Origin of the sequence: Streptomyces cinnamoneus (genome assembly GCF_014650495.1) — a bacterium.
Classification (GTDB): domain Bacteria; phylum Actinomycetota; class Actinomycetes; order Streptomycetales; family Streptomycetaceae; genus Streptomyces; species Streptomyces cinnamoneus.
The window spans coordinates 169476-226083 of sequence record NZ_BMVB01000010.1 but is presented as its reverse complement, the minus strand read 5'-3'; the positions used below and the strand labels follow the sequence as shown (position 1 = coordinate 226083).

The following is a 56608-nucleotide window of genomic DNA, read 5'->3' as shown; positions in this document are numbered from 1 at the left end:
CACGCCGTCCAGGGCCGGGTCCGCCGGGTCCAGGCCACGCAGGGCGAGGGCTGCCCGGCCGACCTTGGCGCGCTCGGCGAGCGAGAGGTGCGGGTAGGTGGCCAGGCTGGCCGCGAGGTGCAGCGGCACGGGCAGGGCGGTGCGGCGCAGCCGGCCCAGGCGCGGGCGCCCCGAGGGGTGGCCGACGTCGAGGACGGGCACGTCGAGCCGGTCCTGCAGCGGGGCGAGGTGGCGGGCGTCCAGCCGGTCGAGGAACCACTGGTAGGCGGTGCAGCAGCGCAGGTAGACGTGCTGGCCGTTGTCGATGGTCAGCTCGCCGCGGCGGAAGGAGAAGGCGAGCCCGCCGAGGCGGGGCCGGCCCTCCAGGAGGGTGACGTCGAGGCCGGCGTCGGCGAGCTCCAGCGCGGCCGTGATGCCGGCGAGCCCGCCCCCGATCACCACCGCGGCCGCCCCGTCGGGGCGGCCTGCCTCGTCTGTGCGGAGCCGGTCGGGCCGGGTCGTCGTACGTGCCGTCATGCGCCCTCCCCCTCGGCTGTTGTCAGGGACGCGCGGACCGGGTGGAGGGTTGCGCGCCGCTTCCCGTCGGGACGACGGCCGGTGCCCGTGTGCAGGGGGGACATCAAGCGCGCCCCCTGGCGGTCTGCCGGTGGACGCTGCGGGCGTCGTAGCCGGACAGTCCGCGCACGGCGACGAACGCCTTCTCGCGGCCCGGGAGGGAGACCCGGCCGCGCAGCACGGCCTGCGGCTCCTCGGCGATGCGGTCCAGCAGCCGGCGGTAGATGCCGGACATGGCGGCGACGCAGGCGCCGCTGCGCCGGTCGAGCATGGGCAGCAGCTTCATGCCCTGGGCGAACAGGGCGCGGGCCCGGCGCACCTCGAAGTGCACCAGCCCGGTGAAGTCGGCCCCGGCCGGGGGCCGGGGCGAGTGGAAGCCGGCGGAGCAGCCGAATTTGGCGAGGTCCTCCGCGGGCAGGTAGGTGCGGCCGTTGGCCGCGTCCTCGCGGACGTCGCGCAGGATGTTGGTGAGCTGCAGCGCCAGGCCGAGCGTGTCGGCGTACTCCGGGGCGCGCGCGGTGTCGCGGGCACCGGGCACCGTGCCGAAGACGCCGAGCGAGAGCCGGCCGATGGCGCCGGCGACGCAGCGGCAGTACCGGGCCAGGTCGTCCCACGTCTCGTAGCTCTCGCCGCGTACGTCCATCTGAACGCCGTCGATCAGTTCGTCGAGGCCGCCGATGGGAATGGGGAAGCGGCGCACGGCGTGCGCGAGCGCGACGGCCACCGGGTCGGTGTCGTCCTCGTCGACGGCGCCCTCCCTGATGCGGTCGAGCGTCGTGCGGGCCTCTTCCAGTCGCAGCCGCTTGGACTCCGGGTCCAGGGGTCCGTCACCGATGTCGTCGACGCGCCGCGAGAAGGCGTACAGGGCCGACATGGCCCGTCGCTTGGCCGCGGGCAGCAGCCTGATGCCGTAGCTGAAGTTTCCGGCCTGCTGTCCGGTGACGGCCTCGCAGTAGCTGTACGCGGCGAGTACCGGTGCGGACGCGTGTGGCGTTCCGTTCACGGTCCCGCTCACCCCTCTCTTCGCAATGTCGCCGCCACCTCGCGCAGCAAGCTGAGCTTGGTGGGCTTGGGCGGTCCGGGGAGAACGTCGTGTCCGGCGGCGGCGACCGCCCGGAGTGCGGCCCTCCCTCCGCCCACGAATCCCGCGAGCAACAGCTTCAGCCTGCCGTGGACGCTACCCACCAGGGGGGTGCCTTCATTCAGCAGGTTCCCGGCGCGTTCCGCCTCGAACGCGACCAGCGCGCGCACCGATGCGCTGCCGGTCGTCCGGGCGAGATCGGACTCCGTGACGCGGAAGCGCGCCATGTCGTCGGCGGGGAGGTAGATGCGGTCGCGCCGGAGGTCCTCGGCGACGTCCTGTAGGTGTTCGACGATCTGCAGGGCGGTGCAGACCGCGTCCGAGCGGCGGATCCGCTCGGGGCTTGCGGTGCCGGTGATGCCGAGGACGAGGCGGCCGACGGGGTTGGCGGACAGCTCGCAGTAGGCGAGCAGCTCGTCGTAATGGCCGTAGCGGCGTACCCGCTGGTCCTGGCGGTTCGCCTCGATCAGGCCGAGGAAGGGCTCGGGGGTCAGACCGCACCGGCGGACGGTCGGACGCAGGCGGAGCAGCAGCGGGTGGCGGGGGCCGGTGCCGGTGGTGTCGAAGACGCGCCGCAGGTCCGCCTCGAAGGCGTCGAGCATGGCGAGGCGGTCGTCCGTCTGCTCGCGGTCCAGCCCGAGCAGCTCGGCGTCGCGGCCACCGGGGGCGAGGTCGCCGTCGCCGATGTCGTCGACGAGGCGGGCGTAGCCGTAGACCGCCATGAGGTCGGCACGCCAGGCGCGCGGCACGAAGAAGGGTGCCACGGGGAAGTTCTCGTGCGCGGCCTTGTCGAGCACGGCGCGCGCGTGCGCGTCCGTCCCCGCGGTCATCGCGGGCTGCCCGGACCGGGGACGGCGTACGCGTCTCTGATCTGGTCAGGCCCCGTAGCCTTTGCAGCCATTGCCGTCACATCTCCCGTTCTACACTGCCGACCCAGAACATCCTATTTCGGACACGCCGCAGGGCGGGGCCGTCCCCCCGGGCTCCTCTTCGAGCCTCCCCCGTGCACCTCGGCGGCGGGGATCCGCGAGTATCGCCATGCCCCGCCACAAACAGCCGCAAAAGAGCACGCTACAGCGTACGCCGTACAAGTGTCCGACGTCCGCCGGGGTACGTGCTTGATCCTTACAATGCCACGCACGGCCCGAATCAACCCTGACAATAAGCGAGTTGATCGTCACGGAACGGTCAAGGCCCCCGTCGCTGCGCTCCTACGGGGGCCTCGTGCGGCCGGTGGTCTCCCCGGTGCTCCCGGGGAGCGCCGGCTGCGGATCCGTTACCGGGCCGTCTCCCGCTCGTAGGCCCGGACCACCTCGTCCGTGGGGCCGTCCATCAGCAGCTCACCGCGTTCCAGCCACAGCACCCGGTCGCACGTGTCGCGGATCGACCTGTTGTTGTGGCTGACCAGGAAGACCGTGCCGGCCTCCTTGCGCAGCTCGCGGATGCGCTCCTCGGAGCGCTTCTGGAAGGACCGGTCGCCGGTGGCCAGCGCCTCGTCGATCATCAGCACGTCGTGGTCCTTGGCCGCCGCGATGGAGAACCGCAGCCGGGCCGCCATGCCGGAGGAGTAGGTCCGCATGGGGAGCGTGATGAAGTCGCCCTTCTCGTTGATGCCGGAGAAGTCGACGATGTCCTGGTAGCGCTCGCGGATCTGCTCGCGCGACATGCCCATGGCCAGACCGCCGAGCATCACGTTCTTCTCGCCCGTGAGGTCGTTCATCATGGCGGCGTTCACGCCCAGCAGCGAGGGCTGGCCGTCGGTGTAGATCTTGCCGCGCTCGGTGGGCAGCAGCCCGGCGACCGCCTTGAGCAGGGTGGACTTGCCCGAGCCGTTGGAGCCGATCAGGCCGATGGCCTGGCCCCGGTAGGCGGTGAAGCTCACCCCCTTGACCGCGTGCACCTCGCGCACGCCCGCGCCGGGCTTGCGCTTGACGATCCGGTTCAGGGCGGCGGTCGCACTGCCGCGGCCGGTGTTGCCGCCGTAGACGCGGTAGACGATGTGGACGTCGTCCGCGATCACGGTGGGCAGGGGTGCGGACGCCTCGGTCCCGGTGTTCTGATCAGCCACGGCCGTACTTCTCCTCAGCCTTCCAGAAGTACACGAAACCACCGACGCCCACGACGAGCGCCCAGCCGACCGCCAGCACCCACACGTGCGGCGGCAGGTGGATGTGGCTGCGGTCGTCGATCAGCGCCCAGCGCATGAGGTCGATGTAGACGGCGGCCGGGTTGGCGGCCAGCAGGTCGGCGACCCACTTCGGCGCGTGCGTCTTCTCCAGCGCCGTGGACAGGCTGTACATCACGCCGGACGCGTACATCCACGTGCGGGTGAGGAACGGCAGCAGCTGCGCCAGGTCGGGCGTCTTGCTGCCCATCCGGGCCAGGACCATCGCCAGGCCGGTGTTGAAGAGGAACTGCAGCACCAGCACCGGGACGATCAGCACCCACGACAGCGCGGGCATGTGGCCGAAGCCGAGCAGGAAGACGAACAGCACGCAGATCGAGAGCAGCAGCTGCTGGAGCTGCTGGAGCGCGAAGGAGATCGGCAGCGCCGCCCGCGGGAAGTGCAGGGCGCGCACCAGCCCCAGGTTGCCCGCGATCGAGCGCACGCCGGCCATCGCCGAGCTCTGCGTGAAGGTGAAGACGAAGATCCCCGTCACCAGGAAGGGGATGTAGTTGCGGATCCCCATGTCCTTGCCCTGCTGCATCAGCAGGCCGAAGATCAGGAAGTACACCGTGGCGTTCAGCAGGGGGGTGGCCACCTGCCAGACCTGGCCCAGCTTGGCCTGGCTGTACTGGGCGGTCATCTTCGCCCGGGAGAAGGCGATGATGAAGTGCCGCCGGTCCCACAGCTGCCGCGCGTACTCCGGCAGGCTCGGCCGGGCACCGCTCACCGCGAGCCCGTACTTCCTGGCCAGCTCGGCGGCGGGCAGACCGTCGTCGGGTGACGGCGGGGCACTCATGGCGACCGCACTGTCGTGCGTTGTCTCGCTCACAATTGACACTTTCGTCCTCAAGGTGCGCTGCCGGGGCCGGGCCCCGGTTCGCGCCCGGTGCTCTCAGACAAGAGCTTGTCAGATCACGGGCGGGCGACCCAGTCGGGTCAGGCGCCACACGGTACGCCACTTCATGGGGCGGCGCGGACCGCAGGGCGTCGTCCAGCCCTCCCGGAAGCCGCCGAACCACGCGCGCAGCGCGGGCAGCGACGGGCGGCGGGCCAGGGTCAGCAGCAGCCACACCCCGACGTAGACGGGGACCAGCGGTGCCGGAAGGTTCCGGCGGGCCAGCCAGACCCGGTTGCGGGCCACCATCCGGTGGTAGACGGCGTGCCGGCTGGGGGCCGTGGTGGGGTGGTGCAGGACCATGTCCGACCGGTAGTCGATCATCCAGCCCGCGTCGAGGGCCCGCCAGGCGAGGTCGGTCTCCTCGTGCGCGTAGAAGAACTCGTCCGGCAGTCCGCCGACGTCGGCGAAGACCCGGGTGCGGGCCGCGTTGGCGCCGCCGAGGAAGGTCGTCACGCGCGACGAGCGCATCGGGTCGGACGCCCGCAGCCGCGGCACGTGGCGACGCTGGGTGACGCCGGTGTCGGGGTCGGCGATGCGGAAGCTGATGATCCCCAGCTCCGGGTCGGCGGCGAACGCCTCCCGGCACAGCTGGGCCGTGTCCCGGTTCGGCAGCAGTCCGTCGTCGTCGAGGAAGAGCAGGACGTCCACGTCGCGGCCGCCGGGGCCGAACGCCTCGATGCCGACGTTGCGGCCGGCCGGGATGCCCACGTTCTCGGGCAGCTCGACGGTCCGTACGGCGAGGCCGGGGACGTTCAGCTCGGGCAGCGGGGAGCCGTTGCCGACGACGACGACCTCGATCGCCTCGCCGGTCTGCTGGGCGACGGACTCCAGCAGGGCGCGCAGCTCGTCGGGGCGGTTGCCCATGGTCAGGACGACCGCGCCGACTCTGGTCGGGGCGCTCATCGCAGCCTGCTCGACGCGAGGATGGACACCAGGTGCAGCACCGTCTGCAGGAGCGCGATGCCCGCGAGGACGGCGACGCCGAGGCGCGAGAAGAACAGGTCGTCCCGGACCGCGTCCAGGACCGCGAGGACCAGGATCAGCAGGGACGCCTCGATCCCCAGGATGAGGCGGTGGAACTTCAGCGCGGCGGCGGCCTTGCGGGCCAGGGCCATGCCGGACGAGCGCGGCTCGGACGCCGCCTCCTTGACCGGCGGGAGCCCGCCCTGGTGCCGGGCGACCCCGACGAGGTCGGTCTCGGCCTTGATCAGGACGGCGCCGACGGCGGCCAGGGTGCCCAGGAAGGCCCACAGCCAGTCGATCCGGCCGGAGCCCCACAGGTCGGCGGCGCGCAGCCCGAAGCCGACCAGGACCGCGGCGTCGCACAGGTAGGCGCCGACCCGGTCCAGGTACACGCCGCCGAGCGAGAACTGCTTCTTCCAGCGGGCGACCTCGCCGTCGATGCAGTCGAGCAGCAGGTAGAGCTGGACCATCAGCACGCCGAGCACGGCGCCCGTGATCCCGGGCACCAGCAGGGCCGGGGCCGCGAGGACACCGAAGACGGTCATCAGGTAGGTGAGCTGGTTGGGCGTGATCCGGGTGTTGACCAGGTACCGGTCGCAGCGCAGCGAGATCTCTCGCATGTACAGGCGGCCGGCCCAGTGCTCACCGCTGCGCCGGTCCTTCACACCCGCGGGGTGGACGACCGGTCGGAGTTCAGCTACTGACGGTTTGTGCATAGTCGGCGTAGGCGTCCCTGATCTGGTGGGTGGAGAGGTCGAGGTGCTCAAGGATCGTGTACCGCCCGGGGCGGGTCTGCGGCGCGTACTCCACCACCCGCACGAACTCGTCGTCGGTGAAGCCGATCTCGGAGGGCAGCACGGGCAGGCCGTGCCGCCGCAGCACCTCGACCATCAGCGCGGACTCCTCGCGGGCACCGCGCAGGTGCATCGCGAAGGCGGCCCCGAGGCCGCACTGCTCGCCATGGCTGGCGGCGCGCTTGGGGTAGAGGATGTCGAAGGCGTGGTTGATCTCGTGGCAGGCGCCCGAGGCGGGGCGGCTGTCGCCGGCGACGGACATCGAGATGCCGGTGAGCACCAGCCCCTCGGCCAGCACCTGCAGGAAGCCGTCGTCGCCGACGCCGCCGGGGTGCCGGAGCACGGCCTCGCCGGCCTGGCGGGCCATCGCGGCGGCCAGGCCGTCGATGCCCTCGCCGCGCTCGCGGTGGGCGAGCTCCCAGTCGGCGACGGCGGAGATGTTGGAGATCGCGTCGCCGATGCCGGAGCGCACGTAGCGCACCGGCGCCTCGCGGATGACGTCGAGGTCGATGACGACCGCGATGGGGTTCGGCACGCCGTACGAGCCGCGGCCCGCGTCGTTGTCGAGGGTGGCGACCGGCGAGCAGAGCCCGTCGTGCGAGAGGTTGGTGGCGACGGCGACCAGCGGCAGGCCGATCCGCGCCGCGGCGTACTTGGCGCAGTCGATGATCTTGCCGCCGCCGAGGCCCACGACGGCGTCGTAGTGCCCCTTCTTCATGCGGTCGCCGAGCCTGATGGCGTCGTCCAGGGTGCCGCCGCCGACCTCGTACCAGGAGGCGCCGGGCAGCGCCGGGGCGAGCCGTTCGCGCAGCTGCGCCCCGGAGCCGCCGCTGATGGCGATGGCGAGCTTGCCGGAGCTGGAGATCCGCTGGTCGGCGAGGACGCAGGCCAGATCGTTCAGGGCTCCGGCGCGGATGTCGACGACGACCGGCGAGGGGATGAGCCTCGTCAGTACTGGCACGCGATCTCCCGGCCCTTGGCGAGGTCGTCGTGGTTGTCGATCTCGACCCACTTCACGTCGCCGATGGGGGCCGTGTCGATCTTGAAGCCGCGGTTGACGAGCTCCTGGTAGCCGTCCTCGTAGTACAGGTCGGGGTCGCGCTCGAAGGTGACCTTGAGGGCGTCCGCCAGCTCGGCGGCGGCCTCGGCCTCGATGAGGGTGACGCCGATGTACTCGCCGGTGGCGGCGGCGGGCTCCATGAGCTTGGTGATCTTCTGGACGCCCTTCTCGGCGTCCACGACGACCTTCATCTCCTCGTCGGCGAGGTTCTTCACCGTGTCGAGGGCCAGGATGATCTTCTGGCCGTTGCCGCGGGCGGCGAGCAGCGTCTTCTCGACGGAGACCGGGTGGACGGTGTCGCCGTTGGCGAGGATCACACCGCGGCCGAGGACCTCACGGGCGCACCACAGGGAGTAGGCGTTGTTCCACTCCTCGGCCTTGTCGTTGTCGATCAGGGTGAGCTTGAGGCCGTACTTGGCCTCCAGCGCCTCCTTGCGCGCGTAGACGGCCTCCTTGCGGTAGCCGACGACGATCGCGACCTCGGTCAGGCCGACCTCGGCGAAGTTGCCGAGGGTCAGGTCGAGGACGGTGAGCGACTCCTCCGCCCCGTCGGGGCCGACCGGCACCAGAGCCTTGGGCAGGGTGTCGGTGTAGGGACGCAGACGCCGTCCGGCGCCGGCTGCCAGCACGAGGCCGATCATGCGGGTTCTCCTGTTTCGTCGTGTACTGCGGGCGCCCCGGCGGACACCCAGAACCGGATGCTCTCGCTGAGCACCAGGAGCGTGATGGCGGCCGCGAGGACCGTCAGCGCGATGGTGAAGCCCCGGCCGTGCCAGAGGGCGGCGGCGGCCGTGACCGCCACGGCCCGTCCCTCGTGCCCGCCGATCGCCCGCACCAGCCAGTGCGGCGGGGCACCGGTGCCGCCACGGATGCGGTACACCGTGTCGTAGTGATGGTAGGCGACCGCGGCCACCAGGCCGAAAGCCGCGGGCAGGGCGCCCGGGGCGTCGGAGAGCGCCGCCAGGCCGAGGACGATCCCGTACTCGGCGGCCCGGAAGACGGGCGGGACCAGCCAGTCGAGGGGGCCCTTGAGGGGGTGGGCGACGGCGACGCCCGCGAAGACGGCGTACGCCACGGCCTGCAGGACGGCGCGCCAGGTGCCGGCGTTGCCGCCGAGCAGCGGTCCGGCCAGCAGCACGGCCGCGGCGATGACCGCCCACAGGGGGGCGCTGTAGGCGCGGGCGGGCATCGAGCGGCCGAGGGTCCGGCTCGCGAGCTCCGCGAGGGGGCCGGAGTCGGCGAGGTCGGCGAGGGCCTGGGCGGCGCGGTCGGTGCGGCGGGCCTTGCGGGTCAGCGAGCGCAGCACGCGCCCGGCGGTGGTGTAGCAGGCCGCGAAGGCGCAGCCGATCAGCAGCACGACGAAGACGACGCGGGGGGTGGTGAGCGCGGTGAGGACCGCGATCAGCGCCCAGCGCTCGCCGATGGGCAGCACGATCATGCGCCGCGCCCAGACGGTCCAGCCGACGCTGTCGAGCTTGTCGGAGAGGGCGGCGGTGGGGCTGGTGTTCGCGGTGGCGTCGTGGTTCGCCTCGTTGAAGGAGAAGTCGACGACGTGCCGGCAGGTCTGCAGGACCATCGCGCCGAGCGCGAGGGCCCATACGTCGTCGCCGCCGCGGGCGGCGCCGAGGGCCAGGCCCGCGTAGTAGGCGTACTCCTTGGCCCGGTCGAACGTGGCGTCGAGCCAGGCGCCGAGCGTGGAGTACTGCAGGGAGTAGCGGGCGAGCTGGCCGTCGGTGCAGTCCAGCACGAACGAGGCGATCAGCAGCACGCCGGCGGCGACGAAGCCGGGCCGGGTGCCGGTGGCCGCGCAGCCGGCCGCGATCAGCGCCGTCAGCAGCGAGGCGGTCGTCACCTGATTGGGGGTGAGGCCGCGGCGCGCGCACCAGCGGGCGACGTAGCGGGAGTAGGGGCTGATGAAGAAGGTGGTGAAGAACCCGTCGCGGGACTTCACGGCGCTGCGCAGCCGGACGGCCTCGTCGTCGACGGCGGCGGTCTCGGCCAGCGTCTTGTCCCGCGCGTCCGCGTCCTCGGGCACGGCGGCCACCAGCACTCCGAGGTCGGGCCGGTGCACGGCGACGCCCTCGGCCTCGATCCGGTCGGCGAGGGCGTCGGCCGGTACGCCGTCGGCCGCTGCGTCCGTCCGGTCCGGGCCGGCGAGCGCCGTCAGCGCGCGGGCGAGCGCACCGCGCGCCTCCGGCTGCGCGGTGAGCGCGCCGGTGACGGCGGCGGCCGGGAAGCGGGGGTCGGTCAGGGCGAGCCGCAGGGCGTGGACGTGGCCCACGAAGCGGTGGTCGACGAGGGCGACCCGCTCGGCGGCCGGAACGGCGGCCAGCGCCGCGGCGGCGCCGGCGGGGCCGGGGGCCGGGCGGACGTCGAAGCCCAGGGACCGCAGGTCGTCCTCAAGCGAGGAGCCGGCGGGCGGCGTGCCGGTGAGGATGGCGGTCGACAGACGAACTCACTCCTTGGAAGCTGGCGTGGCCGCCTGGGATCCGCGAATGACCGGGCGGCGTGCGTGGCGCGCCAGGCCCCGGCCGCGGGGCGGCGTACGGCACGTCGGCAGAGGCTATCGGATCACCGGAAGACGCCGTTCACCGCACGTGCACCCGGGCGTCCCGTCACTGGCAGGACGCCCGGCGGGCGCGGGCGGTTCCCTCCGACGGAGGAAACGTTTCGCGTCGTCCGGCTGGAATAGGGTGCCGTCATGACGTGGCTGATCACAGGCGGAGCGGGGTACATCGGGGCGCACGTGGCGCGGGCGATGTCACAGGCCGGGGAGCGGGTCGCCGTACTGGACGACCTCTCCTCCGGCGTGGCCGCCCGGCTGCCCGAGGGCGTCCCGCTGGTGGTGGGGTCGGTGCTGGACCGCGAGGTGCTGGACCGGGCGCTCGCGGAGCTGGGTGTGACCGGTGTGGTGCACCTGGCGGCGAAGAAGCAGGTCGGGGAGTCGGTGGAGAAGCCCCTGCTGTACTACCGCGAGAACGTGCACGGCCTGACGGTGCTGCTGGAGGCGGTCGTCGCGGCCGGCGTCCGCAGCTTCGTCTTCTCCTCCTCGGCGGCCGTCTACGGCATGCCCGACGTGGACCTGGTCACGGAGGCGACGCCCTGCCTGCCGATCAACCCCTACGGCGAGACGAAGCTGGCGGGCGAGTGGCTGGTGCGGGCGACGGGGGCCGCGCACGGGATCTCGACGGCCTGCCTGCGCTACTTCAACGTGGCGGGGGCGGCCCGGCCGGAGCTGGCCGACACCGGCGTCTTCAACATCATCCCGATGATGTTCGACCGCATCACCCGCGGGGAGCGCCCGCGGATCTTCGGAACCGACTACGACACGCCCGACGGCACCTGCGTCCGCGACTACATCCACATCGAGGACCTGGCCACCGCCCATCTGGCGGCGGCCCGGCGGCTGGCCGAGCGCCCGGGGACGGGCGACCTGACGCTGAACGTGGGCACCGGGCGCGGCGTGTCGGTGCAGGAGATGGCCGACCTGATCGGCGAGGTCACCGGCCGCCCCGAACTGACGGCCGAGACCGGGCCACGCCGTCCGGGTGATCCGGCGCGTGTCGTGGCGTCGAACGCGCTGATCGCCGGGGAGCTGGGCTGGAGCGCGCGGCACGACCTGCTGAGCATGGTCACTTCGGCCTGGGAGGGATGGTGCCTGCACCATCCGCAGGCACCTCGGCCCTGACCCCCGGGGGCGGACATCTCCGCAGGTCAGAGGCAATGACAACGGTGTTCAGTGCCGCGTTGCCCGATACCCCCCACCCGTAGTTCACTGGGCCTCGGCCGACGCCCGTCGGTCGTTCCGGACGACCTTCGGAGGCGGCATTCATGGGAGCGGGGCACGACCACGGCCACTCGCACGGGGGACCTCCGCCCGGCACGAGCGGCACCGCGGCCGCCGCCTACAAGGGGCGGCTGCGGATCGCGCTGGGCATCACCCTGACGGTGCTGGTCGCCGAGATCGTCGGCAGCGCGCTGACCGGCTCGCTGGCGCTGCTCGCGGACGCCGGGCACATGGCCACGGACGCGGTGGGGGTCTCGATGGCGCTGGTGGCGATCCACTTCGCGAACCGGCCGCCGGGCGGCCGGCGCACGTACGGCTACGCCCGCGCCGAGATCCTGGCGGCGCTGCTGAACTGCCTGCTCCTGCTGGGGGTCGGCGGCTTCATCCTCTTCGAGGCGGTCGAGCGGCTGCGCAACCCCACCGAGGTCCCGGGCGGGATGACGGTGGCCTTCGGTCTGGTGGGCGTGGTCGCCAACCTGATCTCGCTGGCGCTGCTGATGCGCGGCCAGAAGGAGAGCCTCAATGTGCGCGGGGCGTTCCTGGAGGTCCTCTCCGACGCGCTGGGCTCGCTGGCCGTGGTCGTCTCGGCGCTGGTGATCATGGCAACGGGGTGGACGCAGGCCGACCCCGTCGCTTCGCTGCTGATCGGCCTCATGATCGTGCCGCGCACGCTGAAGCTGCTGCGGGAGGCACTGGACGTGCTGCTGGAGGCGGCGCCCAAGGACGTCGACATGGACGACGTGCGGGCGCACATCATGGCCCTGCCCGGCGTGGAGGACCTGCACGACCTCCATGTGTGGACGATCACATCGGGGATGCCGGTGCTGTCGGCGCACGTCGTGGTGGACCCGGCCGCGCTGGACGCCGCCGGGCACGAGAAGATACTGCGCGACCTGCAGGGCTGCCTCGGCGAGCACTTCGCCGTCGAGCACTGCACCTTCCAGCTGGAGCCCAGCGGGCACGCCGAGCACGAGGCCGGGCTCTGCCACTGATCCGGGGGGCCGGGCCCCGGACCGCGCGGGCGCGGTCAGGACTCATCCGTCGTCGCCGTGGGCATCTCGTACGGCAGACTTGAGGGTCGAAGACAGACAATGAGGATGGTCAATGCCGATCACATCAGCCAAGGACCGCTCCGCCGACTCCGCCGCGGGGCCCGCTTCCGCCGACTCCGCTGAACCGATCATGCTGGAGCTGGTCGACGAGGACGGCAGGACCATCGGCACCGCCGAGAAACTCTCCGCCCACGTGGCGCCCGGCCGGCTGCATCGCGCGTTCTCGGTCTTCCTCTTCGACGACCGGGGCCGGCTGCTGCTGCAGCGCCGGGCGCTGGGCAAGTACCACTCCCCCGGTGTGTGGTCGAACACCTGCTGCGGCCACCCCTACCCGGACGAGCCCCCGTTCGTCGCGGCCGCCCGCCGCACGGGCGAGGAGCTGGGCCTGGCCCCGGCGCTGATGCGCGAGGCCGGGACCGTGCGCTACAACCACCCCGACCCCGCCTCGGGCCTGGTCGAGCAGGAGTACAACCACCTCTTCGTCGGGACCGTGCGGGCCGAGCCGGACCCGGACCCGGAGGAGATCGCGCAGACCGCGTTCGTCACCCCGGCCGAGCTCGACGCGCTGCGGGAGAAGGGCACCTTCTCCGCGTGGTTCACGACCGTGCTGGACGCCGCACGGCCGGCCATCCGCGAGGTCACCGGGGCCGCAGCGGGCTGGTAGGCGGGGCGCACGGGTGCAGCGGCAGGGCGGCCCAGACCACCTTGCCGCCGCCCGCGGTGTGCTCGACGTCGCAGCGGCCGCCGACCTCCTCGACCGTCGCCTGGACGAGCAGCAGGCCGCGGCCGCCCGTGCGCGGCTCGTCCTCGTCGCAGCACTCCAGCGGCTTGGGCCGGTAGGGGTGGTTGTCCTCGACGGCCACCCGCACCCACTCCGGGCCGATGGAGACCTCCACGGCCACCTCCGGGGAGAGCAGCGCCGCGTGCCGGACGGCATTGGTGACCAGCTCGGAGACGATGAGCAGCAGCCCGTGCAGCAGGTCCTCGCGCAGCGGCACGCGCCGGCGCCGGATCAGGTCGCGGACCGCGTGCCGGGCCCGGGGCACCGAACAGTCGAGGGCGGGCGTGGTGTACCGCCAGGTCCCGTCGTACTCGCCCGGCTTCCGGGGCGGGGGCGCCTGGCCCGGCTCGGGCGGGACGCCCCCGAGGATTTCCATGTCCGATACCAACCCCTCGCCGTGGCTCGACCGCACACGTCGAGTGTTGGGAGTCCCGGGGGCCGCACCGGCAAGCTGAACAGAAGTCGGCCTTTATCGACGGGATTTGATCGCGTACGTGTGGCGCGACCGCATCGGCGACTGTTCCTGGCCGTCCCGCCCCTCCTTCACTGCACGATCCGGACTCCCACCTTCCCCCTCTTCCCCTGCCGGCCGCCCGCCGCGCCCCCGATAGCATCCGGCGCATGGAGCCTGCACTGCGCCTGAGCGTCGCCGACGCCACCGCCACCGTCCGCATCACCAACCCCGCCAAGCGCAACGCCATGACCACGGACATGTGGCGCGCCCTGCCGGAGTTGCTCGACCGGTGCGCGGCCGACCCGGCCGTGCGGGTGCTGGTGCTGACCGGCGAGGGCGACACGTTCTGCGCGGGTGCGGACATCTCGTCGCTGACCGATGACGGCGGCGAGGCGTCCCGGCACCTGGCGATCGCGGCCGAGGAGGCCCTGGCCGCGTTCCCCAAGCCCACCCTCGCCGCCGTGCGCGGCTACTGCGTGGGCGGCGGCTGCCAGCTCGCCGCCGCCTGCGACCTGCGCTTCGCGACCGAGGACTCCTCCTTCGGGATCACCCCGGCCCGGCTCGGCATCGTCTACGCGGCCTCCTCCACCCGCCGCCTGGTCGACCTCGTCGGCCCCGCGACCGCCAAGTACCTGCTCTTCTCCGCCGAACTGATCGACGCCGGACGGGCGCTGCGCACGGGCCTGGTGGACGAGGTGTGGCCGGCGCAGGCGCTGGACGAGCGGGTCGCGGAGTTCGCCCGGATCCTGGCGTCCCGGTCCCGGCTGACCCAGGCGGCCGCCAAGGAGTTCGCGTCCGGCCCGGCCGGGGCGGACCGCATCGCGCACTGGAGCGAGCAGGCACGGATCAGCGGCGACGGCGCGGAAGGCGCCGCCGCCTTCCTGGAGCGCCGACAGCCGCGCTTCGCCTGGACGGCCGGAACCCCCGTTCCCGGCCGTCCCCACGGTGCGCAGCACCCCGCGGGCCCCGTCGGCTAGGCGACGCCCCTGACGGACCGCCACTCGGCGACGAGGTCGGCCGGGGCCTTGTCCGGCGAGCCCGCGTCGTACGGCGGCTGCGGGTCGTACTCGATCATCAGCTGCACGGACTGGGCGGCGCGGTCGCCCCGCATGCGGCCCACGAGCGTGAGCCCCATGTCGATGCCGGAGGAGACGCCGGCGGCGGTGACGTACTTGCCGTCGGTGACGACCCGCTCCCCCGTCGGCTCGACGCCGTAGCCGGGGAGCCGGTCGAGGTAGAGCCAGTGCGAGGTGGCCCGGCGGCCCTTCAGCAGGCCCGCGGCGGCCAGGATCAGCGAGCCGGTGCACACGGACGTCGTCCACGTCGAGCCCCGGTCCGCCTCCCGCAGCCAGTCGTGCACGGGGCCGGGCTGCAGCGGCAGGTTCTCCACCGGGCCGCCGGGCACGACGATGATGTCCGGGTCCGGCACGTCCGCCGGCGACTCCTCGGCCACGAGCGTGAGCCGGCCGTTCTCGTTGGCCACGGGGCCGGGCCGCTCGGCGACGAAGTGCACCTCGGCACCGGGTACGTGGGCGAGCGTCTCGAACGGGCCGATGGCGTCGAGGGCGGTGAAGCCGGGGTAGAGCAGGATGGCGGTCTTCATGGGTGTCCTTTCGATCGTTCGTCAGGTGGTGGTCGTGGACGGCGCGGGCGCCAGGGGACGGAACCGGCGCCGGTACTCGGCCGGTGACGTGCCCAGGGCGCGCACGAACGCGCGGCGCATGGCCTCGGGCGTGCCGTAGCCACAGGCGCGGGAGACCTCCTCGACGCCCTGCGCACCGTCCTCCAGCAGCCGGCGGGCCGCCTCCAGCCGCACGCCCTCCACGTAGCGGCCGGGCGTCATGCCCACCTCGGCGTGGAAGGCCCGGGCGAAGTGCCGGGGCGAGAGGTTGGCGCGGGTGGCGAGGGCCTCGACGCCCAGGTCCGCGGCGGGGTGCTCGGCGATCCAGTGCTGGACGTCGCGCAGCGTGGGCCGATTGGCGGTCTGCGCGGCGAGCTGGACGCTGAACTGCCGCTGGTTGCCGGGGCGGCGCAGGAAGACCACGAGGTGGCGGGCGATGGCGAGTGCGGTCTGCCGGCCGTGGTCCTCCTCGACGAGGGCGAGCGCGAGGTCGATGCCGGCGGTGACGCCGGCCGAGGTGGCGACGGAGCCGTCCCGTACGAAGACGGGGTCCGGGTCCAGCTCCACGTCCGGGAACCGCCGGGCGAAGTCCTCGCAGTAGGCCCAGTGCGTCGTGGCACGGCGCCCGTCCAGCAGTCCGGCGGCGGCGAGCAGGAACGCGCCCGTGCAGACGGACACCAGCCGTCCGGCGAGGGGGCCGTTGCGGTCCAGCCAGGCCAGCAGCCGCGGGTCTGCGCCGTCCATGCACTGGCCGCCCGGCACCAGGACGATGTCGGCGGCCCGGCAGTCGCCGAGGGCGGCGTCCGGGGCCAGGCGCAGGCCGCTGCCGGTGCGCACCGGTTCGCCGTCGACGGTCGCCGTGCGCACCCGGTACGCCCCGGGGTCGCGCAGCAGGGCGTTCGTGCCGTGGAACACCTCAAGGGGGCCGGTGACGTCGAGGCTCTGCACCCCTTCGTAGAGGATGATCAGCACGTTGCGGCGGGAGGTCATGCCTTCATGCTGACGGTGCGTCGGGGAGGGCGGCAATGACGGACTCCCCTCCTTTCCTGCCATCGGCGCCCCGCCCTTCCGGCCATACCAACCAGTAGGTAACGTGCGCGACATGACCACTCTGCCCGCGCGCGCCGGCCGCCGCTGTTACCACGTCCTCAACCCCTTCCACTCGGTCGTCTACTTCTCCCCCGACTCCGCCCGGGAGATGAACGCCCTCGGCATCGAGCACCACAACGCCGTCTACCTCGCCGCGCGTTCGGCCGCGTTCGGCCGCGTGGGGGCGGGCACCGTCACGGCGACCTTCCACAGCTTCAAGCACGAGATGGTGGCCCGGCACGTCCCGCAGGTCTGGGACGTCGCCTCGCCGCAGCAGGTCCTCGACGCCCGGCTGCGCGCCGCCGACGTCACGCTGCGCCGGCTGCTCGGCGAGGAGGTCACGGCCTCGAAGGAGATGGCCGAGGCCGCCGAGCTGGCGCTGCGCGCCACCGAGGCGTGCGAGCGCCCCGTGCGCCCGCTGTACGCCGCGCACGCCGACCTGCCCGTGCCGGACGCCCCCCACCTGGCGCTGTGGCACGCCGCGACGCTCCTGCGCGAGTACCGCGGCGACGGCCACCTGATCGCCCTGGCCCGGACCGGTCTGGACCCCGTCGAGGCGCTCGTCAGCCACTCCGTCACCGGGCGCGGCATGTCGCACAAGTGGCTGCTGACCACCCGCGGCTGGAGCGAGGAGGAGCTGGCCGCGGGCCGGGAGCGGCTGGTGGCCCGCGGACTGCTCGGCGCCGACGGCCGGTTGACGGAGGCCGGCATCACGCTGCGCGAGGGGCTGGAGGACGAGACGGACGCCCTGGACGCGGCGCCGTACGAGCACCTGGGTGCGGCGGGCGTGCAGCGCCTGACCGAACTGGCGACCGCTTTCACCGCGGCGCTGGTCGGAGCCGGCGGATTCCCGGCGGACCTGCAGGGGTAGGCGACGGTCTCTGTCGGTGGTACCTGCCACAATGCAGATCGCGGCTCGGAGAAGTTCCCAGAGAAAGCAGAGCGTGATCGTGACGACGTCGACGTCGATCGAAGGCAGGATCGCCGAGGAGCTCGGCGTGCGGGAGCGGCAGGTGAGGGCGGCCGTCGACTTGCTCGACGGCGGCTCGACCGTCCCGTTCATCGCGCGCTACCGCAAGGAAGCGACCGAGATGCTCGACGACGCGCAACTGCGCGCGCTGGAGGAGCGGCTGCGGTACCTGCGGGAGCTGGAGGACCGGCGGACGGCCGTCCTGGAGTCCGTGCGCTCGCAGGGCAAGCTGGACGAGGCGCTGGAGGCGCGCATCCGCGCCGCCGACTCCAAGGCCCGCCTGGAGGACATCTACCTGCCCTTCAAGCCCAAGCGGCGCACGAAGGCGCAGATCGCGCGGGAGGCTGGGCTGGAGCCGCTGGCCGACAGGCTGCTGGCCGACCCCGGCGTCGAGCCGTCGGTCGCCGCCGCCGCCTTCGTCGACGCGGGCAAGGGCGTCGCCGACGCCGCCGCCGCGCTGGAGGGCGCCCGGGCCGTCCTCACCGAGCGCTTCGGTGAGGACGCGGACCTCATCGGCGAGCTGCGCGAGCGCATGTGGACGCGCGGGCGCGTGGCCGCGAAGGTGCGCGAGGGCAAGGAGGAGGCGGGCGCGAAGTTCGCCGACTACTTCGACTTCGCCGAGCCCTTCACCGAGCTGCCCTCGCACCGGGTGCTGGCGATGCTGCGCGGCGAGAAGGAGGAGGTCCTCGACCTCACGCTGGAGCCGGAGGCCGCCGACGAGGCGCCCGCGGGCCCCAGCGCCTACGAGCAGGCCATCGCCCGCCGCTTCGGCATCGCCGACCGGGGCCGGCCGGCCGACGCCTGGCTGGGCGACACCGTGCGCTGGGCCTGGCGCACCCGCGTCCTCGTCCACCTCGGCATCGACCTGCGGCTGCGGCTGCGGCAGGCGGCCGAGGACGAGGCGGTCCGCGTCTTCGCCGCCAACCTGCGCGATCTCCTGCTCGCCGCACCGGCCGGCACGCGCGCCACGATGGGCCTCGACCCCGGCTTCCGCACGGGCGTGAAGGTGGCCGTCGTGGACGCCACGGGCAAGGTCGCCGCCACCGAGACGATCTACCCGCACGTCCCGCAGAACAAGTGGGACGCGTCGCTGGCCACGCTGGCCCGGCTCGCCCGCGAACACGGCGTGGAGCTCGTCGCCATCGGCAACGGCACCGCCTCCCGCGAGACCGACAAGCTGGCGGGCGACCTGATCTCCCGCCACCCGGAGCTGAAGCTGACGAAGGTGATGGTCTCCGAGGCCGGCGCCTCGGTGTACTCCGCCTCCGCCTTCGCCTCCCAGGAGCTGCCGGACCTCGACGTGTCCCTGCGCGGCGCGGTGTCCATCGCCCGGCGACTGCAGGACCCGCTCGCCGAGCTGGTCAAGATCGACCCGAAGTCGATCGGCGTCGGTCAGTACCAGCACGACCTGTCCGAGGTGAAGCTGTCCCGTTCGCTGGACGCCGTCGTGGAGGACTGCGTCAACGGCGTCGGGGTGGACGTCAACACCGCCTCCGCGCCGCTGCTCTCGCGCGTCTCCGGCATCAGCTCGGGTCTCGCCGACAACATCGTCGCCCACCGCGACGCCAACGGCCCCTTCCGCTCGCGCCGGGCGCTCAAGGACGTGGCCCGGCTCGGCCCGAAGGCGTACGAGCAGTGCGCGGGCTTCCTGCGCATCCGCGACGGCGACGACCCGCTGGACGCCTCCAGCGTGCACCCCGAGGCGTACCCCGTGGTCCGCGCCATGGTGAAGGCCACGGGCGGGCCGGTCGGCTCCCTCATCGGCAACACGGCGACGCTCCGCTCGCTGCGCCCCGACGACTTCGTCAACGACTCGTTCGGCCTGCCGACGGTCACGGACATCCTGCGCGAGCTGGAGAAGCCCGGCCGCGACCCGCGGCCGGCGTTCAAGACGGCGACGTTCAAGGACGGCGTCGAGAAGATCGGCGACCTGGTGCCGGGGATGCTGCTGGAGGGCGTCGTGACGAACGTCGCCGCGTTCGGGGCGTTCGTGGACGTGGGTGTCCACCAGGACGGGCTGGTCCACGTGTCGGCGATGTCGCGGACGTTCGTCAAGGACCCGCGGGACGTGGTGAAGCCGGGCGACATCGTGCGGGTGAAGGTGATGGACGTCGACATCCCGCGCAAGCGGATCTCGCTGACGCTCCGGCTGGACGACGAGGCGGCGGCCGCGCCGGGCGGTGGCGGGGCCAAGGGCAACGCCGGTGCGCCGCGTGAGCGCGCGGAGCGTGGTGGGCAGCGGCGCGGGGGTACGCCCCGACCGCGGCGCGAGGCGGGGGGCCGCGATGCGGCTCCCGCCGACAGTGCGATGGCGGATGCCCTGCGTCGGGCGGGCCTGCTGGGCGGCGGCCCGAAGGGCCGCTAGACCGGGGCCGGGGGTTTTCCCCCACCCCGCCCCTTCCCGCAACCGGGGCTCCGCCCCGGACCCCGGTCCTCAAGCTCCCCCAGCCACCGCTGGGAGGTGCCCCCGGGCGAGCTGATGTGATGCCCCGAACCGGCGGCAGATCCAGCCCGGCCGGCGTTTGAGGCCACCGCGGTCCGGGGCGCAGCCCGGACCGTCAGCGTTCCGTCACGCGCCCCTCGGTCACCTCAAGGCGTCGGGTCGTCGCCACCGCGTCGAGCATGCGGCGGTCGTGCGTCACCAGCAGCAGCGTCCCGTTGTACGACTCCAGCGCCGACTCCAGCTGTTCGATCGCCGGCAGGTCGAGGTGGTTCGTGGGCTCGTCGAGAACGAGGAGGTTCACGCCGCGGGCCTGCAGGAGCGCCAGCGCCGCGCGGGTGCGCTCGCCCGGTGAGAGGGTCGCCGCGGACCGCAGCACGTGGTCCGCCTTGAGACCGAACTTCGCCAGCAGGGTGCGCACGTCCGCGGGCGTCTGCTCCGGGACCGCCGCGCCGAAGGCGTCGAGCAGCGTCTCGGTGCCGAAGAAGAGGCCGCGGGCCTGGTCCACCTCGCCCACGACCACGCCGGGGCCCAGCGCCGCACTGCCCTCCGCCAGCTCCAGCCTGCCGAGCAGGGCGGCGAGCAGCGTGGACTTGCCCGAGCCGTTGGCGCCCGTGATGGCGACCCGGTCGGCCCAGTCGATCTGCAGGTCGACGGGGCCGAAGGCGAAGGAACCCCGGTGCGCCACCGCGCCCCGCAGGGTGGCCACCACCGCGCCCGAGCGGGGCGCGGCGGCGATCTCCATGCGCAGCTCCCACTCCTTGCGGGGCTCCTCGACGACGTCCAGCCGCTCGATGAGGCGCTCCGTCTGGCGGGCCTTGGCAGCCTGCTTCTCGGTCGACTCGGCCCGCAGCTTGCGGCCGATCTTGTCGTTGTCGGTGGACTTGCGACGGGCGTTGCGGACGCCCTTCTCCATCCAGTTCCGCTGGGTGCGGGCGCGGGCCTCCAGCGAGGAGCGGGTGTCGGCGTACTCCTCGTACGCCTCGCGGGCGTGGCGCCGGGCGGTCTCGCGCTCCTCCAGGTAGGCGGTGTAGCCGCCGCCGTAGAGGTTGACCTGCTGCTGGGCGAGGTCCAGTTCGAGGACCTTGTCCACGGTGCGGGCCAGGAACTCGCGGTCGTGGCTGACGAGGACGGTGCCGGCGCGCAGGCCGGTGACGAAGTCCTCCAGGCGCGCCAGGCCGTCCAGGTCGAGGTCGTTGGTGGGCTCGTCCAGGAGGAAGACGTCGTAGCGGCTCAGCAGCAGGCTGGCGAGGCCGGCGCGGGCGGCCTGCCCGCCGGAGAGGCTGGTCATGGGCCGGTCCAGACCGACGGTGAGGCCGAGGGAACCGGCGACCTCCTCCGCCCGCTCGTCGAGGTCGGCGCCGCCGAGGCCGAGCCAGCGGTCGAGGGCGACGGCGTAGGCGTCGTCGGCGCCGGGCGTGCCGTCGACGAGCCCCTGCGTCGCGGCGTCGAGCTCGGCCTGGGCGGCGGTGACGCCGGTGCGGCGGCCGAGGAAGGCGCGCACGCTCTCGCCGTCCCGCCGCTCGGGTTCCTGCGGGAGGTGGCCGACGGTGGCGGTCGGCGGGCTGGTCCGCAGCGTGCCCTCGTCGGGCACGGCGAGGCCGGCGAGCAGACGCAGCAGGGTGGACTTCCCGGCGCCGTTGGCTCCGACGAGACCGATGACCTCACCCGGGGCGACGACGAGGTCGAGCCCGGAGAAGAGGGTGCGGTCGCCGTGTCCGGCGGCGAGGTCCTTGGCGACGAGAGTGGCACTCATGGGACCACGACTGTAGCTTCTGCGCCGCCGTCGGCCGAACCGGATTTCCTCAGGGCGCCCGGCCCGCCGGCACCGCCGTGACCAGCACCTCGCCGTACGTACGGGCCACGACGTAGGTGGTGCGGGCCCCGAGCGGGACCGGGTGCGTGCCCGGTGGCAGCCGCTCGTCGAAGAGGTCGCGGGCGCGGGGGCGGCGCAGGCGTGACGTGCCGTGGCCCGTCACCCGTACCCGGCACGCCACCGCCACCTCCACCAGGGCCCGGCCCGGCTCCGCGCTCAGCCCGGCCAGCCGGCGCCGGCCGCCGGCCCGTGGCTGCAGCGCCTGTTCCAGCTGGGCGGCGAGGACGGCCACGAGCGGCGCCGGCGACTCGACGAAGACGGCGCGGGAGCCGGCGGCGGCGAACGCGGCGCGCACCGCTGCCCGCTCCTCCGCGCCGGTGGTGCGGTCGAAGGCGACGGCCCCGTACCCGCGGAGCTCGTCCGCGTGCGCGAGGGCCGCGTCCCGGGTGATGTCGGCGCCCGTGCCGCCGGCCCGGAGGGTGGCCGCGAGGCGGGCGAGGAAGGCGACGCGCGGCCCGACGAGCAGCACGCACCGCGGAGTTGGCCCCGGCACGCGGGTCGTGTGCTCCCTTCCCGCCCCCATGCCGGCAGTATTCCCACCGGTGTGCCGCTTCCGACCCGGCGGCGGTGTTTTCGGCTGTACCGTCGGCCCATGGCAAGCGATGTGATCGTGGTCGGTGCCGGAGTCACCGGGCTGACCAGTGCGATCGTGCTGGCGGAGCGGGGGCGCGAGGTCGAGGTGTGGACCCGCTCGCCGTCCGCGGAGACCACGTCGGCGCTGGCCGGGGGGCTGTGGTGGCCGTACTGCATCGAGCCGCGGGAGGCGGCCGGGCAGTGGGCGCTGCGTTCGCTGGCGGTGCTGACGGGGCTGGCCGCGCGGCCCGCGGAGACCGGGGTGCGCATGGTCGGCGGCGTCCACGCGGGTGTGGTCCCGGCGGAGCTGGGGGCGTGGGCGGCCCGGGTGCCGGGGCTGCGGGGGGCCGGGGCGGGCGAGGTGCCGCGCGGGTGGGACCGCGGGGTGCGGGCCCGGCTTCCGCTGATCGACATGCCGGCGCACCTGGACTACCTGCAGCGGCGGCTGGCCGCGGCCGGCGGCACGGTCAGCGTGCGCCGGGTGTCCTCGCTGGCCCAGGTGGCCCGCACGGCCCGCACGGTCGTCAACTGCACGGGGCTGGGGGCCCGGGACCTGGTGCCCGACCCCTCGGTCCATCCGGTGCACGGGCAGCTGGTGATCGTCGAGGACCCGGGCGTGGAGGAGTGGTTCACGGTCGCGGCGGAGGGCCGGGCGGACACGGTGTACGTGCTCCCGCAGCCGTACGGCGTCGTGCTCGGCGGCACCGCCCGCGCGCACGTGTGGGACCGTACGCCCTCGCCGTGCACGGCCCAGGCGATCATCAGCCGGTGCTCGCGCGTCTTCCCCGGCCTCGGCCGGGCCCGGGTGCTCGGCCACCGCGTGGGCCTGCGCCCGGCGCGCCCGCGCGTCCGGCTGGAGGCGGAGCGGCTGCCGGGCGGCGGCCTGCTGGTGCACAACTACGGCCACGGCGGCGCGGGCGTCACGGTCTCCTGGGGCTGTGCGCTGGAGGCCGCGGACCTGGCCGAGGGCTGACCGGGGCCGGGGCTCCCCGGTGGGAGGAGCCCCGTGCCGTTCAGGGCAGGTGCGTGAGGGCGGGCGGGCGCAGACCGGGCGGCAGGGTGTCCGTCCGGTCGTACGCGCGCGGGCCGCCGTGCGTGGCGCGGACGAAGGCCGCGTAGCCGCCGACGAGCGGGAGGCTCGCCGAGGTGCGGCTGAGGTCGAGGGTCAGGCGCGGGGTGGAGGGGGCCGGTTCGATGAGGCCGGCGTCCGTGCCGGCCACGACGAGGGCGAGGCGGTGGCCGGCCGGTACGACATGGTCGGTGGCGGCCAGGTCGAGGGTGAGGGTGTAGGGCTTGCCGGGTGTGACCGGGCCGCCGCGGCCGCGGCTCGCGTAGTGGCCGAGGTCGGCCCAGCCGCGGCTGACGACGGTGTGGCCGACGTCCTTGGTGTCCGCTGCGGTGCTCAGGAAGCAGCCGGTGTCGGCGGGGGTGCCGCTGCCCCAGCAGGTGCGGTCGGTCAGGGTGCGGATGCCCTCGCCCCGCCCGGCGTAGTCGCGGATGGTGGCGGGGCCGAGGTCGACGAGCACGGCCGACAGGTGCGCCGAGGCGGTGGAGGGCGTGACCGTCAGCCGCACCGTCGAGGAGCCGGACAGGCGCAGGTCGCGCGCGAGCGGGCGGGTGGTGAAGCCGGCCTTGGACGGCGTGCTTTCGTCGAGGTGCGCCGCCCAGTCGCTCTCACTGAGCCGCGGGTCGTCGGTGAAGGTCTCGGTGGCTCCGGGCGGTGCGGGTGCGAGGCCCAGCGTGCCGACGCCCGGGGCGGTGCCGGCGGCGGGGCGCAGGGTGGTGGTCAGGGTGTCGCGCGGGGGCCAGGAGCGGTCGGTGGACCACTGGCCGGGGGCGCGCTCGACGTCGGCCATCGGCTCGCGCTCGATGCCGTTGTCGTAGCCGAGGAGGTGGTGGTCGAACCAGCGGTGCAGGGTGCGCACCCAGGCGTCGCGGCGGAAGTCGAACGGGTCGACGTGCCCGGTCTGCGACAGCCACACCTTGCGCTCGACGCCCTGGGCGGCGAGCGCGTCCCACCACTGGCCGAAGTGCTTGGTGCGGACGTTGAGGTCCTGCATGCCGTGCACGGCCAGGACGCTGGCGCGCACCTTGTGGGCGTCCTTGACGTAGTCGCGCTCGCTCCACAGGGGCGTCCAGTCGCCGTTGCGCGGCGCGCCCTCGACGAGCCGGCGCTGCACGGCCTGGCAGCGGCCGCGCGCCTCGGTGCTCTCGACGCGGTCCGCGAGGCCGTCGGGGCCGCTGTCGAAGAGGGCGGCGCCCTTGGCGAAGTAGTAGTCGTACCAGGAGCTGATGGCGCCGATGGGGACGATGGTGCGCAGGCCCTCGACCCCGGTGGCGGCGACGCCGTTGGCGACGGTGCCGTCGTAGCTCTTGCCGATCATGCCGACGGCCCCGGTGGTCCAGCCGGCCGTGCTCCCGTCCTGTCCGGTGCGCGAGGTGTAGCCGCGGGCGCGGCCGTTCAGCCAGTCGACGACGGCCTTGGCGGACTGGATGTCGGAGCGGCCGCCGACGTCGACGCAGCCGTCGGAACGGTTCGTTCCGGCCAGGTCGACGAGGACGACCGCATAGCCGCGCGGCACGAAGAAATTGTCGTAGTACAAGGGGAACTGACGCGGGTTCCCCTGGGCGTCGTAGGTCTTCTTCTGGCTTTCGTTGCCGCGCCCGCAGCAGGAGTAGTACGGGCTGGCGTCCATGATGACGGGCACCTTGCGGCCCGCTTCGGCGGCTTCCCGGGGCCGGACGATGTCGACGGCCACCCGGTCGGTGCGTCCGTCGCCGTCACCGTCGAGGCGGGTGTCCACCCACACGGACTCGCGCACGGCACGGTCGTAGGAGTACACGGGTCTGCTCTCGTCCGGCGGTTTCACGCCACCGGTGGCGTGGGCGGCGCCCGGTGGCACGAGCAGCACCGCCATCAGGGCGGCCAGGGCCGCCAGTACGGACGTCGTCCAGGGTATGCGGGCGTTCCCCGCGCGTATGGGCACGGCGGGGACGGTAGCGCGGCCGACTCCCGGGCAGAAGGGGAAAGGCGGTGGGACCTGCGCCTCACGAGGCGTCTCGTGACGGGCACATGTCGATCGGATGTCGGGATAAGGCATGGACATACCCGTACCGCCGATGAGTACATAGGCTGCGATTGATCTTTCGCCCCCTACGAGTTGGGAGTGACTCGTGCGTCACAGACTCATCGTTCCGAGCGCGGCAGCCGCCTTCCTGATGCTGGCGGTCCCGGCGTCGGCCGCCGACGCCACACCGGGCGCTCCCAGCGCCGGGGACTCCTACTACCCCGCGTCCGGCAACGGCGGTTACGACGTCTCCCACTACGACCTGCGCCTGAAGTACCAGCCGGCGACGGACAGGCTGGAGGGCACGGCGACCATCACCGCCACCACCACCCAGGACCTGTCCCGCTTCAACCTCGACTTCGCGCTCAAGGTGAGCGAGGTCCTGGTCAACGGCAAGCCCACCCAGTTCACCAAGTCGGGTGCGCAGGAACTGGAGATCACGCCCTTCGCGCCCCTGCCCAAGGGCAAGCAGATCACCGTGGTGGTGCGCTACAGCGACATCCCCTCGCAGGTGAAGATCGACGGCTTCTCCGCCTGGCAGCGCACTCCGGACGGCGCGGTCGTGGCCAACGAGCCGGAGGCCGCCGTCTGGTGGTTCCCCAGCAACGACCACCCGCGGGACAAGGCCACGTACGACATCTCGGTGTCGGTGCCGGACGGCCTGCAGACCGTCAGCAACGGCGAGCTGAAGTCGCAGACCTCCAAGCTGGGCTGGACGCGCTACAACTGGCGCGCCACCAAGCCGCAGGCGAGCTACCTGACGACGCTGGCCATCGGCAAGTTCGACATCACCACCGACAAGACGGCCGACGGCCTGCCGGTCCTCAACGCCTACAGCAAGGACCTGGGCGACAACCTCGCCTCGGCCAAGGCGAGCGTCGAGCGCTCCGCCGAGATCATCGACTGGGAGTCCAAGGTCTTCGGGCCCTACCCCTTCAACGCCATCGGCGGCTACGTCCCCAACGTCAAGACCGGCTACGCGCTGGAGACGCAGACCCGCCCGTACTACAGCCCGTCCGGTTTCGCCAACGGCGCCAACACCTCGCTGGTCGTGCACGAGCTCGCCCACCAGTGGTTCGGCGACAACGTCTCGGTGAAGAACTGGCGCGACATCTGGGTCAACGAGGGCTTCGCCACCTACGCGCAGTGGCTGTGGTCGGAGAAGGAGGGCGAGGGCACCGCCCAGGAGCTCGCCGACTACGTCTACGCCACCGTCCCGGCGGACAACGACTTCTGGAAGGTCAAGCCGGGTGACCCCGGGGCGCAGAACCAGTTCCACAGCGCGGTCTACCAGCGCGGCGCCATCACCCTCCAGGCGCTGCGCAACAAGGTCGGCGACGCCGCCTTCTTCAAGATCCTCAAGGGCTGGCAGACGGACAACAAGTTCGGCAACGGCTCGGTGCAGGACTTCGTGACGTTCGCCGAGAAGACCTCCGGCAAGCCGCTGCAGAAGTTCTTCGACACCTGGCTGTTCACGGACTCCAAGCCGAGCGCGGCCGTGGCCGCCAAGGACGGCATCGGCAAGCCCGCCACGGGCAAGGCGAGCAAGTCCCTGACCGGCAAGGCCGCCGAGCCCAAGTCCTGGAAGAAGATCCAGGAGGCGCAGGCCGCCCACCGGCACTGACCACCGCACCCGCGGAAAAGGGCCCGTCGGCCACGGCGACGGGCCCTTTGCCCTGTGCACGGACCCGGGGAAGGTTTCACAGCAGTGGTGGCACAGCAATACTGTTGGGCCCGTAGGGCGTGACAGGAAGCGAGGCACCGCCGATGGAGACATCCGCCGGGAACGCAGCGGACACCGCGGACGCGGCGGACGTGCGCCTCACGGTCGACGAGCTGGCCGCCCGCGCCGGGGTGACCGTCCGCACGGTGCGCTTCTACGGCACCCGCGGCCTGCTGCCCCCGCCCGAGCTCGGCCCGCGCCGGGTGGGCCGCTACGGGCCCGGCCACCTCTCGCGGCTGGCGCTGATCGAGGAGCTGCAGCACCAGGGCCTGACGCTGGCCGCCATCGAGCGCTACGTGCGGGGCCTCCCGGACGACCTGAGCGCCCACGACCTGGCCATCCACCGCGCGCTGGTGGCCTCCTGGACGCCGGACGGGGCCGAGGAGACCACGCGCGAGCGGCTGGAGCGGCGGGCCGGGCGGCCCCTGACCGAGGCGGACATCGACCGGCTGGCCGCGATGAACGTGCTGGAGCGGGGCACGGACGCCGAGGGCTCCGAGGGCTCCGAGACCTTCCGGGTGGACCCGGGGCTGCTGGGGCTGGGGGTGCAGCTGCTGGACGTGCCGATCGCACTGGAGACGCTCCTGGCGGCCCGCACGGTCCTGCTGGAGCACGCCCGTTCGACGGCCCGGGAGCTGACGCGGCTCTTCCACGACGAGGTGTGGGGGCCCTACCGCGAGCAGGAGAGCGACCCCGCGGAGGTGGAGGCGATGAAGTCGCTGTCCGCCCACATGCAGCCGCTGGTGGTGCAGGCGCTGGTGACGGCGTTCCAGCGGTCGCTCAAGCAGGAGCTCCGGGCGACGTACGGGGGCTGAGGCCCGGCGGCTGCCGCCGGGCCCCCTCCCGCCTCGCTCGCACTCCGGGCGGTCAGTCGGTGAAGGTCTCGCCCTTCTCCGCCTTCTCCAGCAGCAGGGCGGGCGGCGCGAACCGCTCGCCGTACGCCGCCTGCAGCTCGCGGGCCCGTGCTACGAAGCCGGGCAGGCCGCCCTCGTAGCCGTTGACGTACTGCAGCGCGCCACCGGTCCAGCCGGGGAAGCCGATGCCCAGGATCGAGCCGATGTTGGCGTCGGCGACCGAGGTCAGCACGCCCTCCTCCAGGCAGCGGACGGTGTCCAGCGCCTCCGCGAAGAGCATGCGCTCCTTCATGTCGGCGAACGGGACCGGGGCGCCCTCCTGCGCGAAGTGCTCGCGCAGGCCCGGCCACAGCCCGGTGCGCCGGCCGTCCCCGTCGTAGTCGTAGAAGCCGGCGCCGCCGCTGCGGCCGGTGCGGCCGAACTCCCCGACCATGCGGTCGATGACCGCCTCCGCCGGGTGGGGCTCCCAGACGCCGCCGGCCTCCTCCGCCGCCCGCTTCGACGCGTCGCGGATCTTCCGCGGCAGGGTGAGGGTCAGCTCGTCCATCAGGGAGAGCACCTTCGCCGGGTAGCCGGCCTGGGCGGCGGCCTGCTCGACGGAGGCGGCGGGGACGCCCTCGCCGATCATGGCGACGCCCTCGTTGATGAACCGTCCGATGACGCGCGAGGTGAAGAAACCGCGCGAGTCGCCGACCACGATCGGCGTCTTGCGGATCTGCCGCACCAGGTCGAACGCCCGGGCCAGGGCCTCGTCCCCGGTCCGCTCGCCCTTGATGATCTCCACCAGCGGCATCTTGTCGACGGGCGAGAAGAAGTGCAGTCCGACGAAGTCGGCCCGCCGCTCGACGCCCTCGGCGAGCAGGGTGATGGGCAGCGTGGAGGTGTTGGAGCACAGCAGCGCGTCCGGCTCGACGACGTGCTCGATCTCCTGGAAGACCTTGTGCTTGAGCGCCGGGTCCTCGAAGACGGCCTCGATGACGACGTCGCAGCCCGCCAGGTCGGCGGCGTCGGCGGTCGGCGTGATCCGGGCGAGGAGCTCGTCGCGCTTCTGCTCGGTCGTACGGCCCTTGGCCAGCGCCTTGGCGAGGAGGCCCTCGGAGTACGCCTTGCCCTTGCGGGCGTTCTCCACCGAGACGTCCTTGAGCACGACCTCGATGCCGGCCCGCGCGCAGGCGTAGGCGATGCCCGCGCCCATCATGCCGGCGCCGAGCACCGCGACCTTGCGGACGGTGCGCGGCTCGATGCCGGCGGGGCGGCTGGCGCCGGAGTTGACGGCCTGCAGGTCGAAGAAGAACGCCTGGATCATGTTCTTGGCGGTCTGCCCGGTGACCAGCTCGGTGAAGTAGCGGGCCTCGATGACCTGCGCGGTCTCGAAGCCGACCTGCGAGCCCTCGACGGCGGCGGCGAGGATGTTGCGCGGGGCCGGGTAGGGCGCGCCGCCGGTCTGCTGCTTGAGGGTGGCCGGGAAGGCCGGCAGGTTGGCCGCGAAGCGCGGGCTGGCCGGGGTACCGCCGGGGATCTTGTACCCCTTGACGTCCCAGGGCTGCTGCGCCTGCGGGTGGGCGTCGATGAAGGCGCGGGCCTTGGTGAGGAGTTCCCCGGGGTGGGTCGCCACCTCGTGGATCAGGCCGGCCTCCAGGGCCCGCCGCGCGTCGTACTGCGTCCCCTGGAGGAGCACCTTCAGCAGGGCGTCCGTGATGCCGAGGAGCCGTACGGTGCGGGTGACCCCGCCGCCTCCGGGCAGCAGGCCGAGGGTGACCTCGGGCAGGCCGATCTTCGTGCCGGGTGCGTCGAGGGCGATGCGGTGGTGGCAGGCGAGGGCGATCTCGTACCCGCCGCCGAGGGCGGCACCGCCCAGGGCGGCGACGACGGGGATGCCCAGGGTCTCGATGCGGCGCAGGTCGCGCTTGACGGTCATGCCGGCCTCGAAGACGCGCCGGGCGTCGGCGGGCGTGGCGGCGATCAGCTCGCGCAGGTCGCCGCCGGCGAAGAACGTCTTCTTGGCGGAGGTGACGATGACGCCCCGGACGGACGCCGGGTCCGCCTCCAGCTCGGCCTCCAGGCGGTCGGCGACCGCGGTGAGGGACGCCTTGAAGGCGTCGTTCATGGTGTTGGCGGACTGCCGGGGGTCGTCGAGGACGAGGGTGACGACGCCGTCGCCGTCCTGCTCCCAGCGGATGGTGGTGGGCTGGCTCATTTTCTCGGAGTCTCCAGGGAGTGAAGGGAAGCGGCTAGACGCGCTCGACGACCGTGGCGATACCCATGCCGCCGCCCACGCACAGCGTGACCAGCCCGTACCGCTTGTCCTGCCGTTCCAGTTCGTCGACGACCGTGCCGAGCAGCATCGCGCCGGTGGCCCCCAGCGGGTGGCCCATGGCGATGGCCCCGCCGTTGACGTTGATCCGGTCCAGGCCGATGCCCATGTCCTTGGCGAAGCGCAGCACCACCGCCGCGAACGCCTCGTTGATCTCGATCAGGTCGATGTCGCCGATGGTCAGCCCGGCCTTGGCCAGGGCCTTGCGGGTGGCGGGGGCAGGGCCGGTGAGCATGATGGTGGGCTCGGAGCCGGAGACGGCGGCGGAGACGATCCGGGCCCTCGGGCGCATGCCGTAGCGCTCGCCGACCTCACGGCTGCCGATGGCGACGAGGGCGGCGCCGTCGACGATGCCGGAGGAGTTGCCCGCGTGGTGGACGTGGTCGATCTTCTCGACCCAGTGGTACTGCTGCAGCGCCACGGCGTCGAAGCCGCCCTGGTGGCCGATGGCCGCGAAGGAGGGCTTGAGCGCGGCGAGCGACTCGGCGGTGGTGCCGGGGCGCAGGTGCTCGTCGCGGTCGAGGACGACCAGGCCGTTGCGGTCGCGCACCGGCACCACGGAGCGCTCGAAGCGGCCGTCCTTCCAGGCCGCGGCGGCCAGCTCCTGGGAGCGGGCGGCGAAGGTGTCGACGCCGAGCCGGGAGAAGCCCTCCAGCGTGGCGATCAGGTCGGCGCCGATGCCCTGGGGCGCGAAGTTGACGTCGAAGTTGGTCATCGGGTCCGCGAACCAGGCGCCGCCGTCCGAGGCCATGGGCACCCGGGACATCGACTCCACGCCACCGGCGAGGACGAGGTCCTCCCAGCCGGAGCGGACCTTGGCGGCGGCGAGGTTGACGGCCTCCAGGCCCGAGGCACAGAACCGGTTCTCCTGGACGCCGGCCACGGTGTCGGGCAGGCCCGCGGCGATGGCGGCGATGCGGGCGATGTCGGAGCCCTGGTCGCCGACGGGGCTGACGACGCCGAGCACGATGTCGTCGATCGCGGCCGGGTCCAGGTCCGGGAAGCGGCGGCGCAGCTCGTGGATGAGGCCGACGACGAGGTCGATGGGCTTGGTGCCGTGCAGTGCGCCGTTGGCCTTGCCGCGCCCGCGCGGGGTGCGGATCGCGTCGTAGACGTACGCTTCGGTGCTCAAGGTCGGAAGCCTTTCGGGGGGGGGGAGAGGGGGAGGACTGCGGGGCCCGCGGGGCGGTGGCTCAGGACAGCAGGGAGCGGCCGATGATCTCCTTCATGATCTCCGTCGTACCACCGTAGATCGTCTGGATCCGGCCGTCGGTGAACGCCTTGGCGACGCGGTACTCGCTCATGTAGCCGTATCCGCCGTGCAGTTGCAGGCACCGGTCGGCGACGCGTTTTTGCAGCTCGGTGGCCCACCACTTGGCCATCGAGGCGTGCACGGCGTCGAGCTCGCCCCGGTCGTGGTCGGTGATGCAGCGGTCGAGGAAGGTGCGGGTGACGGCGCACTCGGTGGCCATCTCGGCGATCTCGAAGCGGATGTGCTGGAGCTTCGCCAGCGGCCGGCCGAACGCCTCGCGCTCCTTGACGTACTGCGTGGTCGTCTCCAGCAGGTGCTCGGCGCCGGCGATCGCGGCGACGGCGATGCTCAGCCGCTCCTGCGGGAGGTTGGTCATGAGGTGGACGAACGCTCCGTCCCGCTCGCCGAGGAGGTTCTCCTTGGGCACGCGCACGTCGTCGAAGAACAGCTCGGCGGTGTCCTGGGCCTTCTGCCCGATCTTGTCGAGGTTGCGGCCGCGCTCGAAGCCCGGCGTGCCCCGCTCGACCACGAACAGGCTCAGGCCCTTCGCGCCGCCCTCGGGCGTCGTCCGTGCCACGACGACGACCAGGTCGGCGAGGATGCCGTTGGAGATGAAGGTCTTGGAGCCGTTGAGCAGCCAGTGGTCGCCGCGGTCCTCTGCCGTGGTGCGGATGCCCTGCAGGTCCGATCCGGCGCCGGGCTCGGTCATGGCGATGGCGGTGATGGTCTCGCCCGTGCAGAAGCCGGGGAGCCAGCGGCGCTTCTGTTCGTCGGTGGCGAGGGAGGTCAGGTAGGGGCCGATGATGTCGTTGTGCAGGCCGATCGCGAGGCCGGAGGCGCCGGCGCGGGTGAACTCCTCGGTGAGCACGGCGCTGTAGCGGAAGTCGTCGTTGCCCCCGCCGCCGTACTCCTCGGGCACGGCGATCCCGAGCAGCCCCTGCCGGCCGGCCGCCAGCCAGGCGTCGCGGGGGACGATGCCGTCCTGCTCCCAGCGCTCGTGGTGCGGGACGACCTCCTTGTCCAGGAAGGTGCGCACGGTGCGGCGGAAGGCTTCGTGATCGGCACCGAAGATCTGACGCTTCATCGATTCTGACTGCCTTTCTGGCGCTCGGGCCGTCCGAGGCCGGGAACGTCCCAGTCGCGGGCGACCTCGGCGGTGTCGGCCCCCGGCCGGGCAGGCGGGCGGCGCAGCGATCCGGGGGTGGCGGAGAAGCGCGGGGCGGGGGCGGGCTGGGTGATGCCGTCGTGGTCGGTGAAGGTCGCGCGGGCGGCGAGGTGCGGGTGCCCGGGGGCCTCGCGCAGCGACAGGACGGGCGCCACACACGCGTCCGAGCCCTCGAACACCGCCGTCCACTCGGCGCGGGTGCGGCGGCGGAAGCGGTCGGCGATCGTGGTGCGCAGCTCGTCCCAGCGGGCGGGGTCGTCGCGGGCCGGGGCGGCCTCCTCGATGCCCAGGAGCCGGGTGAACTCGGCCCAGAAGCGGGGCTCCAGCGCGCCGACGGCCATGTGGCCGCCGTCGGAGGTCTCGTAGGTGCCGTAGAAGGGCGCGCCGCCGTCGAGGAGGTTGGCCGCCCGCCGGTCCTGCCAGCCGCCGGCCGCCAGCATGCCGTGCAGCATGGCGGTGAGGTGGGCGGTGCCGTCGACGATGGCGGCGTCGACGACCTGGCCGGCTCCGGTGGTGCGGGCGTGCTGGAGGGCGGCGAGGACGCCGATGACGAGGTAGAGGGAGCCCCCGGCGTAGTCGCCCAGGAGGTTGGCCGGGGCGCAGGGCGGGCCGTCGGCGGGGCCGGTCATGCCGAGGGCGCCGGTGACGGCGATGTAGCCGATGTCGTGGCCCGCGGAGTGGGCCAGCGGGCCGTCCTGTCCCCAGCCGGTCATCCGCCCGTAGACGAGGGCGGGGTTGCGGGCGAGGGCGTCGGCGGGGCCGACGCCCAGGCGCTCGGCGACGCCGGGGCGGTAGCCCTCGATGAGGACGTCGGCCCGCTCGGCGAGCGCGAGCACGGTGCCGGGGCCGTCCTCGCTCTTGAGGTCGACGAGGACCGAGCGCTTGTTGCGGTTGGTGATGTCGTGGGCCGGGTCGATGTGCAGCGCCTGGCCGCCGGGCCGGTCGACGCGGACGACGTCGGCGCCGAGGTCGGCGAGCAGCATCGCGGCGAACGGGCCCGGCCCGATCCCCGCGAGCTCGACCACGCGCACCCCCGCGAGCGGACCGTTCCCTGTGCCTGCCATGCGGCCCCCACGTCCGATGCGCTATGACATAACCGCTGTAACACTCGTGATGTTAAGAACGCGTTCCACCGACCACAAGCCCTGCCGGCCGTCAGCGCGCGTCGAGTTCGGCGACGAGGCGCTTGGGGGCGATGGTGCGGTAGCTCTCCTCGACCCAGTCGCAGAGCAGCTCCGCGGGCGTGTCGGGGTCGGTGAGCGGGATGCTCACCCAGCCGGAGCGGCCCAGCCCGTATCCGGTGGGCGCGGCGCCGGGGACGGCGAGGGCGTGGCCGTGGGCCTCCTCGTCCTTGAGCTTGGCGGAGATGGCGGGGGAGGCGGCGTTCCCCTCCTCGCCGAGGAAGACGAAGATCTTCTTGTTCACCTTGACGACGGCGTCGTCGCCCCAGGGGAACTCCTCGACGGCTCCGGGGAGGGAGAGGGCGAAGTCACGGATGCGCCTGCGGGTGGCCAGGGGGCCGGCTTTCGGGTCCATGAGGTGGATTGTCCCCCGCCAGCAAACCGCCCTCCACCAGCAGCTGTCGCACCACCGCCACCGCCGCGGCCGGCAGCGGCGTCTGCGGTGCGGCCGTCCTCGCGCAGTCGATGACGCCCAGCTCCCGCAGCGCCGCCTTGAAGCCGCCCAGCGCCGCCGCGCTCCCGCTCATCGCGCCCGGATCCCCCGCTTCCACCAGGGCGAACAGCGCGGCCAGCCGGTCCTGTTCGGCCGCCGCCTCGGCCCAGCGTCCGGCACGGGCGTGCTCGTACAGCCGGACGTAGCCCGCCGGGTCGACGTTGCCCAGGCCCGGAACGACGCCGTGGGCGCCCGCCAGCAGCGCCGCGTCGACCGTCAGCTCGGAACCGGTGAGGACGGCGAAGGTGCGGTCGAGGCCGCGGGCCCGCAGGGCGACGAGGAGGCCGCGCAGGGCGCCGAGGTCCCCGCTGCTGTCCTTGAGGCCGGCCAGGGTGCCGTCCCCGGCCAGGGCGAGCAGCGTCCGCGCGTCGAGCTTGGTGTGCACGTGGGAGGGGATGTCGTAGGCGATCAGGGGCAGGCCGGTGGCGCCCCGGACGCGCCGGAAGTGGTCGGCGACCTCGGCCGGGTGGGTGCCGGCGTAGAAGGGCGCGGTGGCGACGAGCGCGTCCGCGCCGAGTCGGGCGGCGGCGCGCGCCTGGTCGAGGACGCGGGCGGTGGTCATGTCGATGACCCCGGCCAGCACGGGCACCCGGCCGGCGACGGCATCGGCCGTGGCGCGCACCACCGTACGGCGCTGGGCATCGCTCAGATGGGCCGCTTCACCGCTCGTGCCGAGGGCGAAGACCCCGCTCACCCCGGCCGCGATCAGGTGTTCGACGTGGGTGGCGAGTGAGGGGAGGTCGACGTCCCCGGCGGGCGTGAGCGGGGTGCACAGCGGGGGCACGACACCGGTCAGGGGCGCGGAGAGCGGCATGGTGACGCCCCCTCAGGCCGTCCTGCCGACCGAGTCGGCCGTCAGCAGCCCCAGCTGGAACAGCAGACGGGTGAGGTCCCAGTACGTCTTGACCCGGCGGATGCGGCCGTCGGGGGCGAACTCCAGGAAGGCCACGCCGGGATAGGCGAAGGACCTGCCGAGCGCCTGCGGGAAGTCCAGCTTCCCGAAGGCGTGCCGCAGGGTGCCCGTGACGGCCCATTCCACCGAGGCCCGGTCCCCGCTCACCAGGCGGCTGCGCTCCTGTCGGGTGCAGTCGGGCACCGCGCCCACCCATGCGGTGAACTCGGCGGCCAGCTCGCCGTGGCCGCGCAGCACCCGCCCGGTCGGCACGTCCTCGTCGACGACGTCCTCGGTGAAGCAGGACAGGAACTTGCCCACGTCCTTCTCGGTGGCCGAGGTGATCCACGCGGTGATGGTGCCCGCCTGCGCCTCGGAACCGCTTCCGTCGCTCATGCGCCGCCCGCCTCTCCCATGCCGCCGCCGGGGTGTCCCGGGAAAGCTTCCCGCCCTGCGACCGCGCAACCCCGCGGCACGCCACGGGCTCTCAGCCGGCGGCCAGGGCGCGGCGGCAGAGGGAGTCCGCGGCGCGGGTGGTCTCCGGGAGGCGGTAGTGGGGGGAGAGCCCCAGGGTGTGGGCGCACGCCCGGTCGAGTCCGACGCGGTGGCCCACCGAGACGAACACGGGTTTGACGCCCTGCCGGGTGCGCAGGGCGCGGCCGACCTCCTCGTCGCCGTCGAGCAGCGGGGAGGCGTCGCCGCGCTCGGGGCCGGGGGCCTCGTGGCGGAAGGTGAAGGGGTTCTTGGCGACGCCGATCGTGGGCAGGCCGGTCAGCACGCCGAGGTGGGCGGCGAGGCCGAACCGGCGCGGGTGGGCGAGCCCGTAGCCGTCGCAGACGACCAGCCCGGGGGTGACGGGGAGGCGGCCGAGGGCGGCGAGCGCGGCGGGGACCTCCCGGAAGGCGAGCAGGCCGGGAACGTACGGGAAGGACACCCGGCCGGTGGCCGTGGCCTCGGCGACGACGTCGAGGGTGAGCGCGTCGAGCACGACGGCGGCGGCCGCGACGACGTCGCGCCCGTCGTCGTAGGCGACGTCCACCCCGGCCACGAGCAGGGGCTCGCCGGGCACCGGACCCGGCTCGTCGAGGATCACCCGCCCCCGCAACTCGTCCTGGACGGCGGCCGCTTCCGCCTCCGTGGTGGGCCAGTCGGCCGGCAGGTCGAAATGTGCGTCAGTCATGGTGGCCCCCACGCTACGGGGCGGGCGCGGCGCGCCGGTCGGCGGGCACCCCGGCCCGCCGGCCGGCGGCGTAGCCTGTCGATCATGTTCGTACTGGAACTCACTTACATCGCCCCCATCGAGCGGATCGACGCCGCACTCGACGAACACGTGGCCTGGCTGGACGCGCACATGGCGTCGGGCGTCTTCATCGCGGCCGGCCGCAAGGTGCCCCGCGACGGCGGGATCATCATCGCCCTCGGCGAGGACCGGGCGAAGGTCGAGGAGATCACGCGCAGCGACCCGTTCACCGTGGCCGGGGTGTGCGAGTACACGGTCACGGAGTTCGTCGCGACGAAGACCGCCCCGGCGCTGGAGCAGTACCGCCAGGAGCTACCGTCCTGAGCCCGGTGCCAGCCGGGCGACGCGCCCCTTCTCCCCCGCTGCCCAGCAGCCACGGTCGGGGGCGCAGTCGACCGTGTCGTACGAACCGGTGTCGAAGGCGCGCCAGCCGCGGCCGCCGTCGGTGGTGATCTCGCTGCCGGTGGGGCCGACGGCGAGGGCCGTGGTGCGGCTGTGGGGCAGCCAGCTGACGCCCGAGCGGTAGGCGGCGGGCGGGCGGACGGCCGTGTTCCAGGCGGCCCCGCCGTCCGCGGTGCGGGCGGCGGCGCGCGGCGAGGAGGCTCCGGCGCGGTAGTCGCCGCCGACGGCCAGGCCGTGGCTGCGGTCGCGGAAGGCGAGCCCGAAGACGCCGCGGGCGGCGTCGCCGGCCGGCAGCGGCGCCTCGGCGGCGGTCCAGGTGCGGCCCCGGTCGGCGGAGTGCAGGATCCGGGAGACGGGCCCGCCGCCGGTGGCGATCCAGGCGTCCCGGGGGCCGGAGCTCACCGCGCACTGGCCGCTCGCGGCGAACGCCGCCTCTCCCGGCAGCGCGGCGGGCATCCCGTCGGGGGACGTCGGCCGCCAGCTGCGGCCGCCGTCCCCGGTGGCGAGGACACGGAACCTGCCGTCGACGGGGTCGCCGACGGCTATGCCGTGGCGGCGGTCGAAGAAGGTCACGCAGTCGTAGAAGGCCCGCGGGTCGGTGTTCCGGAACGCTTCACTCCAGGTGGTCCCGCCGTCGTCCGTGCGCAGGATCCGCGACGCCTCGCCCTCGCCGATGGCCAGGACGACCGCGTGCCGCGCGTCGAACGCGGCCACGTCGCGGAACTCCAGCCCCGCCGCACCCGGCGGCGAGACGTTTCGCCAGCCGCGCCCTCCGTCCCGGGTGAGCAGGACAGTGCCCTTCGTGCCCGCCACCCACGCGGTGGTGCGGCTCACGGCCGCGAGCCCCCGGAAGCGCGCGTCACTGCCGCTCTTCTTCTCCTCCCAGGACGGGCCCTTCGGCACGGAGTGCGACCCCGCGTGCGCAGGCGCCGTTCCGGCCAGCGCGAGGACGGCCGCGCACGCCCCGGCGAGCAGGAGGCGCAGCGCCCCGCCCGTGCCGCGCCCGCGTGCCGCCCCTGTGACTCTCGTGTTCCCCATGCGGTCCATGAGCGCGGAAGCTAGCGGAGGCCGGGTCGGGACGTCTACGGACAGAGAACGTCACTTTTTCATCCTTTCGGCCGGGGGCCGGTGGCCGGACGGGCGATACGGCACCGGGGCGGCGCCGCCTAGCGTGGCGGGATGACCCAGCTCCCCGTGCCGTCCCTGCCGTCGTCGCCGCGGCCGTTCGCCGGACGGTGCCGGCCGGTGCGCGGCCGCGGCTGGCTGCTCGCGGCGCTGGCCGCGCTGTGGGTGGCCGAGGGCCGGGTGCTCGGCCGCACGGAGGGCTACCCGGACCCGCCGGGCGGCCACCACGCGTCGTGGGTGGTGTGGGTGGCCGGGCTGCTGGTGGCGGCCTGCCTCCTGCCGTGGGGCCGGCTGGCCACGCGGGCGGCGGCAGCGGTGGCGGTGTCCTGGTCGGCGACCGGCTGTCTGCTGGCGGCCGGGCGGCCCGTGCCCGCCCGGGGGCTCACCGAGAGCGCCGCCCTGCTGGTGCTGCTGGGCTTCGTCGCCTGGCGCGTCCCCGTGCGGGCGGCGGTGCCGCTGGGCGCCGCGCTGGCCGTGGGTGTGGCGGCCGCGCCCGCGCGGGACGCGCAGGCGCTGAGCACCACGGTGGTCGCCTACGCGCTCGCGGTCACGGGGGTGACGGCGCTGGGCCTGTGCCTGCGCCACCGCGACGTCGAGCGCGCCCGGGCGGTGGCCGCGGCCCGTGACGCCGAACGGCGGGAGCTGGCGGGCGAGCTCCACGACTTCGTCGCCCACCACGTGGCCGCGATGACCCTGCTGGCCAAGGCCACCGGCTCGCTGGCGCAGGACGAGCGCGTGGCGGCGTCGCTGCGCGACATCCAGGAGGCGGGCGACGAGGCGATGACCTCCGCCCGGCGGCTGCTGGCGGTGCTGCGGCAGGACCGGGCGCACCGCGGGCCGCTGCCGGGGCTGGACCGCACGGCCGACCTGGTCGACGGCTTCCGCGCCGCCCACCCGGGCACGCGCGTCACGCTGGACGTCCACCCCGGCTTCGGTGCGGGACTCGCCCCGGAGCTGGCGGCGTCCGTGCACCGCATCGTCGGCGAGGGGCTGGCCAACGTGGCCCGGCACAGTCCCGCCGCCCACGCCGTGGAGGTGACTCTGCGGCGTTCCGGGGAAAGGCTCTTCGTGTCCGTTCACAACGACGGTGATCGTGCGCACCCGCCCGGTCCGCGCTCCCCCGCGGACGGCGGCGGGCTGGGACTCGTCGGCCTCGGCGAGCGCACGAAGGCCATCGGCGGTTCCCTGACGGCCGGCCCGGCCGGCGGGGGCGGTTGGGAGGTACTGGCGGTACTGCCGGTCGCTCGTTGAGCGGTTCCGCCCATACTTGGCCATATTCCTTCGAGTTCATAGACCTCGAAGGCAAATGTCTTCTTTCTCAAGGGCAGTGACGCAGCTCACGCTGGATTCATGTGCACTACCGCGATCGATCGACCGTCTCACCCGTCGAAGAAGTCGAAGAAGTCGAAGAAGTAGCAGCGGTCGAAGTCGTAGCAGCACACGCCGCACGCGGTACGGAAGCGCACCACCCGGAAAACAATCGCAAGGGAGCTGGCGTTGTCCACTGTCATCGAACAGCCTGTCCAGGCACGGATCATCGCGTCGGCTCCGCCGTCCCGGGCGGTCCCCGCGCACCTGCGCTACGAGCGCACCGACCCCTTCGCCGTCCGCATCGCCTTCCCGCCGGCGGCCTCCCTCGACGGCGCCGAGGTCGAATGGGCCTTCGCACGCGACCTGCTGGCGCGCGGACTGCTGCGTTCCGCGGGCGGCGGCGACGTGCGGGTCTGGCCCTGCGGGCCGCACCGCACGGTGCTGGAGTTCCACGCCCGGGAGGGGGTCGCCATGGTGCAGATCGACACCCCGGAGCTGCGCTCGTTCCTGGCGCGCTCGTACGCCCTGGTCCCGGCGGGCGGCGAGGGCGGCCAGCTCGACGTCGACAGCGACCTGGCCGCGCTGCTGCGGCAGGCGTGAGGCCGGGGCTTCGGGCTCAGGGCAGGTACGCGACCCAGTCGGTGCCCGGCAGGGCGTGGGGATGCCACGCGCGCGCATAGGACGGCAGGTACGGGTCCTTGGTGTCGAACAGAAGTGCCGTCGGGATACGGGAGGCCCTGCGGACGATGTCGGCAGCAGTGTGCGAACGGTTGTTGCCCGCGATCTGGGCGGAGGCGCAGCCCGCCTCGTAGGCGACGGGCTGCGCGCGCGGGCCGGTGACGAGGCAGGGGGCCGTCAGGCCGAGGCGGCCCAGTTCCCCTGCCGCGCGGCGGTAACGCACGGTGGTGTCGCGGGCGTCGGCGGTGTTCGCCCGCAATTCCTCGAACTGCACGGTGAGGTGCGCGCCCAGGACGGCGGTCAGCAGGGCGGTCACGGCGAGCCGGGCACGGGCGCTGCGCACGGCCCGGACCGCCCCGGCCGCCGCGGCCGCCACCGGCAGGGCGAGCAGGGCGTAGGCGGGCAGCAGGAAGCGCGGCGCGGCGTAGTCGAGCAGCAGCAGGTAGGGCGCGGCGAGGGCGAGCGCGCAGGCCACGGGCAGCAGGGTGACGGCCGCGGGCCCGGCGCGGCGGCGGCCGGTGACGGCGAGGACGCAGGCCGCCGCGGTGAGCGCGGGCAGCAGCAGCCACCACAGGGAGTGGGTGAGGGAGGGGCCCGCGATGTGGCAAGGGCGGCAGAGCTGGGGGCCGTTGAGGGCCCGGTAGGCGGCCCGCAGCCCGGCACCGGGGTGCGCACCCATGCCGCCCTCCGTGCCGCTGGAGACGGACAGCCGCCGGCCGATGCCGCCGAACCGTGCGTACGCCTCGGCCACCCACTGCGCACAGCCCAGCACGAGTCCGCCGAGGACCGCGGCCACGGTGCCGGGGCGCCGCCGGGGCGGCACGGTCGCACAGGCGGCCAGCAGGGGCAGGGCGAGCCATCCGGCGTCGGGGGCGCGCAGCAGGCCGACGGCTGCGAGCGCGGCGGCGAGGGCCGCCAGGGCCCTGCGGCGGCCGGGACCGTCGGTGCAGGCCCGTAGGAACCAGCCCACGGTGGCGACGGAGGCGAGCGCCACCCAGAGGTTGGGCATGACCTCGGGCCCGCTGAGCACGGTGATCCACAGGCCGGCGAAGAGCAGGGCCGCGAGGGCGGCGCGGCCCGGGCCGAGCAGCGGCTTCCAGACCGCGAAGGCGGCGTACAGGGCGGCCGAGGAGAGCAGCGCCAGCGTCACGCGCAGGACGGTGGTCGAGGAGGTGACGGCGACGACGGGGGCGACGAGGAAGGTGATGCCGCGTGAGCGGGGCGCGCTGAAGTAGGCGGCGGGGTTGCGGGGGTCGACCTGGGAGAGGTAGACGGTCTCGTCCCAGCCGAGGTCCATGCGGGCGACGGCGCAGCACAGTTGGATGATCGCGAAGGCGACGGCGACGGCCACCAGGGGAGCGGCGCGGCGGGCTGCGGGCGGGGCACCGGTGGCGGCGGGCGCGGGGGTCCGGGTCGTTGCCATGCCCCCGTCCTACCGCACGAGGGGCCCGCCACCGCGTCACCAGGGCGCGCTCTCGCCCGCCCGTCCGGCACGCACGCGGGAGGCGACGATCTCGGCAAGGGCGGCGTCCCGGCCGGCCCAGCAGGCGGAGGCGACGGACTTGCCTGGTTCGAGCGCCTTGTAGACCTCGAAGAAGTGCTGGATCTCCAGCCGGTCGAACTCGGGCAGGTGTCTGAGGTCGCGCACGTGCTCGTGGCGGGGGTCACCGGACGGCACGCACAACACCTTGTCGTCCTCTCCCTGTTCGTCGCGCATCCGGAACATGCCGATCGCACGGCAGCGGATCACGATGCCGGGGAAGGTGGGGTCGCCGGCCAGCACGAGGGCGTCGAGGGGGTCGCCGTCGGCGCCGAGCGTGCCGTCGATGTAGCCGTAGTCGGCGGGGTAGCGGGTGGAGGTGAACAGCATCCGGTCGAGGCGGATGCGCCCCGTCTCGTGGTCCATCTCGTACTTGTTGCGGCTGCCTTGCGGGATCTCCACGACGACGTCGAAGTCCACGGTGGCTCCTCCGGGGGGTTGGCCGGATCACCATGGTGGCGCGTCCCGCCCCGCGGGCGCCATGGCGCGTCGGGCGGGCCCGATCGGCCGCTGCGGGCCCTCGTTCAGCCGGACTTCGGGCCCGAACGGGTGGAAACCAGACACGAGCCGGGCCGCCGTGCGCCGGGCACCCGGGGCGTCGCTACGTCATCGGCTGCGGGGGTGCCTACCGCATCGGTGCCGGGGGCGTTCATCACGTGGGCGTGCGGGTCCGCGGTCCTGGCCGCATTCTGCAGTGTCAGGGTCACCACTCCGGCCGCCGCCACCGCACCCGCGGCGCCCGCCAGCAGGCCGCCGGCCAGACCGTAGCGGAACGCCTCGCCCAGTGCCACGATGCCGACGGCCGCGGCCACCACGGGGTTGACCACGGTCAGCGTCGCCAGCGGGGCGGCCAGGCCCGCGCCCCGGTAGGACGCCTGGGAGAGCAGCATGCCGGCCGAGGCCAGGAGCGCGATGACGCCCAGGCTCGGCAGCAGGGAGACGAGGTCCGCGTCGTGCGCGGTCCAGTCGTCGGCCACGGCCTTGGTGAAGACCGAGCCCATGCCGAAGGCGGCGCCGGCCGCCGTGGCCAGCACCACGCCCCGCACGACCGGCCGGCGCACCCAGCGGGCGGCAACGGCCAGCAGGACGACGGCGCCCAGCACCGCCGCCGCGATCACGGGACGTTCGGTGCCGTCGAGGGATTCCTCACTCGGCGACCCCGTCAGGCTCAGCAGCCCCGCCAGGCCCGCCGTGGCGAGGAACGCCCCGCGCCAGCCGGCCGCACCGACGGGGCGGTGCACGAACCACGCCGCCATGGGCAGCGCGAAGACGATGGTCAGCGCACCCAGCGGCTGAACGAGGCTCAGCGGCCCGTACGCCAGCGCCACGACGTGCAGTCCGGCGCCCAGGCCGGTCAGCGCCACCGCCGCCCACCAACCCGCCCGGCGTAAGGGGGCGTACGCCCCGTCTCCGCTCGTTGCGGCAATGCGCTCCTGCACGATGGCGGCACCCGCGTAGCAGACTGCGGACACCAGGCACAGCAGCACCGATGCGACGAGCGCGCTCACGACCGGCCTCTGCAGTCGCCTCCGCCGCCGCGGTCCGGCTCGGGTCTGTGACGGGTCCCCTCGTTCTCCATGCCCCAACCATGCCTGCCACGGCCCTCTTCGTCGTCGTCCCTGGGTACGGGCTTTTCCGTACTACCGATGGAGTACGGGTCGGCAGCACGGAGGACTTCCCCGTGACAGGGCGGCACCCGCCGGGCGGCCCGGCTTTCCGGGATGCATTTTTCTACGGCCCATCCGGATGATCCCGGACCGCTTTATGCGTATGCCGTCTACCTTTATGCGTACACCGTCTACGCATTCGTCGACGCCCCTCAGAAAAGGGATGCCGGATTGAGGGTGTCCTGAAATACCATTGTGGAGAGCCTGCGTATATGAAAACTCTATGTAGGCTCAAACGGGGAATACATGCACGTTTACGGGGGGAAGCTTCAATGTCCGGCAACTCGCGGGTCTGGCATGTGCACGCACTCGATAGGTTCGAACAGGGCAGTCGGCAGGTCACCGTCATAGGGGCCGGAATTTCCGGCCTGGTCACGGCGTACGAGCTGGAACGGCTCGGCTACCGCGTCGAGGTCCTGGAGGGCAACACGCGCATCGGGGGGCGCATCCACACCCACCGGTTCGGGAACAACCCCGGCGCACCGTCCGTCGAGCTCGGTGCCATGCGCATTCCGACTCACCACCGTCACACCCTCGAATACATTCGGCGGATGGGGCTGGGGAACAAACTCCGCGCCTTCAGCACGCTGATGTCGGAGGAGAACGCATTCCTCCACACCGCCGAGGGCTTCATTCGCATCCGGGACGCGGCCGGCCCGCTCCGTGAGAACTTCCGGCGTGACCTGGAACGACACCTGCCCGGGCACCGCCACGACCACGGCACCGTCGTCTTCGGGGCCTGGCTCACGGCCATTGTCGACGCCATTGCGCCGCCGGATCTGCGCGAGGCGCTCCGCGAGGACCTGCGCCGCCAGCTGCTCGACATGGTGGCGCGCATCGACCTGACGGAGCATCTGCGCGGAGCGGCGCGCGACCGGGTGGACCTGCACTCGCTCTTCTCCGCCCACCCGGGCCTGAGGGCGGGCTGCAGCAGCAGGCTGGGCAGCTTCCTCGACGACATCCTCGCCGAGACCAGCCCCGAGCTGCTGCGTCTGGACGGCGGCATGGACCAGCTCACGCACCGGCTGGCCGGCCTGCTGCACACGCCGGTGGCCCTCGGTCACCGCGTCACCGGCATCGACGTGCGCGGTGACCACGTCCTGGTCCACGTCCGGGCGGGCGGGCGTACGGTCGTCAAGCGCTCGGACTTCGTCGTGTGCACCGTTCCCTTCCCGCTCGTCCGCCGCATGCGCCTGACCGGCGTGGACGAGGACAAGCTGGCGGCCCTGCGGGACGTCGTCTACTGCCCGGCCACCAAGGTGGCCGTCCACTGCCGGGAGGCGTTCTGGCGGGAGGGCGGCATCCGCGGCGGGGCCTCGTTCACGGGCGGCCGCATCCGCCAGACCTACTACCCGCCCGCCGACGGCGCCCCGGGCCGGGGCGCCGCCCTGCTGGCCAGCTACACCATCGGCGACGAGGCGGCGCGGCTGGGCCGGATGTCGGCCCGCCGCCGCCACCGCATCGTCCTGGAGGAGCTCAGCGCCGTCCACCCCGAACTCATGTCACCCGGCATGGTGCTGGACGTGGTCAGCGTGGCCTGGGGCGACCACCACCCCTGGGCCGGCGGCGGCTGCACCACCCGCTGGGGGAAGAACGCCGCCGAGTGCGAGGTGGAGCGCACCCGGTCCGCCCGTCCCGCGGGCCGGCTGTTCTTCGCCGGCGAGCACTGCTCGACGGCGCCCGCCTGGATCGAGGGGGCCATCGAGTCCGCGCTGGCGGCCGTCAAGGACGTCGAGCGCTACGAGCCGGCCCACCGCCGCGCCGGCCGGCCCGACCCCGCGGGAGCCCTGTGATGAGCGTCTTCGACCTGCCGAGGCTGCACTTCGCCGGAACGGCCACGACCAAGCTGCCGACCGGTCCGCGCAACGGGCTGGTCGACCTGGCCACGGGCCGGGCCCTCACCGACGACGGCCCGTTCCCCGTCGACCGGCCCGCCACCGAGTACCACGACTACCTGCAGCGCCGCGGCCCGCACTTCGACGCCTCGGGACGGCCGTGCCCGGACGGGGAGTTCAGCGCCGCCAAGGGGTGGAACTTCGACGGCAACGGCCACTTCCTCCTGGACGCCCGGATCGTGTCGGCGGAGGTCCGCGCCGGCACGCCGGACACCACCGACCCGGTCGTCGGCCGCAGCGTCGACGTCTGGGGCCACTACAACGACTACCTGCGCACCACCGTCAACCGGGCCCGGGTCCTGGACCTCGACCCGGCCTCCCGGTGGACCACGGCCCTGATGATCGGCCGGTTCGGCTTCGGCCGGCTGGGCCGCTCGCACGACGAGGGCTACATGCTCACAGGCCCGGTCAGCGGCTTCCAGCCGCCGCGCTGGGTCGACTTCGGGCGCATCCTCGACGTCGGCGACCACGTCCTGGCACCGCAGTTGCGCTACTGCGCGGTGCACCAGTTCGTGGTCACGGCCGAGGACGCCCCCGGCGACTCCGGGGGCGGTCCGGCGTGGCTGCCGGACGCCCGCCTCTCCCCCGCCGTCGAGGCGTTGCGGGCGGCGGTGGAGGGCGGCGCGGACGGCATCGTCGTCCGGTTCGCGCTGGACGACATGGCCTCGCCCCTCGTCCCGGACGCGCCCGGCCACTGGCGGGTCCGGGGGACCATCGCACCCTGGTACGCGCACGAGCTGCGCACGTACCCGGCCGGCCGGCTGCTCGCCCCCCTTGCGGGGGCGGACGGCCCGCTCCACCACCTCACGGTGCAGGTGGCGGACGGCCGGGCCGGCCTCGACATGATCTCCGCGGTGCCGCTCACCCACCGGGCGCGGGAGGCCGGGCCCGGCCCCCTGCACCGGCTCGGGCCACCGCTGGACGCCGGCGACCTGGAGCTGCGGACGGCCGGCTCCGGCCGGCTCGTGGCCCGGGTGCCGGCCGCCGCGTACGGCGCCGCCGCCGACGCCCTCACCTCGGGCCTGGTCACCGTGGCCGCCGAGGCGGGCTGGGAGGCGGCCGCGGACGAGGCCCTGTGCCTGATGGGCACGGGACCCGACGGGACGCGGACGACCCTGCTCACCGAACAGGAGGTGGTCGTCCAGAGCGACGACGCCTTGGTGGTGCTGCACCACCGCGAGCGCGCACGGGGCCTCGACCACGCCGTGGAGGTGCCGCTGCGCTCCTTCGTGCGCGGCCGCCCGGCGAGCGCCGGGCGCGTGCACGTACGGCAGTTCCACAACCCGCGCGCCCTGCCCGCCGACCCCGTGGCCGGCGGCGCGGACGCCCGCTGCGGGGACGCGGTCGTGCTGGGCCTGCGCGCCGGGGACGCGGCGTACGCCGAGGACTGTGTCGTGGAGACCGACGAACACGGGCGCGGCCTGCTCACGCTGCGCGGCGAACGCGCGGGCACCTGCCGGGTCCTGCTCTCCCCCGGCCCGCCCGGTCCGCCCGTCGCCGACGGGCCGGGCTCGGCCTGGGCGGCCTACGACGACGAGGACGCGCTCGGCTTCTGGGCGGGGGCCGGCTCACTGGCCGTACGGGTGCTGCCCGACGACTGGCACCTGGACCGCATCCCCCGCGAGAACGTGGACTTCGACCTGCTGCACCGGGAGATCTTCGCCTACTACGAGCACGTGTCCACCTTCATGAAGTCCGACGTCTTCAGCCTCGCCGACCGCTGCAAGGTCGAGACGTACGCGGAGCTGATGTGGCAGATGTGCGACCCGGCCAACAAGGCCAGGACGTACTACATGCCGCCCACGCGCGACCTCTCCGACCCCAAGGCGCGCCTGCTGCTGGCGTACCTGCGCAACCAGCAGGCGCGGGTGCGCCCGCCCCTCACCGCCCCCGCCGTGCTCGGCGGGGGGCCGGCGATCGGCACGCGCGGCGAACTGTGCACCGTCCTGCGCCAGGCCGCCACGCTGGAACTCGCCGTGATGCTCCAGTACTTGTACGCGGCGTTCTCGGTGCCCACCCACGGCGCGGGGCGGGAGTACGTCCGCCGGGGGCAGTGGACGGCGGAGCAGCTGGAGATCGCCTGCGGGCAGGGCGGCGCCACGCTGGACGACGGGATCCGCGGCATCCTGCTGGACGTCGCCCGCGAGGAGATGATCCATTTCCTGCTGGTCAACAACATCCTCATGGCGACGGGCGAACCGTTCCACGTGCCGGCGATCGACTTCGCCACGCTCAACGCCGAGCTGCCGGTGCCGCTGGACTTCGCGCTGGAAGGGCTGAGCGTCGGCAGCGTGCAGCGTTACATCGCCATCGAGCAGCCGGCCGGCCTCACGCCCGAGATCCGGCGGGAGGACGGTCCCCGGCTGGACGCGGTCCGTCCGCTCGGCTTCACCTGGGGCTCGGTCAGCGAGCTGTACGCCGGCATCCGCGAAGGGCTGCAGCGCGTCCCCGACCTGTTCCTCGTGGAGAAGGGCCGCGGCGGCGGGGAACACCACGTGTTCATGCGCGAGTCGGTCAACAACGTCCATCCCGACTACCAGTTGGAGGTCGACGACCTCTCCAGCGCGCTGTTCGCCGTGGACTTCATCAGCGAGCAGGGCGAAGGCGGCGTGCTGGGCTCCGAGGCGCCCTCGGACACCTCCCACTTCCACAGCTTCCTGCGGATCGGCGAGGCGCTCACCACCGAACGGGTCGCCGGGCCGCACGGCCGGCTGGTGCCGTGGAGCCCCGCCTACCCGGTGCTGCGCAACCCAACGCTGGGGGCCGGCGACGGGGCCAAGGACCCCGTCACCGATCCCGAGGCCCGGGCCGTGGGACGGCTGTTCAACCGCTCGTACCACCTGATGCTGCAGTTGATGGTGCAGCACTTCGGGGAAAGCCCCGACGGCAGCCTGCGCCGCTCCAAGCTGATGAACGCCTCGATCGACGTGATGACCGGCATGATGCGCCCCCTGGCGGAGCTGCTGGTGACCATGGAGTCGGGGCGGCGCGGCCGCACGGCCGGCCCCACCTTCGAACTGGACTCCGTGCCCGCGTACACGCCCCGCCCGGACGTGGCGCGGCGCTCGCTCGCGCTGCGCTTCGAGCACGTGGCGGCCGCGGCGGACAAGTGCGGACCGGTGCCGGGGCAGGTCGCCGACATGATGGCCTTCTACGCCGACTTCTTCCGGCGGGGTGGTGAACTGGCATGAGGAACTACGACACGGACGTGCTCATCGTGGGGGCCGGGCCGGTGGGCATGGCTCTGGCGCTCGACCTGAAGCACCGGGGCGTCGGCTTCATGGAAGTGGAAGCCTCGGACGGCACCATCGGACACCCCAAGGTCGGCACGGTCGGGCCGCGTTCGATGGAGCTCTTCCGCCGCTGGGGCGTCGCCGGCCGGATCCGGTCGGCGGGCTGGCCCGGCGACCATCCGCTGGACGTCGCGTGGGTCACGGCGGTGGGCGGCCACGAGATACTCCGCCTGGACTTCGGCACGACCGACCGCAGGCCGGAGCTCCCCTACACCCCGGAACCGGAGCACCCGTGCCCGCAGCACTGGCTGGCTCCCCTGCTGGCGCGCGAGGTGGGCGTCCACCCGGACGGCCCGTTGCACCTGCGGTGCCGGCTGGACGGCTTCACCCGGGACCGGGACGGGGTGACGGCCATGGTCACCGACCTGGCCGACGGCGGGGCGCAACTGACGGTCCGGGCGCGCTACCTGGTCGCCTGCGACGGCGCCGCCTCGCCCGTGCGCAAGGCCGCCGGCATCGAGGCGCCGCGCCGCCACGCCACGCGCGTCTTCCGCAACATCCTCTTCCGCGCGCCCCGGCTGCACGGGCAGCTGGGCGCGCGGAACGCGCTGGTGCACTTCCTCACCCGGCCGCCGGCGCTGCGCTTCCCGCTGCGGTCGATGGACGGGCAGGGGCTGTACCGGCTGACGGTGGCGGTGCGGGAGGGGGACGCCGCCGGTCCGGACGCCCTGACGATGGTGCGGACGGCCATCGCGTACGACACGCCCGTGGAGATCCTCTCCGAGAACGTCTGGTACCTCACCCACCGCATCGCCGAGCGCTTCCGTGACGGCCGGGTGCTGCTCGCGGGGGACGCCGCGCACACCCTGTCGCCGTCCGGCGGGTTCGGCATGAACACCGGCATCGCCGACGCGGCCGACCTCGGCTGGAAGCTCGCCGCCGAGCTGGCCGGCTGGGCGGGCCCGCGGCTGCTCGACGCCTACGAGACCGAGCGCCGCCCGGTGGCGGAGCGCAGCCTGGAGGAGGCCAACGTCAATCTGATGCGGACGATGAGCCGGGAGCTTCCCGAGGAGATCCTCCTGGACACGCCCGAGGGGGCGAAGGCCCGGGCGGAGCTGGCGGCCGGCATGGAACGGGGCGGGGTGGGCCGCGAATTCGAGGCGCCGGACGTGCACTTCGGCTACCGGTACGCGTCACCGCTGATCGACGGCGGGCGCGAGCACGCACCGACCGGGGACGGTGCCTGGCGGACGAGGGCCGTCCCCGGGGCGCGCGCCCCGCACGCCTGGCTGGCGCCGGGGGTGTCGACGCTCGACTCCTTCGGCCGGGGCTTCGTGCTGCTGTGCTTCGGCGGGCCGGGCGGGACCCCGGGGGCCGACGTGGCGGAGAAGGCCGTGCGGGAGGCGTTCGCACGGCGGGGCGTGCCGCTGGAGACGGCGCACTGGGAGGAACACCGGACGGTGGCGGAGCTCTACGGCAGTCCGTACGTGCTCGTCCGGCCGGACGGGCACGTGGCCTGGTGCGGTACGGACGTGCCCGCGGAGCCGGGCGCATGGGTCGACGGGATGCGGGGGGCGTGATGAGCGGACAGCCGAGCGGGCAGGCCCTGAAGGGACTGCCCCCCTTCCGGACGGCGGACGTGCCGCTGCCCGATCCGTACCCCCTCTACCGGCGCTACCGCGAGGCCGACCCCGTCCACCGGGCCGAGGACGCGTGGTACCTCTTCCGCCACGACGACGTGGCGCGGGTCCTGACCAGCCGGGCCTACGGGCGCGGGGCGCTGCCCGCCCGGCTGCCGCAGGAGTGCCCGCACCTGCGGCGGACCACCGCCAACTGGATGGTGTTCATGGACCCGCCGGAGCACACCCGGGTGCGCGCGCTGGTGGCCAAGGCGTTCACGCCGCGCATCGTGGACGGCCTGCGCCCCCGGATCCGGCAGCTGGCTGCCGAGCTGACGGCGGAGCTGGCTGCTACGCCCACCGCCGACCTGGTCGACCGGTTCGCCGCGCCCTTTCCCATCCTGGTCATCAGCGAGCTGCTGGGCGTGCCGCGCGAGGACCGCCCGTGGTTCCGGGCGCAGGCGGTGGACCTGCAGCAGGCCACCAGCTCGCGCGTGGCGCGGCGGGCCGATGCGTACCGCCTGGCGGACGCCGCGGCCCGGGAATTGGAGGCGTACTTCCGTGCCGAGCTGGCCCGCCGCCGGGCCGGGCGCAGCCCGAACGCGTCGGATCTGATCGCGGCGATGCTGGACGCGGAGGAGCGGTTGCCGCTGGGCGACGACGTGCTGGTCGGCACGTGCATCCACCTCCTGACGGCGGGCCACGAGACGACCACCAACCTGGTGGCCAAGGGGTTGCTGGCCCTGTTCGCCCACCCCGACCAGCTCGATCTCGTACGGAAGCGGCCGGAGTTGCTGCGGGGCGCGGTGGAGGAGCTGGTGCGCTACGACTCGCCGGTGCAGATGATCAACCGGTGGGCGCGGGAGGACGACGAGATCGCGGGGCGGCGCATCCCGCGGGGCGACAAGGTCACGCTCGTCCTCGGCTCGGCCAACCGCGACCCCGCGCACTTCGAGGCCCCCGACCGCCTGGACGTCCACCGCGACGCGCGCCGGAACACCGGCTTCGGGATGGGCATCCACTACTGCGTCGGGGCGCCGCTGGCCCGCGCGGAGGCGGAGATCGGGCTGGGTGAGCTGCTGCGCGGCCTGCCCCGGCTCGCCCTGGCGGACGAACCGGTGCGGTACGCCGACGATCTGGTCTTCCACGGCCCGGCACGGATGCCGGTCCGCACGGGGGCGGCCGGGGCGCCGGCGGGTGGCGCCGGCTAGCTCTTGCGGACGAACCAGCGGTCCAGGTAGGCGTCCAGCGACGGACGGTCGGCGGCACCGACGCGCAGCCCGATGTGGCCGTCGGGCCGGACCAGGAGCAGGGTGCCGCGCGGCAGTCGGCCGGAGCCGCGGGTGCCGCCCTGGGCCGGCTCGACGCGGTGCACCTCGGCCGGGACGGGGAAGCGTCCGATGATGCGGCGCAGTTCCTCGGTGGCGTCGCCCGCCGGCTGCCGGTCGGGGACCTCCAGCAGGGTCCAGCGGTCGTAGGAGAGGAGGTCGTGCAGCCGGCGCTCGCGCCCGCCGTGGGTGACCGGCACGTCGGGCAGCCGGTCACCGGCCCGTAGCGCCCGTCGTCCGCCGGCGGCTTGGCGCCCGGGCTCGTCGGTGGACAGCTCGCTCGTGCGGTGGTGCCGGCCGAGCTCGCTGAGGATCACCCGCCCGCGCCGGTGGATCCGGTCGCTGGCGAGCAGCGCCGGGCCGAGGACGCGCATGCCGGCCAGGGTGAGCGCCGAGGGCGGCAGCTCCATGACGTTGCGCCGCATCTGGCGCATCACTTCCTGCGCGGTGTGGCGCTGTTCGCCGGAATAGGTGTCGAGCAGGGTGTCGGCGGCCCAGCCGTGGTGCACGGCGGCGAGCTTCCAGCCGAGGTTGTGCGCCCCGCGCAGGCCGGTGTTGAGGCCGCGGCCGCCGATCGGCGCCCACATGTGGCCGCTGTCCCCGGCGAGCATGGCCGGTCCCACGCGCAGCGAGGCGGCGATGCGGTCGTGGAAGCGGGCCCGGTTGTACCAGGGCGGGACGGTGGGCACGAGGCGCGTGCCGGGGTCGTGCGTGGCCCGGGCGACGAGGTCGCGCATCTCGTCGACGTCGGGGGGCGTCACGCGCTGGGGGTCGGGGTCGTCGAGGAAGCTGAAGAAGCGGTAGCCGCCGCCGGGCCGGGGCGAGGCGATGAGGCAGACGCGGCGCTCCAGGAAGAAGTAGGTGGTGTCGTCGGCGCAGGGGAACTTCCAGTCCGGCTTGGCGTTGATCTGCACGGCCTGCAGATCGATGCGGCGCTCGCCCTCGAAGGGGACGTTCATCGTCTTGCGCACGAGGCTGTGGGCGCCCTCGCAGCCGACGACCCAGCGGCAGCCGATCGTCTGCACCCGCTCGTCGGGGCCGCGCACGTCGACCTCGGCGCCGTCCGCCCCCAGGCGCAGGGCCACCGCCTCCACGTCCCAGCGCACGTCGGTCCCCAGCTCCCCCAGCCGCTCGACCAGCAGGCGCTCGATGGCGATCTGCTCGATGGCCAGCGGCTGGGGGAAGGCCGTGCCGGACACGCCCGTGGCATGGCCGCCGACGCGCCGCCCCTTGACGTAGACCTCGGCCTGGCGCAGGCTCAGCCCCTGCTCCAGGAAGCGGTCCGCGCAGCCGAGGTCGCGGAGGATCTCCAGGGCCCGCTGCCAGATGACGCTGGCGCGCACCTCGCGTTTGCTGCTGGGCTCCTTCTCCAGCACGACCACGTCCAGCCCGTACTGGCGCAACGCAATGGCCAGGGCGAGCCCGGTGGGGCCGCCCCCGATGACCACGACGTCCCGGCAGAAGTCACTCATCGTCGTCTCCCCCGTGCTGAACGATGGGTGGCTGCGCCACCCTCCCCTGCATCCGTCGTCCGTCCGCCTTCATGGTCGGCGATGAGGGGGTGGGGGATCAATGGCGCCTATGCCGTGACATTAGCCTTTTCGTACGAACCAGCGCCGAATGTACGTTTCCAGCTCGGTGACGCTGTCGCAGGCCAGCCCGATGTGGCGGTCGGGCCGCACCAGCACCAACGCCGTACCGGGCAGGCGCGGCGCCTCCCCCGCCGGGCCGCCGGGATCCAGGCGCGGCCGGAACAGCTCGACGGGCATGGCGTACGCACCGGTCACCGCGTGCAGCCGGGCGACGTCCACGCCGCGCCGGGCCGCGCCGGGAGCGACGAGCAGGGTCCAGCGGCCGTAGGAGAGGAGCTCGTGCAGCCGGCAGCGACGCCCGTCCACCGTGACGGTCACGTCGGGCAGCCGGTCGCCGGCCCGTCCCTCGGACAGGGCGCTTTCGCGGTGGTGCATCGAGAGGTCGCTGAGCATCGCCCGGATGCGGTCGCCGAACCACTGGCTGCGGGTCAGGTACGGGCCCGCGAGGCGGATCCCGAGGAGGGCGAGGCGGCCCGGCGGCAGCTCCAGGATGTTGTGACGCATCGCCCGCATGACCTTCTGCGCGGTGAGCCGCTGCTCGGTGGCATAGGTGTCGAGCAGGGCGTACGGGTCGGCCGCCCAGCCGTGGAGGGCGGCCGCCAGCTTCCAGGCGAGGTTGTGCGCGCCGCGCAGCCCGGTGTTGAGCCCGTGCCCGCCGATGGGCGCCCACAGGTGCGCGCTGTCCCCGGCGAGCAGCGCCCGCCCCTCGCGCAACGACCCGGCCACGCGGTCGTGGAAGCGGGCCCGGTTGGCCCAGGGCGGCTCGGTGGGGGCCAGCCGCACGCCGGGGTCGTGCGCGGTGCGGGCGATCAGGGTCCGCATCTCGTCGAGGCCGGGAGGCCGCTCGACGGAGGGGTCCGGGTCGGTGAGGAAGCAGAAGAACCGGTTGCCGCCGCCGGGCCGGGGGGACACGCCGAGGGACGCGCCGCGTTCGAGGAAGAACCGGGTGCGGTCGTCGGCGTAGGGGTACTTCCACGTGGGGACGGCGTTGAGCTGCACGCACTGGAGATTCGGCCGCCGTGCGCCCTCGAACGGGATGCCGAGCCCCTTGCGCACCACACTGTGCGCCCCTTCGCACCCGACAACCCAGGCGCACCGCACGGTCCGCAGGCGGCCGTCCGGCCCGCGCACGTCGACCTCGGCACCGTCCTGACCCGTGCGCACCGCCACGGCCTCCGTGGACCACTCCACCTCGCCGCCCACCGCCGCGAGCCGCTCGCCGAGCAGCCGCTCGACGGCGTCCTGCTCGATCGACAGGGGATGCGGATGGGCGGTCGCACCGCACGCGAAGGTCATCCCCCCGGCCTGCCGCCCGCCGGCGTACATCTCCACGTGCCGCAGCAGCAGCCCTTCCCGGACCACGTCCTCGACGCACCCGAGGTCCCCCAGCACCTCCAGCGCCCGCTGCCAGATGATCCCGGCCCGCGCCTCCCGCTTCCCCCGCCCGGCCTTCTCGACGACGCAGACGTCCACCCCGTACTGCCGTAACCCCACCGCCACCGCCAGACCGGTGGGCCCGGCCCCTATGACCACGACGTCGCGGTAGTCATGCATGGTCGTCTCCCCCCTACCCACCAGCGGCCGACGCCGCTGCCTGCCCTCATCGTGTGGGAAGGGGGGTCACGGCTCAATGGGGCCGTGTTGGCCACGGACGGGACGGAGGGCGGACGCGGGCGGCCCGGAAAAACAGAAAAACCCCAGCTGAGCTGGGGTTTCATCTGGTCTTACTGGTGTCCGAGGGGGGACTTGAACCCCCACGCCCGATAAAGGGCACTAGCACCTCAAGCTAGCGCGTCTGCCATTCCGCCACCCGGACTAGGTGTTTGTCTTGGCGGGGTGTTCCCCGCGGCGACATGGATAACTCTATCAAGGTTTCGGAGTGCCTCTCACCAGGGTATTCGCGCGAGGCATAAGGTCCATTCATGGGCATTGAGGGACACTCTCCCCCGGCGGGCGCGGTCCGGCGCCGGCCGCGGCCCCTCTCGCCCTTGCGGGAGCACCTGCGGGACACGTTCTGGTTCACGCCGACGGCGGGGCTGGTGGGGGCGGCGCTGCTGGCCCTGGGGGTGCTGGAGCTCGACAACCTCCTCGTCCGGGAGCTGCGGAAGGCCGGGGACTACGGCGAGATCGAGTCGCTCATCGCCCTCGCCGACGACACGAAGACGATCATCACGACGGTCGGGTCGGCCATGCTGACCTTCATCGGCGTGGTCTTCTCCATCTCCCTGGTCGCCCTGCAGATGGCCGGCGGCCAGATGTCCCCTCGCGTCGTGCGCCTGTACGTGCGCAGCCGGATCACGAAGTGCACCTTCGCCGTCTTCCTGGCGACGTTCCTGTTCGCGCTGCTGGTGCAGGCTTCGTACGAGGGGAACGACGACCCGCGGACCGTCTCCACGGTGCCGGTGGTGTCCAGCATGATGTGCGTGCTGATGGTGCTGCTGAGCCTCGGGCTGTTCGTCGCCTACGTGAACTCGACCCTGCGGCTGATGCGGGTCAGCCACGTCGTCGACCGGATCACCCGCGAGTCCTTCCGCGCGCTGGACCGCTACGGGGTCGCCGCCGCCGGGCCGCCGGAGCTCCCGGCCGCGGGGGCGGAGGTTCCGCACCGCGGGCGGGCCGGGGTGCTGCGCGACGTGCACATCGCGCGGCTCGTGCGGGCGGCACAGCGGCAGGGCGTCGTCCTGCGGCTCATCCCCCGCATCGGGGACTTCATCGTCCCCGGCACCCCGGTGCTGGCCGTGCACGGCGGTGCCGCCGCACCGCCGCACCGGGCCCTGCGGTACACCGTCTCGGTCGGGGTCGAGCGGACGTTCCACCAGGACCTGGGGTTCGGGCTGCGGCAGCTGTCGGACATCGCCCAGCGCGCCCTCTCCCCCGCCGTCAACGACCCGACGACCGCCGTGCAGTGCCTGGACCGGATCGTGCAGTTCCTGGCAGCCGTCGCCGAGCGGCCGCTCGGGGCCCTGCACCACTGCGACCGCAAGGGCGCGGTCCGGCTGGTGCAGGACCTGCCGGAATGGGCCGACCTCGTCGACCTCGGCTTCGCCGAGATCCGGGGCTGCGCCGTGGACAGTCCCCAGGTCACCCGGCGGCTGGTGGCCGCCCTGGAGGACCTCGAACGACTGGCCCCGGCCGGGCGGCGGGCCCCGCTGGAGCGGCACCGCACGCTCCTGGAACAGGCCGTGGAGCGCACGGTGCACGAGGCGGCCGACCGGGGCTTCGCCCTGGAGCCGGACCGTCAGGGCATCGGATGACGGCTATGGCACGAGGTGGTAGGACGACTACGGCATCAGGTGGTAGTCGGGGAAGTTCCCCGGCACACGTTCCTCCCCCGGCGCACCCGACGCCCCCTGCGTCACCGCCCTCACCAGCAGTTCCCCTCCCACGAACGCACCCCGCCACGAGGCACCGAAGCCGCCGAACAGCTCGTCGCGGTCGCCGCGTGAGCGCGGCGTGCCGTGGCCGACCTTGAACGCGCGGATCTGCGGGGCCAGCCGCTCGTACGTCGCCGCGTCGTCGCACGAGAGGGTGGCGACGAGGGCACCGTTGCTGGCGTTCATCGCGGCGAGCAGCTCGGACTCGGTGTCGACCAGCACGATCGTGTCGACCGGGCCGAACGGCTCCGCGTGGTGCAGCGGCGAGGCCGGCGGCGGGTTGAGGAGGGTGACGGGCGGGACGTAGGCGCTCGTGTCCTGGCCGGGGAGGAAGCGGCCGGCGGCCGGCTCACCGCGGTACAGGGGGATCGCACCGCGGTCCACCGCCTCCGCCACCTGGTCGTTCAGCTCCTTGGCCTTCGCCGCGTTGATCAGCGGGCCGAAGTCCAGTTCGGGCAGGGGCTCGGACGGGTCGGACACGGCCAGCGGGTGGCCCAGGGT

At 73.6% G+C, this 56608-nt stretch carries 48 protein-coding genes and 1 tRNA gene (2 of these 49 only partly in view); 17 read left to right on the top strand and 32 right to left on the bottom strand.

The genetic code is table 11. The features are described from left to right. From hpnE to IE182_RS17390, 10 genes are all read right to left on the bottom strand, one after another. Nucleotides 1–516, bottom strand: partial view of a hydroxysqualene dehydroxylase HpnE gene (gene hpnE / locus IE182_RS17435; RefSeq protein WP_190110748.1) — the beginning only. The gene continues 945 nt to the left of window position 1, outside the view; only the first 516 of its 1461 coding nucleotides appear in the window; it begins with the start codon at nucleotides 514–516; its stop codon lies beyond the left edge, outside the window. A 103-nt stretch (nucleotides 517–619) separates the two neighbouring features. After that, complete coding sequence (gene hpnD / locus IE182_RS17430; RefSeq protein WP_190110747.1) at nucleotides 620–1570, bottom strand: presqualene diphosphate synthase HpnD; 951 nt, start codon at nucleotides 1568–1570, stop codon at nucleotides 620–622. Further along, on the bottom strand, nucleotides 1567–2466 hold the full coding sequence (hpnC, locus tag IE182_RS17425; protein WP_190110746.1) for a squalene synthase HpnC: 900 nt from the start codon (nucleotides 2464–2466) through the stop codon (nucleotides 1567–1569). The genes hpnD and hpnC overlap by 4 nt, the downstream gene beginning before the upstream one ends. Nucleotides 2467–2912: 446 nt before the next feature. Beyond that, entirely contained in the window at nucleotides 2913–3704 is a 792-nt protein-coding gene (locus tag IE182_RS17420) for an ABC transporter ATP-binding protein (protein WP_190110745.1), read from the bottom strand. After that, complete coding sequence (locus IE182_RS17415; protein WP_190110744.1) at nucleotides 3697–4632, bottom strand: ABC transporter permease; 936 nt, start codon at nucleotides 4630–4632, stop codon at nucleotides 3697–3699. Before IE182_RS17415 ends, IE182_RS17420 begins: the two co-directional genes overlap by 8 nt. A 78-nt stretch (nucleotides 4633–4710) precedes the next feature. After that, entirely contained in the window at nucleotides 4711–5604 is an 894-nt protein-coding gene (locus IE182_RS17410) for a glycosyltransferase family 2 protein (protein WP_190110743.1), read from the bottom strand. After that, complete coding sequence (locus tag IE182_RS17405; RefSeq protein WP_190110742.1) at nucleotides 5601–6380, bottom strand: CDP-alcohol phosphatidyltransferase family protein; 780 nt, start codon at nucleotides 6378–6380, stop codon at nucleotides 5601–5603. The genes IE182_RS17410 and IE182_RS17405 overlap by 4 nt, the downstream gene beginning before the upstream one ends. Then, the gene (locus IE182_RS17400; protein WP_190110741.1) at nucleotides 6358–7419 is read right to left on the bottom strand and encodes an iron-containing alcohol dehydrogenase family protein; all 1062 of its coding nucleotides are present in this window, start codon (nucleotides 7417–7419) and stop codon (nucleotides 6358–6360) included. The genes IE182_RS17405 and IE182_RS17400 overlap by 23 nt, the downstream gene beginning before the upstream one ends. Next, entirely contained in the window at nucleotides 7407–8159 is a 753-nt protein-coding gene (locus tag IE182_RS17395) for a phosphocholine cytidylyltransferase family protein (RefSeq protein ID WP_190110740.1), read from the bottom strand. Before IE182_RS17395 ends, IE182_RS17400 begins: the two co-directional genes overlap by 13 nt. Continuing rightward, a complete protein-coding gene (locus IE182_RS17390; RefSeq protein WP_190110776.1) occupies nucleotides 8156–9967 on the bottom strand; it encodes a DUF5941 domain-containing protein in 1812 nt (603 codons plus the stop codon). Before IE182_RS17390 ends, IE182_RS17395 begins: the two co-directional genes overlap by 4 nt. Nucleotides 9968–10219: 252 nt before the next feature. Here IE182_RS17390 and galE point away from each other — a divergent pair, with 252 nt between their 5' ends. The 3 genes from galE (at nucleotide 10220) to idi (ending at nucleotide 13021) form a co-directional block, all read left to right on the top strand. Continuing rightward, nucleotides 10220–11206: a UDP-glucose 4-epimerase GalE gene (gene galE / locus IE182_RS17385; protein WP_190110739.1), complete on the top strand. Its 987-nt coding sequence runs from the start codon at nucleotides 10220–10222 to the stop codon at nucleotides 11204–11206. Between the two features lie 143 nt (nucleotides 11207–11349). Then, entirely contained in the window at nucleotides 11350–12297 is a 948-nt protein-coding gene (locus tag IE182_RS17380) for a cation diffusion facilitator family transporter (RefSeq protein WP_190110738.1), read from the top strand. Between the two features lie 112 nt (nucleotides 12298–12409). Continuing rightward, nucleotides 12410–13021, top strand: coding sequence for an isopentenyl-diphosphate Delta-isomerase (gene idi, locus IE182_RS17375; RefSeq protein WP_190110737.1), 612 nt, complete (start codon nucleotides 12410–12412; stop codon nucleotides 13019–13021). Here idi and IE182_RS17370 read toward each other — a convergent pair. After that, complete coding sequence (locus IE182_RS17370; protein ID WP_190110736.1) at nucleotides 12996–13514, bottom strand: ATP-binding protein; 519 nt, start codon at nucleotides 13512–13514, stop codon at nucleotides 12996–12998. The genes idi and IE182_RS17370 overlap by 26 nt on opposite strands. Before the next feature lie 245 nt (nucleotides 13515–13759). Between IE182_RS17370 and IE182_RS17365 the strand changes: the two genes are divergently transcribed. Then, complete coding sequence (locus IE182_RS17365; RefSeq protein ID WP_190110735.1) at nucleotides 13760–14569, top strand: enoyl-CoA hydratase/isomerase family protein; 810 nt, start codon at nucleotides 13760–13762, stop codon at nucleotides 14567–14569. On the opposite strand, the gene IE182_RS17360 is transcribed toward IE182_RS17365, so the two are convergent. Further along, nucleotides 14566–15195, bottom strand: coding sequence for a DJ-1/PfpI family protein (locus IE182_RS17360; protein WP_190110734.1), 630 nt, complete (start codon nucleotides 15193–15195; stop codon nucleotides 14566–14568). The two genes, IE182_RS17365 and IE182_RS17360, sit on opposite strands and share 4 nt — an antisense overlap. Nucleotides 15196–15216: 21 nt before the next feature. Next, nucleotides 15217–16203: a GlxA family transcriptional regulator gene (locus IE182_RS17355; protein ID WP_190110733.1), complete on the bottom strand. Its 987-nt coding sequence runs from the start codon at nucleotides 16201–16203 to the stop codon at nucleotides 15217–15219. A gap of 112 nt (nucleotides 16204–16315) precedes the next feature. Here IE182_RS17355 and IE182_RS17350 point away from each other — a divergent pair, with 112 nt between their 5' ends. Further along, entirely contained in the window at nucleotides 16316–17173 is an 858-nt protein-coding gene (locus tag IE182_RS17350; RefSeq protein ID WP_190110732.1) for an SCO6745 family protein, read from the top strand. A gap of 79 nt (nucleotides 17174–17252) precedes the next feature. After that, nucleotides 17253–19637 carry a Tex family protein gene (locus IE182_RS17345; protein ID WP_373303576.1) on the top strand — a complete coding sequence of 795 codons (2385 nt, stop codon included), beginning with the start codon at nucleotides 17253–17255 and terminating at the stop codon, nucleotides 19635–19637. A 193-nt stretch (nucleotides 19638–19830) separates the two neighbouring features. Here the strand turns inward: IE182_RS17345 and IE182_RS17340 are convergent, their stop codons facing one another. Next, a complete protein-coding gene (locus IE182_RS17340; RefSeq protein WP_190110730.1) occupies nucleotides 19831–21468 on the bottom strand; it encodes an ABC-F family ATP-binding cassette domain-containing protein in 1638 nt (545 codons plus the stop codon). A gap of 49 nt (nucleotides 21469–21517) precedes the next feature. Beyond that, nucleotides 21518–22111: a hypothetical protein gene (locus tag IE182_RS17335; protein ID WP_190110729.1), complete on the bottom strand. Its 594-nt coding sequence runs from the start codon at nucleotides 22109–22111 to the stop codon at nucleotides 21518–21520. Between the two features lie 69 nt (nucleotides 22112–22180). Between IE182_RS17335 and IE182_RS17330 the strand changes: the two genes are divergently transcribed. After that, the gene (locus IE182_RS17330; protein ID WP_190110728.1) at nucleotides 22181–23134 is read left to right on the top strand and encodes an FAD-dependent oxidoreductase; all 954 of its coding nucleotides are present in this window, start codon (nucleotides 22181–22183) and stop codon (nucleotides 23132–23134) included. Between the two features lie 40 nt (nucleotides 23135–23174). Here the strand turns inward: IE182_RS17330 and IE182_RS17325 are convergent, their stop codons facing one another. Further along, nucleotides 23175–25079, bottom strand: coding sequence for a Xaa-Pro dipeptidyl-peptidase (locus IE182_RS17325; protein WP_229844893.1), 1905 nt, complete (start codon nucleotides 25077–25079; stop codon nucleotides 23175–23177). A gap of 256 nt (nucleotides 25080–25335) precedes the next feature. On the opposite strand from IE182_RS17325, the gene IE182_RS17320 reads away from it, so the two are divergent. Together IE182_RS17320 and IE182_RS17315 are read left to right on the top strand one after the other, a co-directional pair. Next, complete coding sequence (locus IE182_RS17320) at nucleotides 25336–26853, top strand: M1 family metallopeptidase (RefSeq protein ID WP_190110726.1); 1518 nt, start codon at nucleotides 25336–25338, stop codon at nucleotides 26851–26853. Between the two features lie 143 nt (nucleotides 26854–26996). After that, nucleotides 26997–27767 (top strand): MerR family transcriptional regulator, encoded by a 771-nt coding sequence (locus IE182_RS17315; protein ID WP_190110725.1) that lies wholly within the window; start codon nucleotides 26997–26999, stop codon nucleotides 27765–27767. 52 nt (nucleotides 27768–27819) lie between these two features. On the opposite strand, the gene IE182_RS17310 is transcribed toward IE182_RS17315, so the two are convergent. The 8 genes from IE182_RS17310 to IE182_RS17275 form a co-directional block, all read right to left on the bottom strand. After that, nucleotides 27820–30003 (bottom strand): 3-hydroxyacyl-CoA dehydrogenase NAD-binding domain-containing protein, encoded by a 2184-nt coding sequence (locus IE182_RS17310; RefSeq protein ID WP_190110724.1) that lies wholly within the window; start codon nucleotides 30001–30003, stop codon nucleotides 27820–27822. Between the two features lie 34 nt (nucleotides 30004–30037). Then, nucleotides 30038–31252 carry an acetyl-CoA C-acetyltransferase gene (locus tag IE182_RS17305; RefSeq protein WP_190110723.1) on the bottom strand — a complete coding sequence of 405 codons (1215 nt, stop codon included), beginning with the start codon at nucleotides 31250–31252 and terminating at the stop codon, nucleotides 30038–30040. Nucleotides 31253–31313: 61 nt separating this feature from the next. Further along, a complete protein-coding gene (locus tag IE182_RS17300; RefSeq protein ID WP_190110722.1) occupies nucleotides 31314–32456 on the bottom strand; it encodes an acyl-CoA dehydrogenase family protein in 1143 nt (380 codons plus the stop codon). Further along, nucleotides 32453–33601 carry a CaiB/BaiF CoA transferase family protein gene (locus tag IE182_RS17295; protein ID WP_190110721.1) on the bottom strand — a complete coding sequence of 383 codons (1149 nt, stop codon included), beginning with the start codon at nucleotides 33599–33601 and terminating at the stop codon, nucleotides 32453–32455. Before IE182_RS17295 ends, IE182_RS17300 begins: the two co-directional genes overlap by 4 nt. A gap of 91 nt (nucleotides 33602–33692) precedes the next feature. Continuing rightward, nucleotides 33693–34073 (bottom strand): MmcQ/YjbR family DNA-binding protein, encoded by a 381-nt coding sequence (locus IE182_RS17290; RefSeq protein WP_190110720.1) that lies wholly within the window; start codon nucleotides 34071–34073, stop codon nucleotides 33693–33695. After that, nucleotides 34027–35025 (bottom strand): dihydrodipicolinate synthase family protein, encoded by a 999-nt coding sequence (locus IE182_RS17285; RefSeq protein WP_190110719.1) that lies wholly within the window; start codon nucleotides 35023–35025, stop codon nucleotides 34027–34029. The genes IE182_RS17290 and IE182_RS17285 overlap by 47 nt, the downstream gene beginning before the upstream one ends. Nucleotides 35026–35037: 12 nt before the next feature. Beyond that, nucleotides 35038–35499 carry a nuclear transport factor 2 family protein gene (locus IE182_RS17280; RefSeq protein ID WP_190110718.1) on the bottom strand — a complete coding sequence of 154 codons (462 nt, stop codon included), beginning with the start codon at nucleotides 35497–35499 and terminating at the stop codon, nucleotides 35038–35040. Nucleotides 35500–35590: 91 nt separating this feature from the next. Continuing rightward, nucleotides 35591–36283, bottom strand: a complete 693-nt coding sequence (locus IE182_RS17275; protein ID WP_190110717.1) for an endonuclease V — start codon at nucleotides 36281–36283, stop codon at nucleotides 35591–35593. An 84-nt stretch (nucleotides 36284–36367) separates the two neighbouring features. Here IE182_RS17275 and IE182_RS17270 point away from each other — a divergent pair, with 84 nt between their 5' ends. Continuing rightward, on the top strand, nucleotides 36368–36667 hold the full coding sequence (locus IE182_RS17270; protein ID WP_190110716.1) for a YciI family protein: 300 nt from the start codon (nucleotides 36368–36370) through the stop codon (nucleotides 36665–36667). Here the strand turns inward: IE182_RS17270 and IE182_RS17265 are convergent. Next, a complete protein-coding gene (locus IE182_RS17265; RefSeq protein WP_229844884.1) occupies nucleotides 36656–37783 on the bottom strand; it encodes a WD40/YVTN/BNR-like repeat-containing protein in 1128 nt (375 codons plus the stop codon). The genes IE182_RS17270 and IE182_RS17265 overlap by 12 nt on opposite strands. 141 nt (nucleotides 37784–37924) lie before the next feature. On the opposite strand from IE182_RS17265, the gene IE182_RS17260 reads away from it, so the two are divergent. Both IE182_RS17260 and ssgD read left to right on the top strand, forming a co-directional pair. Beyond that, the gene (locus tag IE182_RS17260; RefSeq protein ID WP_190110715.1) at nucleotides 37925–39121 is read left to right on the top strand and encodes a sensor histidine kinase; all 1197 of its coding nucleotides are present in this window, start codon (nucleotides 37925–37927) and stop codon (nucleotides 39119–39121) included. A gap of 246 nt (nucleotides 39122–39367) precedes the next feature. Continuing rightward, nucleotides 39368–39781, top strand: coding sequence for a spore wall synthesis regulator SsgD (ssgD, locus tag IE182_RS17255; RefSeq protein ID WP_190110714.1), 414 nt, complete (start codon nucleotides 39368–39370; stop codon nucleotides 39779–39781). A gap of 16 nt (nucleotides 39782–39797) precedes the next feature. Here the strand turns inward: ssgD and IE182_RS17250 are convergent, their stop codons facing one another. The 3 genes from IE182_RS17250 to IE182_RS17240 form a co-directional block, all read right to left on the bottom strand. Next, nucleotides 39798–41282, bottom strand: a complete 1485-nt coding sequence (locus tag IE182_RS17250; RefSeq protein ID WP_190110713.1) for a hypothetical protein — start codon at nucleotides 41280–41282, stop codon at nucleotides 39798–39800. Between the two features lie 36 nt (nucleotides 41283–41318). After that, nucleotides 41319–41819: an inorganic diphosphatase gene (locus IE182_RS17245; RefSeq protein WP_190110712.1), complete on the bottom strand. Its 501-nt coding sequence runs from the start codon at nucleotides 41817–41819 to the stop codon at nucleotides 41319–41321. A 104-nt stretch (nucleotides 41820–41923) separates the two neighbouring features. Further along, the gene (locus IE182_RS17240) at nucleotides 41924–42907 is read right to left on the bottom strand and encodes a DMT family transporter (RefSeq protein WP_190110711.1); all 984 of its coding nucleotides are present in this window, start codon (nucleotides 42905–42907) and stop codon (nucleotides 41924–41926) included. A gap of 431 nt (nucleotides 42908–43338) precedes the next feature. Here IE182_RS17240 and IE182_RS17235 point away from each other — a divergent pair, with 431 nt between their 5' ends. The 4 genes from IE182_RS17235 to IE182_RS17220 are packed head-to-tail and all read left to right on the top strand — an operon-like array spanning nucleotide 43339 to nucleotide 51024. Further along, a complete protein-coding gene (locus tag IE182_RS17235) occupies nucleotides 43339–44859 on the top strand; it encodes a flavin monoamine oxidase family protein (protein WP_190110710.1) in 1521 nt (506 codons plus the stop codon). Further along, on the top strand, nucleotides 44859–48152 hold the full coding sequence (locus tag IE182_RS17230) for a ferritin-like domain-containing protein (protein ID WP_190110709.1): 3294 nt from the start codon (nucleotides 44859–44861) through the stop codon (nucleotides 48150–48152). The genes IE182_RS17235 and IE182_RS17230 overlap by 1 nt, the downstream gene beginning before the upstream one ends. Then, nucleotides 48149–49774: an FAD-dependent monooxygenase gene (locus IE182_RS17225; protein ID WP_190110708.1), complete on the top strand. Its 1626-nt coding sequence runs from the start codon at nucleotides 48149–48151 to the stop codon at nucleotides 49772–49774. Before IE182_RS17230 ends, IE182_RS17225 begins: the two co-directional genes overlap by 4 nt. Beyond that, a complete protein-coding gene (locus tag IE182_RS17220; RefSeq protein ID WP_190110707.1) occupies nucleotides 49774–51024 on the top strand; it encodes a cytochrome P450 in 1251 nt (416 codons plus the stop codon). The genes IE182_RS17225 and IE182_RS17220 overlap by 1 nt, the downstream gene beginning before the upstream one ends. On the opposite strand, the gene IE182_RS17215 is transcribed toward IE182_RS17220, so the two are convergent. The 3 genes from IE182_RS17215 to IE182_RS17205 form a co-directional block, all read right to left on the bottom strand. Next, on the bottom strand, nucleotides 51021–52613 hold the full coding sequence (locus IE182_RS17215; protein WP_190110706.1) for an FAD-dependent oxidoreductase: 1593 nt from the start codon (nucleotides 52611–52613) through the stop codon (nucleotides 51021–51023). The genes IE182_RS17220 and IE182_RS17215 overlap by 4 nt on opposite strands. Before the next feature lie 120 nt (nucleotides 52614–52733). Next, nucleotides 52734–54287: an FAD-dependent monooxygenase gene (locus IE182_RS17210; RefSeq protein WP_190110705.1), complete on the bottom strand. Its 1554-nt coding sequence runs from the start codon at nucleotides 54285–54287 to the stop codon at nucleotides 52734–52736. A gap of 174 nt (nucleotides 54288–54461) precedes the next feature. Continuing rightward, nucleotides 54462–54549, bottom strand: a tRNA-Leu gene (locus IE182_RS17205). 106 nt (nucleotides 54550–54655) lie between these two features. Here IE182_RS17205 and IE182_RS17200 point away from each other — a divergent pair. Beyond that, on the top strand, nucleotides 54656–55987 hold the full coding sequence (locus IE182_RS17200; protein WP_190110704.1) for a DUF2254 domain-containing protein: 1332 nt from the start codon (nucleotides 54656–54658) through the stop codon (nucleotides 55985–55987). A gap of 27 nt (nucleotides 55988–56014) precedes the next feature. Here the strand turns inward: IE182_RS17200 and IE182_RS17195 are convergent, their stop codons facing one another. Further along, nucleotides 56015–56608, bottom strand: the end of a protein-coding gene (locus IE182_RS17195) for an aldehyde dehydrogenase family protein (protein WP_190110703.1). Its footprint extends 984 nt past the window's final position; only the last 594 of its 1578 coding nucleotides appear in the window; its start codon lies beyond the right edge, outside the window; the stop codon is at nucleotides 56015–56017.

What these genes read in the sequence shown, in the direction of transcription:
- hpnC (WP_190110746.1), bottom strand. Translation starts at nt 2,466, where the DNA reads ATGACCGCGGGGACGGACGCGCACGCGCGCGCCGTGCTCGACAAGGCC.
- IE182_RS17410 (WP_190110743.1), bottom strand. Translation starts at nt 5,604, where the DNA reads ATGAGCGCCCCGACCAGAGTCGGCGCGGTCGTCCTGACCATGGGCAAC.
- IE182_RS17405 (WP_190110742.1), bottom strand. Translation starts at nt 6,380, where the DNA reads ATGCACAAACCGTCAGTAGCTGAACTCCGACCGGTCGTCCACCCCGCG.
- IE182_RS17395 (WP_190110740.1), bottom strand. Translation starts at nt 8,159, where the DNA reads ATGATCGGCCTCGTGCTGGCAGCCGGCGCCGGACGGCGTCTGCGTCCC.
- galE (WP_190110739.1), top strand. Translation starts at nt 10,220, where the DNA reads ATGACGTGGCTGATCACAGGCGGAGCGGGGTACATCGGGGCGCACGTG.
- IE182_RS17380 (WP_190110738.1), top strand. Translation starts at nt 11,350, where the DNA reads ATGGGAGCGGGGCACGACCACGGCCACTCGCACGGGGGACCTCCGCCC.
- idi (WP_190110737.1), top strand. Translation starts at nt 12,410, where the DNA reads ATGCCGATCACATCAGCCAAGGACCGCTCCGCCGACTCCGCCGCGGGG.
- IE182_RS17370 (WP_190110736.1), bottom strand. Translation starts at nt 13,514, where the DNA reads ATGGAAATCCTCGGGGGCGTCCCGCCCGAGCCGGGCCAGGCGCCCCCG.
- IE182_RS17365 (WP_190110735.1), top strand. Translation starts at nt 13,760, where the DNA reads ATGGAGCCTGCACTGCGCCTGAGCGTCGCCGACGCCACCGCCACCGTC.
- IE182_RS17360 (WP_190110734.1), bottom strand. Translation starts at nt 15,195, where the DNA reads ATGAAGACCGCCATCCTGCTCTACCCCGGCTTCACCGCCCTCGACGCC.
- IE182_RS17355 (WP_190110733.1), bottom strand. Translation starts at nt 16,203, where the DNA reads ATGACCTCCCGCCGCAACGTGCTGATCATCCTCTACGAAGGGGTGCAG.
- IE182_RS17350 (WP_190110732.1), top strand. Translation starts at nt 16,316, where the DNA reads ATGACCACTCTGCCCGCGCGCGCCGGCCGCCGCTGTTACCACGTCCTC.
- IE182_RS17340 (WP_190110730.1), bottom strand. Translation starts at nt 21,468, where the DNA reads ATGAGTGCCACTCTCGTCGCCAAGGACCTCGCCGCCGGACACGGCGAC.
- IE182_RS17335 (WP_190110729.1), bottom strand. Translation starts at nt 22,111, where the DNA reads ATGGGGGCGGGAAGGGAGCACACGACCCGCGTGCCGGGGCCAACTCCG.
- IE182_RS17330 (WP_190110728.1), top strand. Translation starts at nt 22,181, where the DNA reads ATGGCAAGCGATGTGATCGTGGTCGGTGCCGGAGTCACCGGGCTGACC.
- IE182_RS17325 (WP_229844893.1), bottom strand. Translation starts at nt 25,079, where the DNA reads ATGGCGGTGCTGCTCGTGCCACCGGGCGCCGCCCACGCCACCGGTGGC.
- IE182_RS17315 (WP_190110725.1), top strand. Translation starts at nt 26,997, where the DNA reads ATGGAGACATCCGCCGGGAACGCAGCGGACACCGCGGACGCGGCGGAC.
- IE182_RS17310 (WP_190110724.1), bottom strand. Translation starts at nt 30,003, where the DNA reads ATGAGCCAGCCCACCACCATCCGCTGGGAGCAGGACGGCGACGGCGTC.
- IE182_RS17300 (WP_190110722.1), bottom strand. Translation starts at nt 32,456, where the DNA reads ATGAAGCGTCAGATCTTCGGTGCCGATCACGAAGCCTTCCGCCGCACC.
- IE182_RS17295 (WP_190110721.1), bottom strand. Translation starts at nt 33,601, where the DNA reads ATGGCAGGCACAGGGAACGGTCCGCTCGCGGGGGTGCGCGTGGTCGAG.
- IE182_RS17290 (WP_190110720.1), bottom strand. Translation starts at nt 34,073, where the DNA reads ATGGACCCGAAAGCCGGCCCCCTGGCCACCCGCAGGCGCATCCGTGAC.
- IE182_RS17285 (WP_190110719.1), bottom strand. Translation starts at nt 35,025, where the DNA reads ATGCCGCTCTCCGCGCCCCTGACCGGTGTCGTGCCCCCGCTGTGCACC.
- IE182_RS17280 (WP_190110718.1), bottom strand. Translation starts at nt 35,499, where the DNA reads ATGAGCGACGGAAGCGGTTCCGAGGCGCAGGCGGGCACCATCACCGCG.
- IE182_RS17275 (WP_190110717.1), bottom strand. Translation starts at nt 36,283, where the DNA reads ATGACTGACGCACATTTCGACCTGCCGGCCGACTGGCCCACCACGGAG.
- IE182_RS17270 (WP_190110716.1), top strand. Translation starts at nt 36,368, where the DNA reads ATGTTCGTACTGGAACTCACTTACATCGCCCCCATCGAGCGGATCGAC.
- IE182_RS17265 (WP_229844884.1), bottom strand. Translation starts at nt 37,783, where the DNA reads ATGGGGAACACGAGAGTCACAGGGGCGGCACGCGGGCGCGGCACGGGC.
- IE182_RS17260 (WP_190110715.1), top strand. Translation starts at nt 37,925, where the DNA reads ATGACCCAGCTCCCCGTGCCGTCCCTGCCGTCGTCGCCGCGGCCGTTC.
- IE182_RS17250 (WP_190110713.1), bottom strand. Translation starts at nt 41,282, where the DNA reads ATGGCAACGACCCGGACCCCCGCGCCCGCCGCCACCGGTGCCCCGCCC.
- IE182_RS17235 (WP_190110710.1), top strand. Translation starts at nt 43,339, where the DNA reads ATGTCCGGCAACTCGCGGGTCTGGCATGTGCACGCACTCGATAGGTTC.
- IE182_RS17230 (WP_190110709.1), top strand. Translation starts at nt 44,859, where the DNA reads ATGAGCGTCTTCGACCTGCCGAGGCTGCACTTCGCCGGAACGGCCACG.
- IE182_RS17225 (WP_190110708.1), top strand. Translation starts at nt 48,149, where the DNA reads ATGAGGAACTACGACACGGACGTGCTCATCGTGGGGGCCGGGCCGGTG.
- IE182_RS17220 (WP_190110707.1), top strand. Translation starts at nt 49,774, where the DNA reads ATGAGCGGACAGCCGAGCGGGCAGGCCCTGAAGGGACTGCCCCCCTTC.
- IE182_RS17215 (WP_190110706.1), bottom strand. Translation starts at nt 52,613, where the DNA reads ATGAGTGACTTCTGCCGGGACGTCGTGGTCATCGGGGGCGGCCCCACC.
- IE182_RS17210 (WP_190110705.1), bottom strand. Translation starts at nt 54,287, where the DNA reads ATGCATGACTACCGCGACGTCGTGGTCATAGGGGCCGGGCCCACCGGT.
- IE182_RS17200 (WP_190110704.1), top strand. Translation starts at nt 54,656, where the DNA reads ATGGGCATTGAGGGACACTCTCCCCCGGCGGGCGCGGTCCGGCGCCGG.